At 57.2% G+C, this 57,052-nt stretch carries 59 protein-coding genes and 1 pseudogene (2 of these 60 cut by a window edge); 30 read left to right on the top strand and 30 right to left on the bottom strand.

All coding sequences use genetic code 11. The features are described from left to right. Positions 1-1,556: the 5' portion of an NADPH-dependent 2,4-dienoyl-CoA reductase gene (locus tag E5180_RS15215; RefSeq protein WP_138925289.1), read on the bottom strand. Its footprint begins 484 nt before the window's first position; the window shows 1,556 of its 2,040 coding nt (coding positions 1-1,556); it begins with the start codon at positions 1,554-1,556; the stop codon falls past the left edge of the window. A 91-nt stretch (positions 1,557-1,647) separates the two neighbouring features. Here E5180_RS15215 and E5180_RS15220 point away from each other — a divergent pair, with 91 nt between their 5' ends. The 12 genes from E5180_RS15220 to E5180_RS15275 are packed head-to-tail and all read left to right on the top strand — an operon-like array spanning position 1,648 to position 15,745. Further along, on the top strand, positions 1,648-2,829 hold the full coding sequence (locus tag E5180_RS15220; RefSeq protein ID WP_089423325.1) for an acyl-CoA dehydrogenase family protein: 1,182 nt from the start codon (positions 1,648-1,650) through the stop codon (positions 2,827-2,829). Further along, the gene (locus E5180_RS15225) at positions 2,826-3,605 is read left to right on the top strand and encodes an enoyl-CoA hydratase/isomerase family protein (protein ID WP_089423326.1); all 780 of its coding nucleotides are present in this window, start codon (positions 2,826-2,828) and stop codon (positions 3,603-3,605) included. The genes E5180_RS15220 and E5180_RS15225 overlap by 4 nt, the downstream gene beginning before the upstream one ends. 16 nt (positions 3,606-3,621) lie before the next feature. Next, on the top strand, positions 3,622-4,782 hold the full coding sequence (locus E5180_RS15230; protein ID WP_089423327.1) for an acyl-CoA dehydrogenase family protein: 1,161 nt from the start codon (positions 3,622-3,624) through the stop codon (positions 4,780-4,782). 30 nt (positions 4,783-4,812) lie between these two features. Then, positions 4,813-6,204, top strand: a complete 1,392-nt coding sequence (locus tag E5180_RS15235) for a phenylacetate--CoA ligase family protein (RefSeq protein WP_138925290.1) — start codon at positions 4,813-4,815, stop codon at positions 6,202-6,204. Further along, complete coding sequence (locus E5180_RS15240; protein WP_138925291.1) at positions 6,201-7,808, top strand: acyl-CoA carboxylase subunit beta; 1,608 nt, start codon at positions 6,201-6,203, stop codon at positions 7,806-7,808. The genes E5180_RS15235 and E5180_RS15240 overlap by 4 nt, the downstream gene beginning before the upstream one ends. A 10-nt stretch (positions 7,809-7,818) precedes the next feature. Beyond that, entirely contained in the window at positions 7,819-9,840 is a 2,022-nt protein-coding gene (locus tag E5180_RS15245) for an acetyl/propionyl/methylcrotonyl-CoA carboxylase subunit alpha (protein WP_138925292.1), read from the top strand. After that, on the top strand, positions 9,837-10,796 hold the full coding sequence (locus E5180_RS15250; RefSeq protein ID WP_138925293.1) for a hydroxymethylglutaryl-CoA lyase: 960 nt from the start codon (positions 9,837-9,839) through the stop codon (positions 10,794-10,796). Before E5180_RS15245 ends, E5180_RS15250 begins: the two co-directional genes overlap by 4 nt. A 19-nt stretch (positions 10,797-10,815) precedes the next feature. Beyond that, positions 10,816-11,721, top strand: a complete 906-nt coding sequence (locus E5180_RS15255; RefSeq protein WP_089423435.1) for an SDR family NAD(P)-dependent oxidoreductase — start codon at positions 10,816-10,818, stop codon at positions 11,719-11,721. Next, positions 11,721-12,515, top strand: a complete 795-nt coding sequence (locus E5180_RS15260) for a citryl-CoA lyase (RefSeq protein WP_138925294.1) — start codon at positions 11,721-11,723, stop codon at positions 12,513-12,515. The genes E5180_RS15255 and E5180_RS15260 overlap by 1 nt, the downstream gene beginning before the upstream one ends. After that, positions 12,515-13,717, top strand: coding sequence for a CaiB/BaiF CoA transferase family protein (locus tag E5180_RS15265; protein WP_254700590.1), 1,203 nt, complete (start codon positions 12,515-12,517; stop codon positions 13,715-13,717). Before E5180_RS15260 ends, E5180_RS15265 begins: the two co-directional genes overlap by 1 nt. 5 nt (positions 13,718-13,722) lie before the next feature. Further along, positions 13,723-14,886 carry an acyl-CoA dehydrogenase family protein gene (locus tag E5180_RS15270; protein WP_219581321.1) on the top strand — a complete coding sequence of 388 codons (1,164 nt, stop codon included), beginning with the start codon at positions 13,723-13,725 and terminating at the stop codon, positions 14,884-14,886. 4 nt (positions 14,887-14,890) lie between these two features. Next, positions 14,891-15,745, top strand: coding sequence for a protein dehydratase (locus tag E5180_RS15275; RefSeq protein WP_138925295.1), 855 nt, complete (start codon positions 14,891-14,893; stop codon positions 15,743-15,745). 35 nt (positions 15,746-15,780) lie between these two features. On the opposite strand, the gene E5180_RS15280 is transcribed toward E5180_RS15275, so the two are convergent. The 11 genes and pseudogenes from E5180_RS15280 to E5180_RS16065 form a co-directional block, all read right to left on the bottom strand. Then, a complete protein-coding gene (locus E5180_RS15280) occupies positions 15,781-16,977 on the bottom strand; it encodes a phenylacetate--CoA ligase family protein (RefSeq protein WP_171048989.1) in 1,197 nt (398 codons plus the stop codon). Between the two features lie 26 nt (positions 16,978-17,003). Next, entirely contained in the window at positions 17,004-17,813 is an 810-nt protein-coding gene (locus E5180_RS15285; protein ID WP_089423344.1) for an enoyl-CoA hydratase/isomerase family protein, read from the bottom strand. A gap of 29 nt (positions 17,814-17,842) precedes the next feature. Beyond that, positions 17,843-18,988, bottom strand: a complete 1,146-nt coding sequence (locus E5180_RS15290) for an acyl-CoA dehydrogenase family protein (protein ID WP_138925296.1) — start codon at positions 18,986-18,988, stop codon at positions 17,843-17,845. Continuing rightward, positions 18,985-20,094, bottom strand: coding sequence for an acyl-CoA dehydrogenase family protein (locus E5180_RS15295; RefSeq protein WP_138925297.1), 1,110 nt, complete (start codon positions 20,092-20,094; stop codon positions 18,985-18,987). Before E5180_RS15295 ends, E5180_RS15290 begins: the two co-directional genes overlap by 4 nt. Then, positions 20,091-20,540, bottom strand: a complete 450-nt coding sequence (locus tag E5180_RS15300) for a MaoC family dehydratase (RefSeq protein WP_138925298.1) — start codon at positions 20,538-20,540, stop codon at positions 20,091-20,093. The genes E5180_RS15295 and E5180_RS15300 overlap by 4 nt, the downstream gene beginning before the upstream one ends. Continuing rightward, the gene (locus tag E5180_RS15305; RefSeq protein ID WP_138925299.1) at positions 20,537-21,259 is read right to left on the bottom strand and encodes a transglutaminase-like domain-containing protein; all 723 of its coding nucleotides are present in this window, start codon (positions 21,257-21,259) and stop codon (positions 20,537-20,539) included. The genes E5180_RS15300 and E5180_RS15305 overlap by 4 nt, the downstream gene beginning before the upstream one ends. 102 nt (positions 21,260-21,361) lie before the next feature. Beyond that, a complete protein-coding gene (locus tag E5180_RS15310) occupies positions 21,362-22,480 on the bottom strand; it encodes a CaiB/BaiF CoA transferase family protein (RefSeq protein ID WP_138925300.1) in 1,119 nt (372 codons plus the stop codon). A gap of 12 nt (positions 22,481-22,492) precedes the next feature. Beyond that, positions 22,493-23,350, bottom strand: coding sequence for a MaoC/PaaZ C-terminal domain-containing protein (locus E5180_RS15315; RefSeq protein WP_138925301.1), 858 nt, complete (start codon positions 23,348-23,350; stop codon positions 22,493-22,495). A gap of 22 nt (positions 23,351-23,372) precedes the next feature. Further along, positions 23,373-24,524, bottom strand: coding sequence for a thiolase (locus tag E5180_RS15320; RefSeq protein ID WP_138925302.1), 1,152 nt, complete (start codon positions 24,522-24,524; stop codon positions 23,373-23,375). Between the two features lie 3 nt (positions 24,525-24,527). Beyond that, positions 24,528-24,767: a Zn-ribbon domain-containing OB-fold protein gene (locus E5180_RS16060; RefSeq protein WP_257884444.1), complete on the bottom strand. Its 240-nt coding sequence runs from the start codon at positions 24,765-24,767 to the stop codon at positions 24,528-24,530. Between the two features lie 9 nt (positions 24,768-24,776). Further along, a pseudogene (locus E5180_RS16065) lies at positions 24,777-24,905 on the bottom strand (zinc ribbon domain-containing protein); the annotation flags it as partial. Positions 24,906-25,005: 100 nt separating this feature from the next. Here E5180_RS16065 and E5180_RS15330 point away from each other — a divergent pair. After that, on the top strand, positions 25,006-26,172 hold the full coding sequence (locus E5180_RS15330; protein ID WP_138925304.1) for a CaiB/BaiF CoA transferase family protein: 1,167 nt from the start codon (positions 25,006-25,008) through the stop codon (positions 26,170-26,172). Positions 26,173-26,255: 83 nt separating this feature from the next. Here the strand turns inward: E5180_RS15330 and E5180_RS15335 are convergent, their stop codons facing one another. From E5180_RS15335 to E5180_RS15410, 16 genes are all read right to left on the bottom strand, one after another. Beyond that, on the bottom strand, positions 26,256-27,182 hold the full coding sequence (locus E5180_RS15335; RefSeq protein WP_138925305.1) for an electron transfer flavoprotein subunit alpha/FixB family protein: 927 nt from the start codon (positions 27,180-27,182) through the stop codon (positions 26,256-26,258). Then, a complete protein-coding gene (locus E5180_RS15340; RefSeq protein WP_138925306.1) occupies positions 27,182-27,940 on the bottom strand; it encodes an electron transfer flavoprotein subunit beta/FixA family protein in 759 nt (252 codons plus the stop codon). Before E5180_RS15340 ends, E5180_RS15335 begins: the two co-directional genes overlap by 1 nt. 46 nt (positions 27,941-27,986) lie before the next feature. Beyond that, a complete protein-coding gene (locus tag E5180_RS15345; protein WP_138925307.1) occupies positions 27,987-28,769 on the bottom strand; it encodes an enoyl-CoA hydratase/isomerase family protein in 783 nt (260 codons plus the stop codon). Between the two features lie 17 nt (positions 28,770-28,786). After that, positions 28,787-29,569, bottom strand: coding sequence for an enoyl-CoA hydratase/isomerase family protein (locus tag E5180_RS15350; protein WP_138925308.1), 783 nt, complete (start codon positions 29,567-29,569; stop codon positions 28,787-28,789). Positions 29,570-29,661: 92 nt separating this feature from the next. Continuing rightward, positions 29,662-30,912 carry an ABC transporter substrate-binding protein gene (locus E5180_RS15355; RefSeq protein ID WP_138925309.1) on the bottom strand — a complete coding sequence of 417 codons (1,251 nt, stop codon included), beginning with the start codon at positions 30,910-30,912 and terminating at the stop codon, positions 29,662-29,664. A gap of 38 nt (positions 30,913-30,950) precedes the next feature. After that, positions 30,951-31,769 carry an ABC transporter ATP-binding protein gene (locus tag E5180_RS15360; RefSeq protein ID WP_089423358.1) on the bottom strand — a complete coding sequence of 273 codons (819 nt, stop codon included), beginning with the start codon at positions 31,767-31,769 and terminating at the stop codon, positions 30,951-30,953. Positions 31,770-31,777: 8 nt separating this feature from the next. Then, a complete protein-coding gene (locus E5180_RS15365) occupies positions 31,778-32,851 on the bottom strand; it encodes a branched-chain amino acid ABC transporter permease (protein ID WP_089423359.1) in 1,074 nt (357 codons plus the stop codon). Positions 32,852-32,854: 3 nt separating this feature from the next. Next, positions 32,855-33,742, bottom strand: coding sequence for a branched-chain amino acid ABC transporter permease (locus E5180_RS15370; RefSeq protein WP_138925310.1), 888 nt, complete (start codon positions 33,740-33,742; stop codon positions 32,855-32,857). Position 33,743: 1 nt separating this feature from the next. Beyond that, complete coding sequence (locus E5180_RS15375; protein WP_254700591.1) at positions 33,744-35,567, bottom strand: AMP-binding protein; 1,824 nt, start codon at positions 35,565-35,567, stop codon at positions 33,744-33,746. A 100-nt stretch (positions 35,568-35,667) separates the two neighbouring features. After that, positions 35,668-36,471 (bottom strand): ABC transporter ATP-binding protein, encoded by an 804-nt coding sequence (locus E5180_RS15380; RefSeq protein WP_138925311.1) that lies wholly within the window; start codon positions 36,469-36,471, stop codon positions 35,668-35,670. A gap of 51 nt (positions 36,472-36,522) precedes the next feature. Continuing rightward, on the bottom strand, positions 36,523-37,386 hold the full coding sequence (locus E5180_RS15385; protein ID WP_138925312.1) for an SDR family oxidoreductase: 864 nt from the start codon (positions 37,384-37,386) through the stop codon (positions 36,523-36,525). Between the two features lie 99 nt (positions 37,387-37,485). Continuing rightward, a complete protein-coding gene (locus tag E5180_RS15390) occupies positions 37,486-37,953 on the bottom strand; it encodes a MaoC family dehydratase (protein ID WP_089423364.1) in 468 nt (155 codons plus the stop codon). Between the two features lie 11 nt (positions 37,954-37,964). Further along, the gene (locus E5180_RS15395) at positions 37,965-39,131 is read right to left on the bottom strand and encodes an acyl-CoA dehydrogenase family protein (protein WP_138925313.1); all 1,167 of its coding nucleotides are present in this window, start codon (positions 39,129-39,131) and stop codon (positions 37,965-37,967) included. After that, positions 39,128-40,336 carry a CaiB/BaiF CoA transferase family protein gene (locus tag E5180_RS15400; protein WP_254700592.1) on the bottom strand — a complete coding sequence of 403 codons (1,209 nt, stop codon included), beginning with the start codon at positions 40,334-40,336 and terminating at the stop codon, positions 39,128-39,130. Before E5180_RS15400 ends, E5180_RS15395 begins: the two co-directional genes overlap by 4 nt. A 53-nt stretch (positions 40,337-40,389) precedes the next feature. Continuing rightward, on the bottom strand, positions 40,390-41,220 hold the full coding sequence (locus E5180_RS15405) for an SDR family NAD(P)-dependent oxidoreductase (RefSeq protein ID WP_138925315.1): 831 nt from the start codon (positions 41,218-41,220) through the stop codon (positions 40,390-40,392). A gap of 43 nt (positions 41,221-41,263) precedes the next feature. Beyond that, positions 41,264-42,448, bottom strand: a complete 1,185-nt coding sequence (locus tag E5180_RS15410; protein WP_138925316.1) for a lipid-transfer protein — start codon at positions 42,446-42,448, stop codon at positions 41,264-41,266. A 130-nt stretch (positions 42,449-42,578) separates the two neighbouring features. On the opposite strand from E5180_RS15410, the gene E5180_RS15415 reads away from it, so the two are divergent. The 7 genes from E5180_RS15415 to E5180_RS15445 all read left to right on the top strand — a co-directional run bounded on the left by E5180_RS15415 (position 42,579) and on the right by E5180_RS15445 (position 49,317). Beyond that, positions 42,579-44,159 carry a class I adenylate-forming enzyme family protein gene (locus E5180_RS15415; RefSeq protein WP_254700593.1) on the top strand — a complete coding sequence of 527 codons (1,581 nt, stop codon included), beginning with the start codon at positions 42,579-42,581 and terminating at the stop codon, positions 44,157-44,159. Positions 44,160-44,301: 142 nt separating this feature from the next. Beyond that, complete coding sequence (locus tag E5180_RS15420; protein WP_138925318.1) at positions 44,302-45,516, top strand: acyl-CoA dehydrogenase family protein; 1,215 nt, start codon at positions 44,302-44,304, stop codon at positions 45,514-45,516. A gap of 10 nt (positions 45,517-45,526) precedes the next feature. Next, a complete protein-coding gene (locus E5180_RS15425; RefSeq protein WP_138925319.1) occupies positions 45,527-46,720 on the top strand; it encodes an acyl-CoA dehydrogenase family protein in 1,194 nt (397 codons plus the stop codon). 12 nt (positions 46,721-46,732) lie between these two features. Beyond that, a complete protein-coding gene (locus E5180_RS15430) occupies positions 46,733-47,584 on the top strand; it encodes an SDR family NAD(P)-dependent oxidoreductase (protein ID WP_138925320.1) in 852 nt (283 codons plus the stop codon). A 31-nt stretch (positions 47,585-47,615) separates the two neighbouring features. Continuing rightward, positions 47,616-48,419, top strand: coding sequence for an enoyl-CoA hydratase-related protein (locus E5180_RS15435; protein WP_089423373.1), 804 nt, complete (start codon positions 47,616-47,618; stop codon positions 48,417-48,419). A gap of 11 nt (positions 48,420-48,430) precedes the next feature. Next, positions 48,431-48,919 carry a PaaI family thioesterase gene (locus E5180_RS15440; protein WP_089423374.1) on the top strand — a complete coding sequence of 163 codons (489 nt, stop codon included), beginning with the start codon at positions 48,431-48,433 and terminating at the stop codon, positions 48,917-48,919. Continuing rightward, on the top strand, positions 48,916-49,317 hold the full coding sequence (locus tag E5180_RS15445; RefSeq protein ID WP_138925321.1) for a PaaI family thioesterase: 402 nt from the start codon (positions 48,916-48,918) through the stop codon (positions 49,315-49,317). The genes E5180_RS15440 and E5180_RS15445 overlap by 4 nt, the downstream gene beginning before the upstream one ends. A gap of 223 nt (positions 49,318-49,540) precedes the next feature. On the opposite strand, the gene E5180_RS15450 is transcribed toward E5180_RS15445, so the two are convergent. Continuing rightward, a complete protein-coding gene (locus E5180_RS15450; protein ID WP_138925322.1) occupies positions 49,541-49,792 on the bottom strand; it encodes a hypothetical protein in 252 nt (83 codons plus the stop codon). 241 nt (positions 49,793-50,033) lie between these two features. On the opposite strand from E5180_RS15450, the gene E5180_RS15455 reads away from it, so the two are divergent. After that, a complete protein-coding gene (locus tag E5180_RS15455; protein WP_254700594.1) occupies positions 50,034-50,357 on the top strand; it encodes a helix-turn-helix domain-containing protein in 324 nt (107 codons plus the stop codon). A 33-nt stretch (positions 50,358-50,390) separates the two neighbouring features. Here the strand turns inward: E5180_RS15455 and E5180_RS15460 are convergent, their stop codons facing one another. Beyond that, positions 50,391-50,630 carry a hypothetical protein gene (locus E5180_RS15460; RefSeq protein ID WP_138925368.1) on the bottom strand — a complete coding sequence of 80 codons (240 nt, stop codon included), beginning with the start codon at positions 50,628-50,630 and terminating at the stop codon, positions 50,391-50,393. 222 nt (positions 50,631-50,852) lie between these two features. Between E5180_RS15460 and E5180_RS15465 the strand changes: the two genes are divergently transcribed. The 9 genes in view from E5180_RS15465 to E5180_RS15500 are tightly spaced (at most 55 nt apart) and all read left to right on the top strand, a layout consistent with a single transcriptional unit that may run on beyond the window. Further along, on the top strand, positions 50,853-51,206 hold the full coding sequence (locus E5180_RS15465; RefSeq protein WP_138925323.1) for a hypothetical protein: 354 nt from the start codon (positions 50,853-50,855) through the stop codon (positions 51,204-51,206). A gap of 43 nt (positions 51,207-51,249) precedes the next feature. Then, positions 51,250-51,870 (top strand): lytic transglycosylase domain-containing protein, encoded by a 621-nt coding sequence (locus E5180_RS15470; protein ID WP_138925369.1) that lies wholly within the window; start codon positions 51,250-51,252, stop codon positions 51,868-51,870. Further along, entirely contained in the window at positions 51,867-52,160 is a 294-nt protein-coding gene (locus E5180_RS15475) for a TrbC/VirB2 family protein (protein ID WP_138925324.1), read from the top strand. The genes E5180_RS15470 and E5180_RS15475 overlap by 4 nt, the downstream gene beginning before the upstream one ends. Continuing rightward, a complete protein-coding gene (locus E5180_RS15480; RefSeq protein ID WP_138925325.1) occupies positions 52,153-52,431 on the top strand; it encodes a type IV secretion system protein VirB3 in 279 nt (92 codons plus the stop codon). Before E5180_RS15475 ends, E5180_RS15480 begins: the two co-directional genes overlap by 8 nt. Further along, positions 52,421-54,796: a type IV secretion system protein B4 gene (locus E5180_RS15485; RefSeq protein WP_138925326.1), complete on the top strand. Its 2,376-nt coding sequence runs from the start codon at positions 52,421-52,423 to the stop codon at positions 54,794-54,796. Before E5180_RS15480 ends, E5180_RS15485 begins: the two co-directional genes overlap by 11 nt. After that, positions 54,793-54,960 carry a hypothetical protein gene (locus E5180_RS15785; RefSeq protein WP_171048990.1) on the top strand — a complete coding sequence of 56 codons (168 nt, stop codon included), beginning with the start codon at positions 54,793-54,795 and terminating at the stop codon, positions 54,958-54,960. Before E5180_RS15485 ends, E5180_RS15785 begins: the two co-directional genes overlap by 4 nt. Positions 54,961-55,015: 55 nt before the next feature. Continuing rightward, entirely contained in the window at positions 55,016-56,104 is a 1,089-nt protein-coding gene (locus E5180_RS15490; RefSeq protein ID WP_138925370.1) for a lytic transglycosylase domain-containing protein, read from the top strand. After that, a complete protein-coding gene (locus E5180_RS15495) occupies positions 56,104-56,919 on the top strand; it encodes a type IV secretion system protein (protein ID WP_138925327.1) in 816 nt (271 codons plus the stop codon). Before E5180_RS15490 ends, E5180_RS15495 begins: the two co-directional genes overlap by 1 nt. Positions 56,920-56,935: 16 nt before the next feature. Beyond that, positions 56,936-57,052 carry the 5' end (the start) of a virB8 family protein gene (locus E5180_RS15500; RefSeq protein WP_138925328.1) on the top strand. Its footprint extends 537 nt past the window's final position, so only the first 117 of its 654 coding nucleotides appear in the window; the start codon lies at positions 56,936-56,938; its stop codon lies beyond the right edge, outside the window.

Consider the following 57,052-nt stretch of genomic DNA (forward strand, 5'->3'; position numbering starts at 1 on the left):
GCCACGTCAAAGCCGATACCGCCTGCACCCATCACCGCAACCCGCGCACCCGCGCGGCGTTCGCCTGACAGGATCTGCGCATAAGTCGCCACCTTGGGATGGTCGATACCCGGCACATCCGGAAATCGCGGCGTCACACCAGTGGCGATCACCACATGGTCAAAGCCGCCCAGATCCGTGGCTGAAGCAGCTGTGCCCAGTTTCACGACCACACCGTGTTTGTGCAATTGCGCCCGGAAATAGCGCAGCGTTTCGTCAAATTCGTCTTTGCCGGGGGCGGCGCGTGCCAGATTCAGTTGCCCACCCAATGTGTCGGCGGCCTCAAATAGGGTTACGTCGTGACCCAACCGTCCGGCCTCGGCCGCGCTGGCCAAGCCAGCCGCTCCGCCCCCGACCACGGCGATCTTTTTGGGCACGGTCGCCACATTGTCGTGGAATTCAGTTTCGCGCCCGGCGCGCGGGTTCACCAGACATCCTGCCACACGTTCCGAAAATATATAGTCAAGACAGGCCTGATTACAGGCGATGCAGGTGTTGATCTCATCCGTGCGCCCTTGTCGAGTCTTGCGGACGAAATGCGGGTCGGCGAGCATAGGGCGCGCCATCGAAATCAGATCCGCATCGCCGCTGGCGATAATGTCCTCGGCCAGTTCAGGCGTGTTGATCCGGTTCGAAGCCACGACGGGGATCGACACCGCGCGCTTCACATTCGCAGCTGCCTGACGCCACGCTCCGCGGGGCACAGGATATGCGATGGTCGGCACGCGCGCCTCATGCCAGCCGATACCGGTGTTCAGCATATCGGCGCCTGCAGCCTCGACTTTCTGGGCCAGCAACGCGATTTCTTCGGCAGGGGCACCGTTTTCAATAAGATCCGCAGCAGAAATCCGGTAGATAATCATGAAATCCGGGCCGCAGTGATCGCGCACGGCGCGCACGACCTCTACCGGCAAGCGATGGCGGTTTTCGACACTGCCACCCCAGTCATCGGTGCGCTTGTTGGTATGGGGCACCGTAAATTCGTTCAGCAGATAGCCTTCGGATCCCATCACCTCGACCCCGTCGAAACCGGCGGCCTGCGCATTGGCAGCGGCGGTGACAAAATTATTGATCGTGCGAACGATGTCTTCATGGGTAAGTTCACGGGGAACAAATTTATTGATCGGGGAGCGGATCGGCGACGGTGCGACGCAGTTTTCGACCTTGGCGTACCGCCCCGCATGCAGAAGTTGGGCGCAGATCAGTGCGCCCTCTGTGTGGACCGCATCACAGATGGGCCGCAGCGTGGCAGTTTCGACGGCATCGTCCATACGGGGACCGCCTGGCTCCAGCAACCCCTCGCTATTTGGGGAGAACCCTCCAGTGATAACCAGCGCAACCTCGCCACGCGCGCGTTCGGCGTAAAACGCGGCCTGCCTGGTAATTGGATCGGGCCCGGATTCAAGCCGCGTGTGCATCGAGCCCATGATAACGCGGTTGCGCAATTCAAATGCCCCAACGCGAAGCGGCGACAGCAAATTATCGAATGCGCTCGTTCTCTTTTGGTTCTGATTCATGGAGATCTCCCTTTACGGCTTGCCTCACTTTCTAACATTTGTTAGGTTTTATGAAAAGATAGAATCCGACACTCTGGGAGGAAATTTAGGAATGCAGTTTCAGCCAACAGAAGATCAAAAAACCTTTCGCGATCTCGCCGCACGGTTTGCGCGTGATAAATTGGCCCCTGGCTATCAGAAACGGGCCTCGGGCCATACGTTTGATCGGGAACTGATCCGTGAAATGGGCGCGCTTGGCCTGATTGCCCCTGACCTGCCCGAGGAATATGGCGGGTTGGGCCTGGAGTCCGTCACCGCCGGACTGATTGTCGAAGAGATCGCCTATGCTGATTTCAACGCCAGCTACATTCAGCTTCTTGGGTCTCTTATGGGCGGCATGGTCGCTAAGCATGCCTCGTCTGAAATCGCGGCGGAATGGGTGCCAAAAGTCATCTCGGGTGATGTGGTCATCGGGTTGGGTCTGACAGAACCGCGTGGAGGTTCGGATGCCGCCAACCTGCAGCTCAAGGCCGAAAAATTTGGCAACGGCTGGCGTCTGAGCGGTGAAAAAACCTCGATGAGCTTTGCCGATCAGGCCGATGCAGCCGTAGTTTTTGCCCGCACTAGCAACCCCGAGGGCGGATCTAGAGGCGTCAGTGCCTTCTTCGTAGACCTGACCGAAAAGGGCATCAGCCGTACCCATTTCGACGATATCGGAACCAAACCTGTCGGGCGGGGATCGGTGTTTTTCGATGATGTATATGTGCCCGCCGAAAACATGATGGCCGAACAAGACCGCGCCTTTGGCTCGATCATGGCCGGATTTGATTTCAGCCGTGCACTGATTGGACTGGAATGTCTGGGTGCGGCGCAGGCATCCGTTGATGAAACTTGGGCCTACGTGCAAGACCGCGAGGCTTTTGGCGCGCCGCTGGTACAGTATCAGGGCGTCAGCTTTCCGCTGACCGAAGCCGAAACCCAGCTGACGATGATGCGCCAGCTTTGCTATTATACGCTGAATCTGCGGGACCAGAACCTGCCACACACATCCGAAGCCGCGATGTGCAAATGGTATCTTCCCAAGACTTGCTGCGAGATCATCCATCAATGCCTGATCCTGCACGGGCATTATGGCTACACCACCGACCTGCCGCATCACCAGCGCTACAACGATGTGCTTGGCCTGCAGATCGGCGACGGCACCGCGCAGATCCAGAAACTGGTGATCGCGCGTGAAAAAGTCGGCCGGGTTGCGCTGCAATACGACAACAAATCCAAAGGGGCGGCGAAATGAGCACTCCGGTAACTGCTAGAATCGAAGGAAATGTCGGCATCATCGAGTTGAGCCGTCCGGAAAAGTTCAACTGCCTGTCGTTGGAGGTGCACGAGGGCATCGCTGCCGCCCGCGCCGAATTCGAGGCCAACCGCGAGGTACGCGCCATTTTGATTCGCGCACAGGGCAAGCATTTCTGCACCGGTGCCGATCTGACCGAGGTCAAGGAAAAGTTATACGATCCAGTCGCGCTGGACCATTTCATCGGCTTTGGTATGGACAACCTGCGCAAGCTGGAGCAATGCCCCCTACCCGTCATCGTCGCGGTTCAAGGTTTGTGCCTTGCAGGTGGGATCGAATTGATGCTGGCGGCGGATGTCTGTTTTGCCGCTGAAACCGCCCAGTTCGGCGACCAGCACGCCCAGTTCGGGCTGATCCCCGGTTGGGGCGGCAGCCAGAGGCTGACCCGGTTGATGGGGCAACGCCGCGCATTGGACCTGATGTTTTCGGCCCGCTGGCTGGGGGCGGGTGACGCGAAAGACGCGGGTCTGATCAACTACATCGTGCCGGACAGTGATCTGCACATAGCGGCGCAGGAATATTGCCAGACCATCGCAACCCGATCACGGCCCGGCATAGCCGAAATGAAACGGCTGGCGCGCGAAGGCGCAGACATGACGGTTGATCAGCAGATGCGACTGGAACGTGACGCTGCAGTGCGCGCCCTGCCTAGTGCGGATGTGGCCGAAGGTTTGGACGCCTTCGAAAGCCGCCGCACGCCTGATTTCAAACAATAGACCGGAGATCTGAACAATGGATTTCAACCTGAACGACGAACAGCGCCAGATTTATGAATATGGTGGCCAGTTGGCGCAAAGTTACGACAATACCTATTGGCTGGAACACGCGCGCCGCCATGAGTTTCCCAAAGAGATGTTTCAACAGATCGCCGATGACGGCTTTCTGGGCATCATGGTGCCCGAGGAATATGGTGGTGCCGGGCTGGGCATGACCGAAATGGCATTGTTCATGGAGGGCACAGCTAACCATGGCATCCCGCTGCTGATGATGGTGGTTGGGCCGACGATGTCGATGGCGCATCTGGCGACACACGGAACCGAATTCCACAAAAAAGAGCTGCTTCCAGCCGCTTGCAAGGGTGACATCCAGTTTTGTTTTGCAATCACCGAACCCGGTGCCGGATCGAACTCAATGAAAACCAAGACGATGGCTAAGCGCAACGGCAACCGGTTTTCTCTGTCTGGCGAAAAGACCTTCATCACTGGCGCGGATGTGTCGGACTACTGCCTTGTTGTGGCGCGCACCACACCGCTCGATCAGGTGGCCCGCAAGACCGATGGCTTTACGCTATTTGCAGTCGATCTGAAGAAAAAGGGCGTCGACATGCAACGGGTACGCATTTCAATCCCGTTGCCCGAGGAACAGTGGACCCTGTTCTTTGACGATGTGGACCTTGGCCCCGAGGATGTGGTGGGTCACGTCGACGAGGGGTTCAATATCCTGTTTGATTCGCTCAACCCCGAACGGATCGTACTGGGTGCCTTGTGCTGTGGTATCGGTCGCTTTGCGCTCAACAAGGCAGTGACTTATGCCAGTGAACGCAACGTGTTCGACCAGCCGATCGGCGCGCACCAAGGTGTGCAGCATCCGCTGGCCAAGGCCTATACCAATGTCGAAATGGCCAGCTTGATGACCCGGCGTGCGGCTTGGGAATTTGACCACAAACTGCCCGCGGGGGAATCATCGAACATGGCGAAATACGCCGCCGCCGAGGCCGGGATCGAGGCGGTGGATGCCGCGTTGCAGGCGCATGGCGGGTCGGGTTTCACCGAAGACACCGGCATCTACGAGATGTATCCGATGATGCGCCTGTTGCGCACCGCCCCGGTGAACAGGGAATTGTGCCTTAGCTATATTGGCAACAAAGTCATGGGTTTGCCCCGGTCCTATTAAGCCGGGCAAATGTGAATGGAGGGCGATGATATGAAATTCGCAATGCAGTACCGCCGCGCGGATGCGTTGGAAAAGGCAAATGCCGAATGCTGGCATGACATCGAAATGGCTCCGCCGAACGCGGTGCGCCGCGTCCAGGAGGAAAACCTGGTCGCGCAGATGGCTTATCTGAAAGAGAACTCCGATTTTTACCGCGATATTCTAGCTCAGGCGGGCGTCGCATTTGACGATATTCGCACCATCGAAGACCTGCAAAAGCTGCCCTATACGTTCAAGACCGACATCCGCGAAAGCCTTGCGTCGCGAAAGCCTTTTGGCCGACATCTGGCGGCAGACCCAAAAGACGTCATCCAGATGCAGGCGTCGTCCGGCACTACCGGCAGCCCGTCGTATGTGGCATTGACTGAAACAGATGTCGAAGTCTGGAACGAAATGTCGGCGCGGTGTTTCTTTGCCAACGGCATCCGCCCCGGTGACCTGGTGTTGCACGGGTTTTCGCTGGCCAAAGGCTTTGTCGGCGGTATTCCGGTGATGCAGGCGCTGCAATACATGGGTGCTGTTGATGTGCCGATCGGCGCTGATGGCGGGGCGGACCGGCTGTTGCGGGCCTGCGCCGACACCCGCCCGCGCTGTATCGTCGGGGCGCCGAACTTTGTGTTGCATCTTGGCGAAAAGGCCGAGGAAATTCTTGGGGTCAAAGCCTCGGAGCTGGGCGTCGAACGCATTATTGTCGGCGGCGAGCCGGGCGGCGGCATTCCTGCCATTCGCAACCGTATTGAGGAACTCTGGGGTGCCAAATGTTGCGAAATGCTGGGCGGCACCGATCTGGGCGTGGCCTATTGGGCAGAATGCGACGATCAATCCGGCATGCATATGGTCAGCATGGATCACATCATTACCGAACTTCTGGACTCGGATACCGGCGAAATCATCCCCTTTGACGAGGGCGCAAAAGGCGAAATGATCTATACTGCCATCACCCGTCAAGCCAGCCCTGTATTGCGCTTTCGGTCGGGGGACTTCATCGAAGTTCTGGGCACTTCCTGTTCGTGCGGTCGAACTGGGCCAAAAATCCGCTGTGTTGGGCGCACTGACGACATGTTGATCGTGCGCGGCGCGAATGTGTTTCCGTCCGCAATTCACAGCATCATCAATGACATGATGCCCGACACCAACGGGATTATGCGCGTGGTGGCCGATTTTGACGGCCACACCACTCAGGGTGCCCTGAAAGTGATCGTGGAGCGCGGTCCGGACAGATCGCCCCAGGACGATCCCGACCTGAAATCAACCATCGAAACCCGGCTACGAGAAGCGTTGGTTTTCAAAGCGGATGTCACAATCGTCGCAGCCAACACGTTTGAAAAGCCGGGTGCCGCCAAAGTTGCACTTACTCTCAGTGAATTTCCGGAGTTGCCATGACCCAGCTGAAAACGACGATCAACACAGGGTCGGAAGAGTTTCGCGCCAACGAGGCGCATTATCGCGGGAAACTGGACGAGTTGCATGAGTTGCGCCGCGCGCAACGCATCGGTGGACCAAAGAAGGCGCGCGAGCGTCATGTGGCCAAAGGCAAAATGCTGCCCCGTGAACGTGTAGAGCGGCTAATTGATCCGGGCAGCCCGTTTCTTGAACTGGGCGATTTGGCAGGGCTTGGGAAATATGAAGACGTGCCACCGGGGGCCAGCATCATCACCGGAATCGGGGTGATCGAGGGTCGCCAGTGCATGATTATCGCCAATGATGCGACTGTGAAAGGTGGAACCTACTTTGGCATGACCTGCAAGAAACATGTGCGGGCACAGCGTATTGCGTGGCAAAACCGACTGCCCGTGATTACACTGGTCGACAGCGGAGGGGCGTTCTTGCCCGAAATCGCAAATATCTTTCCCGACGAGGGCCAGTTCGGTTCGATCTTTCACCAGCAGGTTGGCATGTCGGGGGACGGCGTGCCACAGATTGCTGTGGTCATGGGGCCATGTACGGCGGGCGGAGCCTATATTCCGGCGCTTTGCGACGAGATTGTGATCGTGCGCGGCCAAGGCTTCATGTATCTTGGCGGACCCGAGCTAACTTTTGCTGCGACCGGCGAAAAGGTAGACGCCGAAACGCTGGGCGGGGGCAAAATGCACAGCTCGGTGTCGGGAGTTACCGACCATCTGGCCGAAGATGACGCCCACGCACTGGCCATCACTCGCCAGATAGTATCGCATTTAGGGGAAATATCGAGCCCCCGAAAAACCCCTGCCGCGGCCATCCCTCCCGCTTATCCGGTTGAGGATATTCACGGCATCGTCAGCCGCGATGCCAAAGTGCCCACCGACAACCGCGAGATTGTTGCCCGCCTTGTGGATGGTAGCGATTTTCACGAATTCAAACCGCTGTATGGCGACACCATGATGACCGGCTGGGCGCGCATTCATGGCCACGAGGTTGGCATCCTTGCCAACACTGGCGTGCTGTTCGTCGAGGCGGCACTGAAGGCCACGCATTTCATCAACCTTTGTGTTCAACGCGACATTCCGCTGGTGTTTCTGGTGGATGTGAATGGGTTCATGGTCGGCCGCGAGGCCGAACAGGCCGGCATCGCCAAGGCCGGGGCCAAGATGATCACCGCCATGTCGTCGGCCCGGGTGCCAAAATATACGGTGATTACCGGTGGGTCTTATGGTGCCGGCTATCTGGCGATGCTAGGCCGTCCATTTCAACCAGACGCGATGTTCATGTGGCCCTCGGGGCGCTCGGCAATCATGGGGCCGGAACAGGCCGCCAGTGTTTTGGCACAGGTGCGCGCGCAAATTCTGGCACGCGACAACATGACATGGACCCCTGAAGAAGAAGAAGTCTTTAAGGCTCCGGTTCGCAAGGAATACGAAGATTTCCAGGGTGCCTATAATTTTGCGTCAAATCTGTGGGCCGACAACGTGATTGAACCCTCCGAGACCCGTGATGTGCTGGCGTTGCTGCTGGATGTCGCCTCGCGGCGACCGAAAGTTGAAACCAATTTTGGCGTGTTCCGGTTCTGAGGAGAGTATCATGAAAATCAATACATTGCTCATTGCCAACCGTGGCGAGATTGCCTGCCGAATTGCCCGCACCGCGCGCGCGCAGGGTATCACCCCCGTGGGCGTTCACTCAGAGGCAGACGCGAACGCACTGCATGTGCGCGAAATTGGTCGCTCCATCCTGATCGGGGCGGGGCCGGCCAGCGAAAGCTACCTCAGGATCGACGCTGTGCTTGACGCCGCGCGCCAAGTGGGTGCCGATGCGATCCATCCCGGCTATGGCTTTCTGGCCGAGAATCCGGATTTTGCCAATGCTGTCGAAGCCGCCGGGATGATCTTTGTCGGCCCAACGGCCGAAACGCTGGATCGTTTCGGTGACAAGGCCAGCGCCAAAGACGCGGCGATTGCGGCAGGCGTTCCGGTGGTCTCTGGCGCGAGCGGTGCCAAATCCGACCCCGCCGAAATTGCCGCCGCAGTGCGCGAGATGGGCTTCCCGGTGCTTCTCAAGGCTGTTGGTGGCGGTGGCGGGCGCGGTCAGCGTCTGGTCGAAACTGAGAACACATTGGTGCAAGACATCGAAGGGGCCCTGCGTGAGGCGAAGTCCACATTCGGGTCCGAGGGCATGTTGCTGGAACGCTTCCTGCCTGCCGCGCGACACGTCGAGGTGCAAATTGCGGGCGACGGCGCGGGCCATGTGGTGCATCTGTTTGAACGCGACTGCACTCTGCAGCGCCGTCATCAAAAGGTGATCGAGGAAGCTCCGGCATGGGGTCTGCCACGTACCTTGCTTGACCAGATTGCAACGGATGCGGTGAAACTGGGAGAGAGCTTGAACTATCGTGGATTGGGTACGGTTGAGTTTCTGGTCGCGGGCGACAACTATTTTTTCCTCGAGGTTAATCCGCGGATTCAGGTCGAACACCCGGTGACCGAAGCGATCACCGGCCTTGATCTGGTGGCGATGCATCTGCGCATTGCCCAGGGCGCGGGCCTTGGGATCACCCAAGGTGATATCACCTGCACTGGCCACGCCGTCGAGGCGCGGCTGTATGCCGAAGACCCCGCCAATAACTTTGCGCCTTCAACCGGCAAGATCACCACCCTATCGCTGCCCAAGGGCATCCGCATCGACAGCGGTGTCGAAACCGGCGACGAGGTTAGCCCGTTTTACGATCCGATGATTGCCAAGCTTATTGTTCACGCGGTCGACCGCGAAACGGCGCTGGCCCGGCTGGCCGAGGCGTTAGATCACACCATCGTCGCGGGCGTTCAGTCAAACCGTAGTTTCCTGACGGCGCTGGCGCGCGATCCCGAATTTGCCGCGATGAACGTGCATACCCGCTGGATCGACACCCGCCTTGATGCGCTGACCACACCTCCGGCAGACGCAACCGCCAACCTGTGGCGCGCTGTCGCAGCCGTGCTATTTGTCAGCAACGGGCGAACTAACGACACCACCAATCCTTGGAGCAATCGTTCGACCTTTACTGGCTGGCGGCTAAACGCAGGCGATGCTTTGGTCGAGGCGGACCAGCGTGTCACCCTGATGGGATCGGAGAAGGGTGCCAAGCACGAAGAACTGCGCGTAGGCCCGATTGGGTCGGGCGGTTATTTTACCGTTTTTGATGCGAATGAAGTGCCTTTGTCCCTGACCTGTCTTGAACTGGAAACAGGGCGCTGGCGCGTTACCCATAACGGCGAAACCCTGATGCTGGAAGCCCGCGTCACCGGCAATGCTATCGAAATCACCACGGCCGACGCCCGCCGCCTGTTTCACGCCGCCCCGCCCCTGGCTTTTGCGGGCAGTGAAGGGGCAGCCGAGCGGATGGTGGAATCCCCGCTCACCGGTATGATCGTTGATGTTGTTGTTTCTGATGGAGATTTGGTCGTCGAAGGCGATGTAATCGCCGTTATGGAATCCATGAAGATGGAAATATCGATAAAGGCTGCAGCGGCAGGAATCGCCATCAACATTTCTGTAACCAAAGGCATGATGGTCGACCGCGGTCAGACCATCGCCGAAATTGCCCCTAATGAAAGCGAACCGAAATGAGCGATTTTCCCAAATTCGTCGAAATCCGCGAGGAAGGCCCGCGCGAAGGCTTCCAGATCGAGAAAACGATTTATCCTATCGAGCAGCGTATTGAGCTCATTGATCTGCTGTCCGACACAGGTTTGAAACGTATTCAGGTCGGTAGCTTTGTCAGTCCGAAATACGTGCCGCAAATGGCTGACACGGGAGAGCTGTTTCAACGCATCAAACGCGTGCCCGGTGTCAATTACACGGCGCTTTGGCTGAACGACAAAGGGTTTCGCAAGGCGATGACCGCGCATGATGTCGATATCGACCCGCGCTTGCTTTTCTACCCCTCCGATAGGTTTTCGCGGAAAAACAACAACGCCTCATCAATGGAAATGCGCGAGAAACAGCGTGAATGGGTCAAGCTTTACAAAGCCGAGGGGCTGACAGTTGACGCGGCTTATGTGATGACCGCATTTGGCTGCAATTTCGAAGGCGAGATTCCGCAGGAACGGGTGCTAGACGATTTCCGTTTCATCCTTGATCTGTGCGCCGATGAAAACATCCCGTTGCCAATTCTTGTGATCGCTGACACGATGGGTTGGGGCAACCCCGAAGCGGTCAAACGCATGATCGGAGCACTGCGCGACATGGCCCCCGAGGCCCGCCTCGGCATGCATATCCATGACACGCGCGGGCTTGGTATCGCCAATGTCTATGCCGCACTCAGCATGGGTGTGGACATGTTCGAAAGCTCGGTTGCGGGACTTGGGGGATGTCCTTTTGCCGGTCATGGCCACGCCCGAGCGGCAGGCAATGTCAGCACCGAAGATATGGTATTCCTGTGTCACGAACTGGGGATCGAAACCGGCATTGACTTGGATAAACTGATCCTTGCCGCGCAGAAAGCCGAAACAATCATCGGGGCTCCTTTGATGGGCCGGGTGATGCATACTGGCGGGCTGGAAAAGTACCGCAAGGCAAAGTGAGGGGAAAAAGATGACAAAGATAATGGATGGCAAGGTTGTTCTGGTGACCGGGGCTGGGGGCGGCATCGGGCGCGATATTGCGCTGGCTGCTGCTGCCGCCGGGGCTGCGGTGGTGGTCAACGATTTGGGTGCATCGCTGAAGGGCACGGGACAGACCGAGCTGGCCGCGCAAAAAGTCGTCGATGAAATAACCGCCGCAGGTGGGTCTGCCGTCGCCAACGCAGACAGTGTGGCCGATCCCGATGCGGCCCGCGAGATGGTTGATCTGGCGGTCAGGGAGTTCGGTCGTATTGACGCAGTGGTCAACAACGCCGGCATCCTGCGCGATGGGTTTTTTCACAAGATGACCTACGAGGATTTCGACGCTGTGGTGAAGGTCCATCTTTACGGTGCATTTAATACCAGCCGGGCTGCCGCGGATCACTTCCGCACTCAAGAAAGCGGTGCGTTGGTGCACATGACGTCAACCTCAGGCCTGATTGGAAACCTTGCCCAAGCAAATTATGCTGCGGCAAAACTGGCCATCACGGCGTTTTCCAAATCCGTCGCGCTGGATATGAAACGATGGAACGTGCGGTCAAACTGCATCGCGCCTTTCGCTTGGAGCCGGATGATTTCGTCAATCAAGGTGGACACTCCCGAGCAGGAAGCGCGGGTTGAGAAACTCAAGCAGATGACTCCTGCCAAGGTCGCGCCGATGGCTGTCTATCTTGCGTCCGACAGGGCCGCAGATGTCACTGGCCAGATTTTTGCGGTGCGTAACAACGAGATATTCCTGGTTAATCAGCCCCGCCCGATCCGGTCTGTGCATTCCGGCGATGGCTGGACACCCGAGGCAATCGCCAATCATGCGATCCCTGCTTTAAAGGCCGATTTCATGCCGCTTGAAGTGTCAGCCGATGTGTTTTCGTGGGATCCGGTCTGATGGGAAAACGCAAGGATAAATTGACCTCTTCAATTGGCTGGAGCACTGCTGATAAAATCTCTGTGCGCGGGCTGGATCTGCCCAATGAGATTTTGGGGCATATGAACCTGGGTGATCTGGCGTTTTTGCAACTGACTGGGCGAAAGGCGACACCTGAGGAATCCAAGGTCTTCAATGCCATCGTGATAACTCTGGTCGAACACGGCATCACCCCGTCGGCGATTGCCGCGCGGATGACCTATATGGGCGCGCCGGAATCGTTGCAGGCAGCAGTGGCGGCGGGGCTTTGCGGGCTGGGCACGGTGTTTGTCGGCTCGATGGAAGGCGCGTCAAAGATGCTCTACGAGGCGTTGCCACACGACAAGCTGGGCACCGGTGTTGATCTGGATGCGCTGGCGGTTGAAACGGTGGCCGGTTTCCGCGACCGCAAGGCCATCGTGCCGGGGCTGGGGCATCCTGTGCACAAACCCGTTGACCCACGCACGCCGCGATTGTTCGAAATTGCCGCCCAGAACGGCAAATCCGGCGAGTACGTCGCCTTAATGCAGAAAATCCAGACCGAGGCCGAGGCCCGATCTGGCAAGATGCTGCCGATCAATGCCACCGGTGCCATTGGCGCGATCTGCTGCGAGTTTGGCTTCCCCTGGAAAATTGTGCGTGGCTTTGGTGTGATGGCCCGCGCCATCGGGCTGGTTGGCCATATCCTTGAGGAAAGCGAAAACCCCATATCCTATGATATCTGGCAGCGCGTCGAAGAGGAAATCCTCGAAACCAGCGGGCCGGGGGCAGGCTGATGACCGCACCGCCGTGCAATGGTGCTGGGATGCGACCGCTGGACGGTATCCTGGTGGTTAGTCTGGAACAGGCGGTTTCCGCCCCTTATTGCACGCGGTTATTGGGCGATCAGGGTGCGCGGGTGATCAAGGTTGAACGCCCCGATGGCGGCGATTTTGCCCGCAATTACGACACCCGCATTAATGGTGAAAGCAGCTATTTCATCTGGGGCAATCGTTCCAAGGAGAGCCTGACGCTGGACCTGAAATCGCCCGATGGGATTGCCACGCTGAAATCCATCCTGTCGCGTGCCGATGTGTTTGTGCAAAATCTTGCGCCTGGTGCTGCCGAACGGCTGGGTCTGGGAGAGGCCGAGCTGCGCAAAGACAATCCAGGCCTGATCACCTGTTCGATCTCCGGCTTCGGGCCGGGTGGGCCATATGACGGGCGCAAGGCGTATGATCTACTTATTCAGGCCGAGGCCGGATTTTTGTCGATTACTGGTACCCCCAACTCGCCCGCGAAGTCCGGCATATCCATCGCCGATATCTGCTCCGGGGTCACTGCCTATCATTCGATCCTGGCCGCGCTTTTGATGCGCGCAAAGACCGGGGCGGGCGATCATATCGAAATCTCGATGCTCGAAGCGATGGCCGAATGGATGGGTTATCCGATGTATTATGCCTATGATGGCGCACCCCCGCCGCCGCGCACCGGTGCCGGACATGCCACGATTTATCCCTATGGTCCGTTTGAAACCTCGGATGGTCAGGTGCTGTTCGGGTTGCAAAATGATCGCGAATGGAAGGCGTTCTGCGAACAGGTGCTGGAACGCCCGGACATGGCGCTTGATCCTCGGTTTGTTGGCAATTCCAGGCGCTCAGATCATCGTGATGTAATCGCGGGGGTGATTGGTGACGTATTGCCAAAACTTACCACGACCGAGGCGCTGTCACGGCTAAATAGGGCCGGGATTGGCACCGCCGAAGTGCGAGATATGGCCGGGCTGTGGGCGCATCCGCAGCTGGCCGCGCGCGGGCGTTGGCAACAGATTGACACGCCAGCGGGCGCGATGCCCGCGCTGACCCCGACGAGCGGACAAGGCTGGAAGCCACAGATGGCTCCGGTGCCGCGCCTTGGTGAACATACCCAACAAATACTGGAAGAATTCGGACCGGGGAGTGTGTCGGACGCAACCGCCGATCCGAAGAATGGAGCGTGATTATAGTGAAAACCTCGGCCCCCGATACCCATGATGACCTGCGTGACGCGCTACGTTCGCTTTGTGCCGGATTTCCCCCTGAATATCACCGCAAACACGGTGCCGCGGAAACATATCCCGTAGAATTCGTCGATGCTCTGACCGAGGCCGGCTGGCTGGCGGCGATGATCCCCGAAGAATTCGGCGGCTCGGGTCTTGGCCTGACCGAGGCCAGCATCGTGATGGAAGAGATCAACCGATCAGGCGGCAACGCTGGCCATTGCCACGGTCAGATGTACAATATGGGTACTTTGCTTCGACATGGTTCGGATGTGCAAAAGCAGCAATACCTGCCGGGCATCGCCTCGGGCAAACTGCGGCTGCAATCCATGGCGGTGACTGAACCGACAACTGGCACCGATACCACCAAGCTGAAGACCACCGCCGTGAAAAAGGGCGACCGTTATGTGATCAACGGCCAGAAGGTCTGGATCAGCCGGTTGCAGCATTCTGACCTGATGATCCTGCTGGCGCGCACAACACCGCTGGCCGACGTCAAACGCAAGTCACATGGCATGTCGATCTTTATTGTCGATCTGAAGGACGCCATCGGCAACGGGATGGAGATCCAGCCGATCGACAATCTGGTGGGCCACGAAACCAACGAGGTATTTTTTGACAATCTCGTAATCCCTGCCGAAAACCTGATCGGCGAAGAGGGGCGCGGGTTTCACCATATTCTTGATGGGCTAAATGCAGAACGAACCCTGATTGCTGCGGAATGTATTGGTGATGGCTATTGGTTCGTTGAAAAGTCGCGCGATTATGCCTGTGAGCGGGTGGTTTTCGACCGTCCCATCGGGAAAAATCAGGGTGTTCAATTTCCAATCTCAAAATCCTACGTCGCCATTGAGGCCGCTAATCTAATGCGGTTTGAGGCGTGCAAACGCTTTGACGCAGGTCAGGATTGCGGCGCGCAGGCCAATATGGCCAAACTGTTAGCCGCCGACGCCTCTTGGGAGGCTGCCAATGCCTGCATCCAGACCCATGGTGGCTTTGGCTTTGCTCGCGAATACGACGTCGAGCGCAAGTTCCGCGAAACTCGACTATATCAAGTCGCCCCGATCTCAACCAATCTGATCCTGTCTTATGTCGGCGAGCATATCCTTGGAATGCCAAGGTCTTTTTGAGCCAATGACCAAAGAAATTGATTTACCCTCCCTCAAGGACTGGGTCGGAAGGTCCGAAAAGGTCGGCGATTATTTGACAAATTCGCTGGTCGACAGGTTTTGCGCCACACTTGATCCATTCCTGTGGCTTGAGGGGAGAGGAGCTCCATTGGGCATTCATTGGTGTACCACCGTGTCGGCCACCCATAAAAGTAAACTTTCAGAGGACGGTCACGCCGAAAAAGGTGATTTTTTGCCGCCTGTGCGGCTTCCTGCCCGGATGTGGGCCGGAGGTGAAATCATCCACCACCAAAGACTTTCTTCAGACTCGCCGGTGACCCGGATTTCAAGGGTTTCGGACGTTGTTGCTAAAAATGGGAAAAGCGGACCTCTAATCTTTGTAACGGTCGAGCAGGAATTCTTCTCGCAGGATCGCCTGTGCATATCTGAACGCCAGGATCTCGTTTTCAGAGATTTTCCAAAGACCGGTAATCCCCCAAGCTCCAAGCCAGCATCGCAGAGCGATACGAACCGGGGCACCCAACTGGGCAAGCTGACACCTGATCCGTTATTGTTGTTTCGCTACTCGGCCCTGACCTTCAATTCTCATCGTATCCATTATGATCAGGACTATGCCCGCAACACCGAAGGCTATGTCGACCTTGTGGTGCATGGTCCGTTGCAGGCCACGCTGTTGCTAAATCTCGCTGCTAAAATCGCCGGTAAACCACCCCGCCGCTTTTCCTTCCGGGGTCTGGCGCCGGTTACACTGGGAAGCTCGATCTCGTTATTTCATACTGAAGAAAATAGCGGCGGCAAGGTCTGGTGCGAGGCGGATAATGGCGTAAGAAGTTTTGTGGCACAGTACAGTGATAATTGACCCGGTGCGCAGTCGTCGTGTCTTCTGCTAAGACTTCACATATCCCGGCGATCAACAATCAATTCGGCATCTTCGGGCAGTTGGTCGATGAACTCCACCTTGTCAGCACGGATGCGCGCGGTCCTCTGAAACGCATCTGCTGCGGCCTTTGTGGTGGTGCCCTTGTCGGTGCCGTGGTCCAGAACCAGATGCAGGCGCACTGTATCACGATCATTTTCGCGCGTGACCACAGCCTGCGCTGCGATGGCCCCTGATACCGCAATCACAACTTCTTCGATTGCCCGGGGGTAGATGAATATCTCGCGCACTTTTACTGCGGCACCGACCCGCCCCTGAATGGCCGAAAGTCGGGTGACTCGACCATCCGCCTCACTTTCCAGCGCATAGGCACTGTCGCCAGTGCCAAACCGGATCATCGGCCAGTCGGCTTGGCGCGCGGTGACGACGATCTCGCCTGTTTCGCCATCCGCCAATGGCGTGCCGCTTTCGGGGTCACATATCTGCACGATCCGGTCGGGGTGAACCAGATACCCTTCGCCACCGTCCTCATAGCCGACAAGCCCCAGATCGGCGGTGGCATAGGCCGCCCAGGTTTTTACACCATAGTCGGATTCGATCCGGCGACGCTTGGCCATCCAGTCGCCCATTTCTCCACCAAGAAAGGCGGATTTCACGGTCCAGGCTTCGCGGCCATAGGTTTCGATCACCTTGTCGGCCAACGCCAGAAAAAACGCAGTGCTGGCGCAGATCGACGTAACACCGGTTTCGCGAATGATCTGGGCCTGCAATTCACGGTTTCCGGTTCCTCCCGGAATCACGGTCGCACCAACGACCTGCGCCGCCTCATCAAACAGTAGGCCCGCGGGGACAAGATGATAGGCCCAAGTGTTCAGGATGATATCGGCATTTGTGATCCCTGCAGATCTGAACAACAGGTCAAGCCCATGGCCGCCCACACCGGGCAACGACGGCTCAAATATCGGGCCCGGAGACACATAGATGCGCGATACCTCTTTGGGATCGGCGACGAGGAACCCGCCGAAAGGCGGGTTCGCTCTTTGGAGCGTAAGCAACTCCTCTTTTTTCATCACCGGCAGGCGGGAGAGATCCGCCAGTGATGAAACCTTGGATGGGTCAAAACCCGCTTTGTCAAACCGTGCCTTCAGTCCCGGTGCCACTTGTGCTGCTTTGGCATAGGCTCTGGCAATTTCCGTATAGACAGCGTCAGACATGGTGGCCTCCCTTGTTGTTGGTTGACCTAGAGCGGGCAATCTTTGCGGAAATTTGGCGCGCGTTTTTCGCGGTGTGAAAGTACACCTTCTTTTACGTCATCGCCCATAAATCCCAGCATCTCCAGGGCGGTCGAAGCGTCAAAGATAGGCCCGGCCTGACGCAGCCAGTTGTTCAGTGAGTATTTGGTCCAGCGAAGTGCGCTTTGCGATCCCGTGGCCATTTCAGTCGCGGTATCAATCGAGATCTGTTCAAGTTCGTCATCCTCGACGCACATCGACACCATGCCAATACGTTCGGCCTCTTCACCGCTTATCGGCTTGCAGGTCAACAGGTAGTATTTGGCTTTGGCCATGCCGCACAGGAGGGGCCAGATGATCGCGGCACAATCGCCCGCAGCGACACCCAAACGCGGGTGGCCATCAACGATTTTGGCGCGTTTTCCCGCGATCGAGATATCGGCAAGGATACCCACAACAAGGCCCGCACCAGCCGCCGGGCCGTTGATCGCCGAGATGATAATCTTGTTACAATTGATGATGTTGTAAACCAAATCCTTGGCTTCTTTCCATGTCTTCATCACCGTGTCGAAATTGCCGGTGATGCCTTCGATCAAACTGAAGTCGCCGCCTGCCGAAAACGCTTTGCCCCGGCCTGTAACGATTACTGCATTGATGTCCTGGTCGCGGTCAATGTCGATCCAGATATCGGTCATTTGGGTGTGGGTTTCGGCATCAACCGAGTTATAAGTCTCTGGCCGGTCAAAAGTGATGCGCAAAACGCGATCTGCCGGGTAGTCGAAAGACAATTTTGGGTACTTCGTTGCGTAGTCAAACATTTTAGTTTCCTCTGTTTGGCAAATGATCGTCACAGGCCCAAAACGGCCTTAGACAAGATATTTCGTTGGATTTCGTTTGAGCCGCCGTAGATTGTCGTCGGCCGTGCTTTGTAAAAACTGGCCAACACATCGACCCCGACATTGCCCACCTGCAGCGGCCCGATACTGCCACCATCGGGGCCTGCGACCTCGATCATCAGTTCCGATATCCGCTGATAGGTCTCGGTCACCCAGATTTTCAACATCGAGACATCGGCTCCCAATGTCTCTCCGCGCTTAAGCTGATCGGCAAAGCGGCTGTATAGGGCTGCGTGGTCTTCAACGTCCAGCGCCGCCTCGGCGTAGCGATCCCGAAACACGGGGTCGTCAAAGGCACCGCGACCACGGGCAAAAGTTTCAAGCTGACCCAATGCATTCTGCGCAAGGCCGGGTGAGCCGATGAATATCCGCTCAAAGCTGAGCAGCGCCTTGGCCATGCTCCAACCCTTGTTGATCTCGCCCACCAGGTTGGCGCGTGGGGTGCGGGCGTTGTCAAAAAACACCTCGCAAAACTCGGTCTCGCCAGCCAGCGTGGTGATCGTGCGCACGTCGACGCCTGGCTGATCCATGCTGGCCAGAACAAAACTGATGCCCTGTTGTTTTTTAGGCGCATCGGGGTCGGTACGCACGAGCATGAAGATGTGGGTGGCGTCATGCGCCATCGTGGTCCAGATCTTCTGGCCGTTGATGACGAAATTATCGCCATCAATCATAGCACTGGTACGCAGATTTGCCAGATCAGAGCCCGCTCCGGGTTCGGAATAACCCTGACACCAGATGTCTTCACAGCTCAGGATCCGCGGCAGCCAATAATCCTTTTGTGCCTCGGTGCCGAATTTGATAATCAGCGGACCAACCATCTGGATCCCCATGTCTCGACCCCGGTTGACGCCATAGTGTTGCTGTTCTTCGTAAAAGATCAGCAGTTTGGCCGCCTCCAAGCCCATGCCGCCAAATTCGATGGGCCAGGCAGGTGCGACCCAGCCTTTGGCGTGTAGCTTCACATGCCAGTGCTCAATCTCGGCAAACTTAGGTCGGTGCGGCAGGTGACGTAGTTCTTCGGGATATTCGGCCTCGAAAAAAGCCCTGACCTCTCGGCGAAACTCTTCATCGCTTATTCCATTCCAGTCGGTCATTGCGCGGCCACCTCTGTTTCATTTGCATCCAGCCAGCGGCGGCGATGAAACGCCGCATCCCCCAGCCAAGCCGACAGGACAAGCGCCCGGTTCAGTAACAAGCCGACATCGAATTCATCCGTGTACCCGACCGCGCCATGCAGCTGGATCGCCTCGCGGGTGATTTTTTGCGCGGCGGTACAGGCGCGGGCCTTGGCGCGGCTTGCCTGTCGCACCCGTTCTAGCGTCGAACCTGCTTGATCCATCGCGGCCAGCGCCTCGCGTACGGCGGCCTGGGAAACTTCCTGCGAGACATGCATATCAACGGCACGGTGCTGAATCACCTGAAACGAACCAATCGGCTTGTCAAATTGTTCGCGTGTTTTGATATAGTCCAGTGTCAGTACCAGCGCTGTACCGCTTAGCCCGACCAGTTCGGCGGCGGCTAATGCGGTCGTATCCGCAACGGCATTAGTCAGCGCATCAGTGACCTGCGCGCCTTCGGCCAGCACCTCTGCCGGGGTGTCCGCAAAGCTTATGCCCCAAAGCTCGCTGGCATCCGATTGCAGCCGGGTCTGCATCAGCAGACCAGACGCATCCGCCGCGATGCGCACCAGAACCGAACCTCGCGGCCCCTCGGCGAGGACCAGAATATGGTCCGCACCACTGGCCCCCACCACCCAATCCTTACTGCCGGTCAGTGTGGTTCCATCAAAACGGCATTCGATATCATCCGATAGGCCCGTCGCGCAGCGTTCCTGCCAGGCCACGGCCAACACGACATCGCCAGCGATGGCGGCTTCCAGCATCGGATCCTGCCGGCACAGCCGCTGCATCAGCCCGATTGCCAGCCCGATTGTCGGCACCACCGGCTCAGGCGCGGTCACGCGGCCAATCTCTTCGGCCACGACACCAGCCGCCGTCAGCCCCATACCAAGCCCCCCGGCCTCTTCGGGGGCTGCGACCCCCAGTACACCGGCAGCAGCCAGTTCCTGCCAGATACCCGCGTCCCAGGGCGTATCGTCATCACGCACGCGGCGGGCGCGCCCAAGTCCGCCCGCCCGATCCAGCAGCGTACCAACGCTGTCGCGCAAAAGCCGTAGGTCTTCGTCTTGTACCATAGTCATTTCAGGTCTTCCTTTCGGCGCTGGATCATCACTGGGGTCTCAACGCTCATAACCAACTCACCGGCGGGGTTTCGCGCTTCGAGCGTGTAAATCAAAACACCCCGGTCAGGCTTGCTGCGCGATGGGACCAAAGACTGAACTTCGATCCGGATATTCAGTGGTTCTTCTGGGCGCACTGGTCGCAGCCAGCGCAGCTGGTCAAACCCGATACCACCAATGTTGGCGACGTCGACCATCAAGTCCTGCATGATAGGTTTGAACACGGTCAGAAGTGTCTGGAAACCAGAGGCGATCAGCCCGCCGTGGATACCTTCAGCATAGGCTTCATCCGTATGCAGACGCTGAGGGTCCCATTCCTGAGCAAACTCCATGATCTGCTGTTTGGTCAACGGCGCAGAGCGAAATTCGAAAACCTGACCAACACTGAAATCTTCCAAATACTTCATTTTGCAGGTGAGCCTTCGGGACTAGCAAAACCCGCATCAAAGAACTCACCGGAAATCCTGCGCCGGTTGAATTCCTTCAGCTTCGGATATGTCTCACCAAATGCGGTCAGGAACTCCTGCATCGGCGCATCCACAAACAAGCCCCGATCATTGACGTATTCCATATGGCGGCGGTTCGTGTCGTCAAATTCGTGAAACAGCGCGTCGTGCTCTCCGTCAAATTCCAGCGGCTTGACGCCAAAACGCTGGCACAATTCCATGTTGAAGGCCGGGGTCACCTTGAAAGATGATGCACCCAGCCAAAGCTGAACATAGCCGTGGTAGATGAACAGGTCGGTGCCCATCAGCTCGGCCAGTTTGGGCGTATTCAAGTGGTTGCGAACATCGGCAAAGCCAAGCGCCGCCGGAATGCCAACGGCCCGCAGGCATGCAGCCAAGAGGATCGCCTTGGGCACGCAAAACGCCGAGTCCATGTCCGCGATAACACTTGCTCTATAATCCTCAGCGGTCAGAGAAAACGTATAGGGATCATACCGCAAATCGTCGCGCACAGCCTGAAACAGGCGCACCGCCATGTCCTTTTTGGATGCATCCGGTGCCATGTTGCGCAGCGCCCGCATCACAAAGGCCTGCACCTCCCTGCTATCGCTATCGACATAGTGCGCGGGAGAGACAAATCGTTCCGCTTCAGCGGAACGTTCCGACATCGGCTCAGACATTGTAACCCCTCCCAAAGGAATTCAAACAAGTTTCTAACATTTGTTAGATTATTCCAAACAGCGTCAGCCGTCAACCTATTCTGACGCCTCAGCGACCACTATTTACAACCCAAACTCGGCATTTTGCTCACCCAGATCGGGCGCGGCGCGACTGTCGGCGACTGCCCCGCGAAATTCTGGTGCAATCGGCAAAGGCAGTGCCGGAACTTGCTCGCCCCCAACCGAAACCACCCGCCCGAACGTGTCGCGCGCCGTGAAATGCGGATCGGCTGCGGCCTCGGCCGGTGTCTTGACAATGGTGCAGCAGCAATCCGCCGCTTCCAGCAATGGTGCCCAATGAGCAGATGGTTTGACCACAATCCGGCGCGCGACCTCGGCCTTTGTCGCCGCTGGATCGGCAAGGTCATCGCGCAGGTCCCGCGGCAGGTCGATGACATTGCAAAATGCGTCCCAGAATTTCTGCTCCAGCGCCCCGACCGCAACCTGTCGGCCGTCTGATGCCGAATAGAGCCTGTAACGTGCCCTGCCCCCAGTCAGCCTGTCACCGCCATTTTCAATAGGCTCGCCCGCGATGACCCCCTTGGCGTGCGCCCAATAGGCGAAGGCAAACGCGCCCTCAGACATGGCGATATCCAGATGGACGCCTTGCCCGGTCTTGTCGCGCTGGCGCAGCGCAAGCAGGATATTCATGATTGCCGGATAGGTTCCCCCGCCGATATCGGCGATCAGACCAAACGGTGCGGTCGGACTGTCAACCGAACCTGAACTAAGCGACAGGACACCCGCATCCCCAACATAGTTCATGTCATGCCCGGCAACGTCTCGTTTCGGGCCGCTCTGGCCGTACCCTGTTATTGAACAATAGATGATTTTGGAGTTAAGCGTCCTGACCGCATCATACCCCAGTCCCAACCGTTCCATGACGCCAGGACGGAATTGCTCGACGATAACATCGGCCTTTTCGATTAGCGACCGCAAACTGGCCACAGCCCCTTCCGCCTTGAGGTCCAGCGCGATGCTTTTCTTGCCCCGGTTCAGGATAGCATAGCCCAGACTGCGGCCCTCGATCATTGGCTCTGTCAGGCGCATGTCTTCGCCGGAGCCCGGACGCTCCAGTTTGATGACCTCCGCCCCGGCTTCGGCCAGCATCAGCGTGGCCATCGGACCGGGCAAAAGTGTGCTAAAATCCAGCACCAGAATATCGTCAAGCGGTTGTGTCAAATGTCTCTCTCCTCAGGCAAGCCTTGCAGCGCCATTGTTCAGCACCACCACGTTACGTTCGGGTACCACTGCTCGAAACCGAACCTCTGTGCCGTCCCGCCAGATTTCGAAGCGCACAGTTTCACCGGGGTAAACCGGCGCGGAAAAACGCACATCCAAACCGGTCAGGCGGCTTGCATCATAGTCGCAGATCGTCTTCAAGATCGCTCGGCAGCCCAGACCATAGGTTGCCAGACCATGAAGGATCGGACGGTCAAACCCCACCGATCTCGCAACCGCCGGGTCGGCATGAAGTGGGTTGTAATCACCGCTCAGTCGGTAAATCAGCGCTTGGCGCGGCAGTGTGGTCAGATCGCAAATATGGTCCGGTGCCCGATCCGGCAACGTAGCCGGAATAGGCCCAGCAATCTTCTCACCACCGAAGCCGCCATCACCACGCGCAAAGGTCGACATCGAAACCCGCGCCAGCGTCTCATTGCTGGCCGCGTCAATGATATCGCGGCTGATATGAAGCACCGCGCCCTTGCCTTCGCCCTTGTCAGAAATATGATCAATCCGGGTGCGCCCGATCACCTTACCCTCGACAGGCAGGGGCTTGAACACATCCAACCATTGTTCACCGTGCAGGACCTTTTTCCATTCGACCCCTGTGCGCGGGTCGCTCAGCCAGAAACCGGGATATCCCAGAATGACGGCCATGCTTGGCGCGGCCAGCAGACCGTCTTCATAGACATAGGCCAGTTCTTTTTCATCGTTTGGGTCCTCTCCGAACCCCAGACCAAGGGCATAAAGCATCGTGTCCCGCTTGGTATAGCTGTGCTCCAGGTCTTTGAATTCCCAAGCGTTCAGCGCATCAATATCCAAAGGCATTTCCGGTTTTTCCTTGCTTAAATCAAACGGTGCTGGCCGCGCCGAGAATGGCCGTAACTTGGCTAGACAATACCCCACCATTGCCATGCGCCAGCGCCAGCTCCACGTTATCCTGTTGCAACCCCGGCGCATCACCTCTGATCTGGCGTGCGGCCTCGATCACCGTGAAGATGCCGTACATTCCGGGGTGCACACATGACAGCCCACCGCCATTGGTGTTGACTGGCAACGCCCCGCCCGGCGCGATCCGGCCATCGGCAACAAATCCGCCGCCTTCGCCCTTGGCGCAGAACCCGAGATCTTCGAGAAACAGGATGGTGTTGATGGTAAACGCATCATACAGCTCAACGACGTCGATATCGCCCGGCGTCACCCCGGCCATCGCAAAGGCACGTTTGCCGGAGTCGCGCGCCGCCGTAACCGTGAAATCCTGCATTTGCGAGATTTGCCGATGGCTGCTGGCCGCCGCAGACCCCAGGACATAGACTGGTGCCTTGGGGAAATCCCGCGCCCGATCGGCCCGCACCATCACGATGGCACCACCGCCATCGGTCACTAGGCAACAATCGCGCGTGGTCAGCGGATCGCCCACCATACGCGCACCCAGTACATCTTCGCGGGTCAACGCGTCGCGCTCAAAGGCTTCGGGATTATGCCGGGCCCAGGCGCGTGCCGCAACGGCTACGTCGGCCAGTTGTTCGCGTGTCGTGCCATATTCATACATATGCCGCGCCGCAGCCATCGCATATGCCGAGATCGGATAGCGCGGGTTATACAGCCCTTCGTAGGGCGGCAGCTTTGACGCGGTCACAAGCCGCCCTGACGCCGTACGCTGATTGGATCCGTAACAGATCAGCGCCACATCACAAAGCCCAGCCTGCAACGCCAGTGTCGCCGAGGTCAGATAGTTCACAAACGACGAACCGCCCGTCATCGTGCCATCGACATAGCGCGGCTGAATCCCCAGATATTCGGCCGCCATGAGGACCGGCATGGCATCTTCCATCATGGTGCAGAACAGACCATCGACATCGCTCAGCTTCAGTCCGGCATCGTCCAGCGCCGCGAGTGCTGATTGCGCCATAATGTCATAGGCCGAAAACCCCGGTGCCTCGCCAAAACCTGCATGCCCCACGCCGACGATCGCGGATTTTCCGCGCAATTGATCAACCATGGTTCATTCCTCCACCGGCTTACACAGCACGGCAGGAACACCGTCAATTTCACCGACAAAGGCCGTGACCGGCAACCCGATCGTCACCTCGGCAGGAGAGATTTCATCGACCCGGCTCATCATCCGCACCCCCTCAGCCAGTTCAACCATGCAAACGTTATAGTCACCCCCACGCTCAGGCTTTCGCCGCACGGTGGTCGTGGTGTGAACGATACCGCCGCAGGATGCCGGGTGCCATGTCAAGGACTGCCCTTTGCAATGTGGGCACAAAACGCGCGGGAAAAAAATGAACTTTTTGCAATCATTACATTGCTGCAAGTTGATCTGCCCCTTTGCCAATCCGTCCCGGAAGGTTTTATCCGGCCCCTGATTTTCCGGCATTTCGACTGCTCCTTCGATAGATCGAATCTAAGTTGCCTTCAATTCTAACACCTGTTAGATTTAATGCAACTCTCCACCTCAATAAAAGCGGGTTCTAACCATGAGCATCAGTAAAGACGGCATGCTTGCAGGCGTCAGGGTCATCGACATGACGTCGGTTGTATTCGGCCCCCTTGCCACGCAAATGCTTGGTGATCTGGGTGCCGATGTCATCAAGGTCGAAAGCCCCGAAGGCGACATGCTGCGTCAGGTGCAACCTGCCCGGACGCCTGGTATGGGTGCGGCATTTCTGGGCACAAATCGCAACAAGCGCAGCATTACCCTTGATCTGAAAACCCAAAAGGACCGCGCCGCTTTGCTTGACCTGCTGGATGATGCGGATGTATTTGTATCCAGCGTCCGCCCCGCTGCGCTGGCGCGGCTGTCCCTTTCCCCCGAGACCCTGCGCGAACGCAATCCCAAGCTGATTACCGTGGCCGCAGTCGGGTTCGGCTCGGACGGGCCGTATCGCAACAAGCCCGCCTATGACGACAGCGTCCAGTCTGTCTCCGGCATGGCCGGACTGGCCACAATGTGCAACCCGGACAATCCACCTGCCTATGCTCCCACGATTATCGCCGACAAGCTTGGCGGGGTCACTGCGGCCTATGCGATCATGGCCGCGCTGTATCACCGCGAACGGACCGGGCAGGCCCAACATGTCGAGGTTCCGATGTTCGAAACACTGGCCTCCTTCCTACTGGTCGAACATATGGCCGAGGCAACATTTGAATCCGAACCGCAAAGCTTCGGATACCAACGGATGCTGGTCCCGCATCGACGCCCAGTAAAAACCGCAGATGGCTATATCACCATCCTGCCCTACTCGAATGCGCAATGGGCGCGGTTTTTCAAAGCCGTGGGGCGCGACGACATGCTCGATCATTCCTGGGTCACGAACATGGACGAACGCAGCCGGAATATCGGAGGGATCTATGACATGGTGGCGCAAATAGCGACGACACGCACCACCGCCCAGTGGATTGAACTGACCGAACAAGCCGACATTCCGGCCATGCCCGTGCGGATGCTGTCAGATCTGCCGCAAGACCCCCATCTGGCCGCGACAGGATTTTTCCAAACCATCGACCATCCCACTGAAGGGGCCGTCTGGACCACCAAACCGCCCATCAAATTCTCTGCCACACCTGCGCGCCACGACATCACTCCGCCGCCTGCACTGGGTGAGCACAACCCTGACATCCTGAAACGGCCCAAGCCCAAGTGATCAGCCGCCCCAAACCGGGAAAAGGCCCGCCTAACCGGCGGGCCTTTAGGGTATCGTAAGGTCGGAAATTTGGCGACCATGTATCAGAGCTTTTCGAGCAGTTCAGGCACGGCCTCGAACAGATCTGCAACCAGCCCGTAATCGGCAACCTGAAAGATCGGCGCTTCTTCATCTTTGTTGATCGCGACGATGATCTTGCTGTCTTTCATCCCGGCCAGGTGCTGGATCGCGCCTGATATACCGACTGCTACATAGAGGCTAGGGGCCACAACCTTACCTGTTTGGCCAACCTGCCAATCGTTCGGGGCATAGCCCGAATCGACCGCAGCGCGGGATGCGCCAACAGCCGCGCCCAGCTTGTCCGCCAGCTTTTCGATCAGCGCAAAGTCTTCTTCAGACCCAACACCGCGGCCACCGGACACAACAACACCGGCCGAAGTCAGCTCGGGGCGGTCGCTTGCCGCCACGTGGTCTTCGACCCAGGACGACAGACCGGGATCTTCAACCGCCGAGATCGTCTCGACCGAGGCAGACCCGCCGTCGCCAGCAGCATCAAATGTCGACGCGCGGAAAGTGATGACTTTCTTCGCGTCAGAAGATTTAACCGTTTGAACCGCATTGCCCGCATAGATCGGCCGCTCAAACGTATCGGCATCAATCACGCCGGAGGCGTCAGAGATGATCATCACATCCAGCAGTGCCGCAACCCGTGGCATCACGTTCTTTGCGTCTGTCGTGGCAGGGGCAACGATGTGATCGTAATCGCCCGCCATCGACACGATAAGCGCTGCCGTGGATTCCGCGAGGCGGTGACCCAGCGTGGCATCCTCGGCGACAAGCACCTTGGAAACCCCGTCGATTTTTGACGCCGCTTCACCTGCCGCAGCAGCTGAGCCGCCACAGGCCAGTATGGTGATATCGCCCAATGCTTTGGCGGCAGTCACGGCCTTGGCCGTGGCATCCATCGCCAATTCGCCATCGGTTATTTCTGCAAGGAGTAGAACAGCCATTACACGGCCCCCGCTTCTTTAAGTTTCGCTACCAGTTCATCCACGGATGCAACCATGATACCGGCTGCGCGCTCTGCTGGTTCAACGGTTTTCACGATCTCCAGGCGGTTGGAAACATCAACGCCGTAATCTGCCGGTGTCTTTTCATCCATCGGCTTTTTCTTTGCCTTCATGATGTTGGGCAGGGACGCATACCGTGGCTCGTTCAGGCGCAAATCAACGGTGATGACCGTGGGCATCGAAACTTCGATGGTCTGCAAACCGCCGTCCACTTCACGTGTGACTTTGGCTTTGTCGCCTGCAATCTCCACTTCGGATGCAAATGTCGCCTGCGACCACCCCATCAACGCTGCCAGCATCTGGCCGGTCGCGTTCATGTCATTGTCGATGGCCTGCTTGCCGCACATCACCAGACCAGGCTGCTCTTCATCCACAATCGCTTTGAGGATCTTGGCAACGGCCAGTGGTTCGATGTCGTTGTGTACGTCGTCTGTGGCGACAACGAGGATCGCGCGGTCCGCGCCCATGGCCAAAGCGGTGCGCAATGTTTCCTGAGCCTGCTTGACGCCGATGGAAACAACCACGACCTCTTCGACCTGACCGGCTTCTTTCAGACGGATCGCCTGTTCGACGGAAATTTCGTCAAACGGGTTCATCGACATTTTTACATTAGCAAGATCAACACCCGATCCGTCCGCTTTGACGCGCACTTTCACGTTGTAGTCAATCACGCGCTTTACAGGTACAAGTACCTTCATGGGCGATAATCTCCTCTTGAGGTTAGTATATTTTGAATCTCTTTACTCAGCAGTCTCGGAATCTCGGCTTTCGTTTCTCTGTGAAAGCATTCATTGCTTCGGGAAAATCATGCGCGCCAAGCAGAATGGTCTGCGCGCGGCACTCAATGTCCAAAGCTTCCTCGAAAGAGCACTCCGCGGCCTCACGCATCACGCGTTTGCTGCAATTCATTCCAAACATCGGGTTTGCTGCCATCTCGGTCGCGATTGCGATCGCGGCAGCTTCGGTTTCGTCAGCGGGCACACATTCTTCTACTGCCCGCATCTGATGGGCCGTCTTGCCCGAAATCTCACGCCCGGTCAGCACCAGAAGGCGTGCCGCGCCTGACCCCATGCGCTGTTGCAACAGCCAGCTCGATCCCGTGTCGGGGCAGCCACCCACTTTTGAAAAAACTTGGCAGAACCGCGCATCTTCAGCGGCGACAATCACGTCGGCACACAGCGCCAAACTCATTCCTGCGCCATAGGCGACGCCATTCACGGCAGCAATCAGCGGCTTGTTGAACCCGTATGCCGCGCGCCCGCCACTATGCACCTTGTCAACCATCTCATAGGTTGCACGCGCGCCTTTTGCGATCTCGGACCGAAACCCGACAAGATCACCGCCGCTTGAAAAATAATCGCCGCCAGTCATCACAACGGCACGCACCGCATCATCCCTTTGCGCCACATCAAGAGCCGCAATAAACTGGTCAACAAATGCCAGGCTATAAGGGTTCCGGCGCGCGGGCTGCGTGAATCGCAAGACCCCCACCCCGTTGTCGACGTCAAATCGCATAAGGTCAGACATATCAAGCTCCTGGTTACCTATCTACCCTGCCAAACCGGGGGGCGTTTTTCAGCAAAAGCCCGCGGGCCTTCGATGGCATCCTGGCTGGCGTAGACAACTTCATGCAACCGCTTGCCTTCTTCTAATCCAGCAGCACAGCCCAGATCCATCGTTGCGCGCACACTTGCTTTGGCGGCGATCACCGACAACGGCGCGCCCGAAGCGATGCGGTCCGCCAGTTCGCGGGCACGGGTCCGTACGGCGTCAGGTGTTTCTTCCAGGTAATTAGTAAAACCATAGTCGTGCAGCCGTTCGATCGGCATCAGATCCCCCGTCAGGACAATCTCCATCAGGACCGGTTGCGGTAGCATCGACAGGCCCGGGGCCGCCCACGGCGATCCTCGACCAATCTTGACCTCGGTTATGCCAACCTTCGTTCCTTTCAGTCCGACCCGCAGGTCGCTCATCAGGGTCAGCATCATGCCACCGGCCATTAGCGATCCGGTCATCGCTGAAATAATCGGCTTGGAACAGGTCCGCATCCGGTCATGGAACGGATCGCGCATTTTGGACAGGATATCGATACCTTCGTCGCGGGCAATCTCGGCAGCTTCCTTGAGATCGAGCCCGGCGCTGAACACACCACAATCGGCGGAGGTCAGGATGACGACGCGGATACTATCGTCAGCCTCGATCTGTTCCCAGGCATCCGCCAACCCGTTCGCTGCCACTACTGACAAGGCATTCTTTCGCTCTGGTCGGTTAATAAAAACTGTTGCCACACCGTTTTCAACGGTGAGTTCAATTGGGTTATCTGTCATGGAATGTCCTTGAGATACGGGTTTGAGCAAAACTGGTTCGTGTTGGTTCAAACCCGGTGGAAGGCTGGGGGCGAACCCCCAGCCACGTTTTCTTACTCAACCGTGAACTTGCTTGAGCTTTCTTTGACCACGTCCCAGATTACGTCGGTATAGGCTGCGGTCCAGTCCTGCTGAGGGACCCAGGTTTTGCCATCCCACATCTCGATACGGGTCTTACCGCCGCCGCCGTGATCATCCGCTGTCACCGTAATGGGGGCGAACAGACCGTTGGCGTCAAAATCCACGATGCTTTCATAGCCAGCCTTCATGGAATCGGGCGTAACTGGGAAACCATTCTGCTCGACCGCAAGGCGCGCCGCTTCAAATGCAGCCGAGTAGATCGCCAGACCGGTATTGTAATACACGTCGTTGATCTTTTCGACCGGCCCGGCACCTTTGCCCGCGCCGTAAACGTCGGCAAGGATTTCCTGAATGATCGGAAGATCCTGCCCGCCGGCCACATTGGTCCCCCGCTTGAGCCCGATTGCGGCCTCGGCTCCGATGTTGGCGATGTCCACCTCATTCAGCCAGTTGACCGAGATATAATTGCTGATCGGAAAGCCGTTGCGTTTCATCTCCTTGGCAGCAACGACGTGCCCACCTGCGAGAAGCCAGGCAACCACATAGTCGGGCTTGTCGCGACGCACTTTGGTCCAAACGCTCGCCTGATCACTGCCGGGCAGCGGCACCGGATAAAGCAAAAGCTCAAAGCCTTCTTTTTCGGCCAGTGTTTTCAGGATTTCGATCGGTTCCTGACCAAAGGGATAGTCCAGATAGGCGAAACCGACCTTGACACCTTTCATGTCACCACCGCTTTGCTCTTTGATATAGGCAATATCGTTAGCGGCTTGGCCCCAATAGGTGGGACCAACCGGGAAGATCTGGCTGAACACCGATCCATCAGCGGCGTCCCCCCGGCCTACAAGAGATTGAATCAGAATATTCTTGTCTTTCATAATCCGCGGCAGCACAGCGACGGAAACCGGCGTCGACAGCGTGTCGAACACAAACACGCCTTCACGCTTGAGCTTTTCGTAGCATTCAATACCACGCTGCGGCTCGTTGCCGTGATCTTCAACGATGATTTCAATTTCATGACCACCGATGCCGCCCTTCATATTGGTTAGGGTGGCCAGATCTTGCGCAGCCTGCGTGATTTGCGGCGTCACAAATGTGTAGGACTTGCTCAGATCATAACACAAACCGAACTTGATCTTGTCCTCAGCTGCATTCGCGGCCGACAGGCTCGTCAGCCCCATCACGGCTGCCGCAGCCAATCGTTTTACATAAGTCTTGGTTTTCATTGGTTGGTCCCTCCTCTGTGAACATTCAAACGCAAACGCTAGCTCAGCCAGCGCTTCCGTCTGCTGTAGTGCTTGATGTCGTGAAAATTCTTGCCTTCACCTCCACCGAGATAAAACTCCTGAATGTCGGAGTTTGCCTTCAGCGCCTCTGCCGAATCGTGCATCACGACGCGGCCATTTTCGATCAGATAGCCGTGCGAAACGATCTCCAGCGCGGCCAGCGCGTTTTGCTCTACCAGTAAAACCGACAGGCCATCTTCCTTGTTGATACGCTGGATAATTCCAAAAATTTCGGCCACCAGAAACGGAGCAAGCCCGAGGCTGGGTTCGTCCAACATCAACAGGCGCGGTTGGGTCATTAGCGCACGCCCGATGGCCAACATTTGTTGTTCGCCGCCTGACAGATACCCCGACTGTGATGCTTTGCGTTCCGCAAGGCGCGGAAAATATTCGTATATGCGGGCTTTTTCCGAATTCACCTTTTGGCGCGACATCGACATCGGCGCTGCCGCCTCAAGGTTTTCATCCGGTGTCATATGCTCGAATACCCGGCGGCCTTCAATGACGTGGCAGATACCCATCGCAACGCGGTCTTGCGGCAGGATGTTGCCGATAAGTTTACCGTCAAAGCAAATTTCCCCCCGGCTGACCTTGCCCCGTTCGGCCTTTAGCAATCCACTGATTGCTTTCAGGGTGGTGCTTTTGCCTGCTCCGTTGGAACCCAAAAGGGCAACCATTCCTCCACGGGGAACCTCGATCGAGACCCCTTTAATCGCGAGCAGAACTGAATCGTACAAAACTTCAATGCTGTTCAGAGACAGTATCTGGTCGGTCGCTGTGGTTTTAGGCTGTGCCATGTCGCCCCCTATTTCTTAAGCTGGTCAAAGGGCCAAACCATCAGGTAATCCCTGACATTGGCGTAGAGTTTTCCAAGCCCCAAGGGCTCGACCATCAGGAAGATGACAATCAGTGCGCCGTAGGCCGCGTTCGGAATGTGCGCTAGCGTTTCGATGCCTAAATCCAACCCCAAAAGATTAGCTCCCAATGAGAACAACTGGTTCACGACCCCGGGCATGAGCAGGATGAGTGCGGCTCCCAGATAGCTTCCAAGAATGCTGCCGAGCCCGCCCACAATCACCATCGCCAGAACCTGAATGGATACGTTCACGGCAAACTGTTCTGGGGCCGCAAGAAAGTAGAACGTCGACACTAGGATCGCGCCGCTGACACCTGCGATAAATGACGATGCGGCAAACGCGACAAGTTTATAGTAAAAACTGTTCACACCCAGAATAGCTGCGGCAAAATCCTTTTCCCGCACGGCAACCAAGGCCCGGCCCAATCCGGTGCGTCGCAGGTTGAGCATGAAGATCGTGACCAGAACGCACCAGCCGAATGCAACGTAATACAGACCTGCATCCGAAGTAATGTCCTGCCCCAACAACGCAAAGGTGGGCGATTGCAAGGACGCGTGCGATCCCCCTGCGATCGTTGGCGAATGGGTCAGTACCCAGTCCATCACGAACTGCATCGCAAGGGTTGTGAGGGCCAGGTAAAGCCCCTTGGTCCGCAGCGCCGCAAAAGCAAACAGACTTCCGATTACCGAAGAGGCTAGACCGCCTATAAGCAAGGCAAACTCCCATGGAATTCCGAATTTCGCCGCGTGAACAGCCGAATAGGCACCAACGGCCATAACGGCCGCATATCCCAGATGCAGTTGTCCGGCCCAACCCGTTACAAGGTTCAGTCCCAATACGGCCGCCGTCCAGATCAGCCAAGGCAGAATGTAACTGTTCAGATAAAGCGAACTGACCAGATAGGGTGCTGCGAGCCCGAGCAGCAAGAAGAACACAACGGCGTTGCGATCAGCCGGAACCGGGAAGAGCTTGCTATCAGAAACGTAACTATTGTGGCGAACACCTGAGAGACCGTAAAACATAATCTAGACCCTTTCGATGTCATGACGGCCAAACAGGCCATGCGGGCGGATCATCACCGTCAGGATCAACACGGCAGCGACAATCAGATCCCGGCTGCCACCTCCGACAATTTCATCTAGATAAAATGAACCGACACTTTCCAGAATGCCCAGAATGATACCGGCGACAATCGCGCCGATGATACTGTCCAGCCCGCCCAAAACGGCCACTGTCAGCCCCTTGAGCAGCAGGATCGACAACGACTGATCGACGCCCTGGATTTCGCCCCAAATCACACCGGTTGCCACCGCCACGATCGACGCCAGTCCCCAGGACAGGCCAACACCCCGTTCAACCGAAATACCCACAGACCAGGATGCCATATAATCGTCAGAAATGGCCCGCAAACGAATACCAAGCCGACTGCGGAAGAACAGAAAAAAGGCAACAAACAGGGCGAGCGCAACACTGGCACCGACAATGTGGATACGGCTAAGAAGCACGTCCCCCACAAAGAGCGGTTCATAGCTGACCCCCAAATCAACCGAACGCGAAGACCCGCCCCAAATCGCCAGGGTGGTGCCGCGCAGAAAGATGTCGATCCCCATTGTCATCATCAGGATCATAATGACCGGGCGCCCCGCCAATCGGCGCAGCGCAACTTTTTCGATGCCGATGCCCACAAAGAACATGATCACCACCGCCAAAGGAATGGCCACCCAAAGCGGCAACCCCATATTATGCGAGAATGCCAGCACCACATAGGCACCCAACATGGTTAGGGCCCCCTGAGCCAAGTTTGGCACCGACGACGATTTGTAAATCAGGACAAGCCCAATTGCAAAAAGCGAGTAAAGCAGGCCTGTCAGCGCGCCATTCACTGTCAGCTCTGCCAGAAAAACTAAATCCATCTTATATCTCCCTGATCAACAGGGTGCGTTCGACAGTCCCCGTTTCGCCTGTTTCGTACGTTACGACCGCTTTGACGTGAATATCGGCTGCACCGTTATAAAGCGCCTCGATCACCTGACCGTAGCGTTCTTCTACAACTTTGCGCCGCAGTTTACGGGTTCGTGTAATCTCGCCGTCATCCGGATCAAATTCTTTGTGCAATGAAACATAGCGATGCAATTGCAGGCCTTCGGTCACCGCCTTGTTCACCCGAACAAATGCCTCTTTCACCAATTCAGCCACCTCAGGTCTTTGGGAAAGATCCGCATAGGATACGTAGGGCACACCGTTGACTTCGGCCCAATGCCCGACCGCCTCGGCATCGATACAGATCATTGCCGTCAATTCGTCCCGTCCCGCGCCAACCACAGCGGCATCTTTGATGTAGGGGCTGAACTTGAGACGGTTTTCGATATAGTTGGGAACATATCGTTCGCCGCTTTGGGTAAAGACTACCTCGGATACGCGCCCCAGAACAACGAGATGGCCGTCGTCTTCCAGATAACCGGCGTCGCCGCTGTGCAACCATCCATCCTGCAATGCCTCGGCCGAGGCCGCCTCATTTTTGAAGTACCCTTTGAACACGCTGTCCGCCTTCATGAGGATTTCGCCATCGTCGGCAATCTTCACTTCGACGCCCGGCAAGGGCTTGCCGACGGTATGCAACTTCACCTCGCCAGGGGCCTGGATAGCGTTGAACGCGCTGTTTTCGGTCTGGCCGTAAAGCTGGCGCAATTTGATACCAAGGGCCCGGTAAAAAATGAAAGTATCTTCGCCGATAGCTTCACCACCGGTGAAGGCGCGTTTAAGGTGGATCAAGCCGAACTGGTCCTTGATCGGGCCAAAAATAAGTTTCTCGCCGACCAGCCGACCCAGCCGCTCAAAGGGTCCGCCACTGAGACCGTTCAGCTTGCGCCGTTCGGCCTCGACAGCCCGATCCATAAAGAAATGATAGAGCCATTTCTTCAGAGGCGTTGAATTCTCCATGCCCACCTGAATGGCAGTCAACATGTGATCCCAACTGCGCGGTGCGGCGAGATACAGGCTGGGTGCAATCTCGCGCAGGTCACGCTGCACGGTTTCCTGACGCTCCGGCACGCTGACGGTAAAGCGGAACGCGATCGCCGACGCCACCGTCAGAGCAAAGTCACCAACCCATGCCATTGGCAGATAGGCCAAAATTTCTTCGCCATATTCAAAAGCACCTCCGGCATGGGCATTGCGCGCACCCGACAACACATTCTTTTGGCTCAGCACGATCCCCTTAGGCTTGCCCGTCGTACCCGAGGAATGCATGAACACCGCCGGATCTTCTGGCTTGGACTCCTCAATCAGGTGCCGACGCAAATCCGGATCGGCAGACAGTCTCTTGGCACCCGCTTCCACCAGGCTTTCCCACGACTGCAGGCCAGGCGCATCATAGAGATTCAACCCGCGCGCCTCATCGTAAACGATAGATGCCACCGACGTTCCAGCGTCGCGCAGCTCAAGGATCTTGTCGACCTGTTCTTGATCTTCGACCAAAGCGGCTACAACGTGGGCTTCCCCAAAGAAATGCTTCAACTCGTCAAGCGTCGCGCCGGGATAGGCCGGCATGGCATAGGCGCGCAGCATCGACATCGCGGTCATTCCAGCATAAAGCCTCACGCGATTGTCACCCAGAATAATGACCGCGTCACCGGGCTTCACGCCCAGAGCCATGAAGCCGGCGGCGCAGCGCAGCACCTCCTCAGCATAGGCAGACCAGGTCACTTCCCGCCAGATACCACGGTCTTTCTCGCGCATCGCAATATCATTGCCATACTCTCTTGCATTGCGCATCAGAAGGCGCGCAATAGTATCGTCCCCGGCGTTTGGCACGGCCTTTAGAACGGTGGATGAAGGATTATTCGGCATGTGCGCCTCCGATATAGGCCTCGATAACGCGCGGATTTTTAATGACTTCTCTTGGGATGCCGCTGGCAATCATTTCGCCATAATTCAGCGCCAACATTCGGTCACAGATCCCGATGATAACGTCCATATGATGCTCGATCAGCAGGACACTGACGCCGCGCTCGGCGCGGGCATCCAGAATGAACCGCGCCATGTACTCTTTTTCTTCTTGGTTCATCCCGGCCATCGGTTCATCCAGTATCAGAAGATGCGGTTCGGCCACCAAAGCACGGGCCAACTCCACACGTTTCTTCAACCCGATCGGGATTCCGTCGACCATCTCGTGCCGGATGCTTTCCAGTTGAAGAAAGTCGATTACCTCTTCCACGACTTCTCGGTTGGCAATTTCCTGGGGCCGCGCCAACCACCAGTATAGCGCCGTGCGGATCACGCCAGGGTTCATATGGATGTGACGCCCCAATAAAATATTGTCGAGCACGCTCATTCCGTTGAACAACGCAAGGTTCTGGAATGTCCGCGCAACTCCCATGCCCGCAACCTTGTGCGGCGCGGTTCCAGTAATATCCCTACCGCCCAACAGGATCTTCCCCTTTTGTGGCGGGTAAAAGCCGGTGATCGCGTTGGTCAGCGTCGTTTTTCCACTGCCGTTGGGACCGACAAGACCGAAGATTTCGCCTTTCTCAAGTCTCAGATCCACGCCCGATACCGCGACAAGCCCGCCAAACCGCCGCTCTATGCCGATGCATTCCAAAACCGGCACCTGGCCGCTGCCTGATGTTACAGGTCCATTCATCCGTGCGCGCCTCCCAGCAAATCAAAACTCACCATCCCGCCGTTCTCTCTCTCAGTCTATCTTGAAGTAATCAGGACGTCCCGTCGGCCAGGGATCACCCCACATCTGCTGACCGCCATCTATGTTTAGAACCTCTCCGGTTATAAATTTGCCCGACAGTGCCGCCATATAAACAACTCCTTCGGCAACATCCCATTCGTCGCCCGCCCGGCGCATGGGGTTGGATTCCTTGAACGTCGCGGCACCCTCGGCTGGATAATTTCCAAACCCGGTACTTTCGCAGCATCCAGGTGCGACACAGTTCACACGTACACCGTAAGGTGCCCATTCAACTGCGACAGATTTGGACAGGAATATCACCCCGGCGCGTGCCGCGGCGGTATGGGCGATACCGGGCATTCCGCGCCAGACATCTGCGACGATGCTGACAATATTGCCCTGGGTTCCGGTCTCGACCCAATTTTTCGCTACCGCCTGCATCATCCACCAGGTACCATTCAGATTGGTGTCGATCACCGCGTTCCAACCTTTTATGGAAAAGTCCAAGGCCGGCTGCGGAAACTGTCCGCCTGCATTGTTGACCAGAACATGCAGCCCACCGAAACGTTCATGAACAGCGTCCACAAAGGCGGCAACCTGTTCAGGGTCGCGTATCGTCATTTCGCGCGCCATCACTTCGCCGCCAAACGAACGCAGGAATTCCGCCGCGCTTTCCAGTTTTTCAGGGTTGCGCCCACAGATCGCCAGCCGTGCGCCCAGGCGGGCGAACAATGCCGCGATAGCCAGGCCAAGCCCGCCACCCGCACCAGTCACGACAACAGTCTGGTCCTGGAAAAGACCCAGCGCATAGACGGTATTTCGGTCCCGTAGTTCGGTTCGTGTGAACCCAAAAACCGGCTCTTGCGAGTCAGTCATCTTTCCCCCCCTGCTAGCAATTTCGCTAGCGTTTCAAAAAACCTAACATGCGTTAGATTTTTTGGCAAGATTTATGTGATCTCTCAAATTAGGTGTATTTTACTGAGTTGCGTTTAGCTGACGCAGCATGCGAAGCGGCTCGTAGACAATACATTCGCTGCCATCCGCCTTGAGCACCCGGTTTCGGCTGCGCACCAGACCACGTCCCGGCCTAGATGTTAGACGGGCCTCGATAATTTCGACTTCAACGTGGATTGTATCACCGACAAAAGTAGGCCCCTTCACACTGAAATCAGCATGAAGAAACGCCAGACCCGTGCCCTCCATCGTGTGCGTCAACAGCCCCTCGGCCATTGCGTAAACCATCACCCCAGGCACCACCCGCCCATGCGCCGCAGCGCCGTCGCGGGCATGCTCAGTATCGGTGAACAATGATTCCGTCATCCACATCAGGTTACAGAACCCAACAAGGTCAGCCTCGGTCACTGTCCGGCTGCGGGTTTCGAAGCGGGCACCAATCTCGACTTCATCGAAATAGAAGCCGGTGGTGCGCAATACATCTTTCATAGTGGCCCCTTTCAGTAGGATTTTGGCAGCCCAAGCGCCTTTTCGGCAATGAACGACATCAGCATATGCGGCGTCACCGGTACGATGTGGAACAACAACGCCTCGCGGACCAGCCGCTCAACATGATATTCCTTGGCGTATCCAAAACCGCCAAACGTCATCTGGGCCGTCTGCGTCGCCTCCACTGCGGCTTCCGCTGCCAGCAGCTTTGCAGCATTCGCCTCGACACCACATGGCTCGCCCGCATCATACAGAGCCGCGGCATGCATCACCATCAGATTGGCGGATTCGACCCTGGCCCAGGCTTTGGCAAGCGGATGCTGGATGCCCTGATTCTGCCCGATCGGACGGCCGAAGACATGTCGCTCCTTTGCATATTCCGACGCCCGTTTGATCGCGTTTCGCGCAATGCCGACGCATTCCGCCGCCACCAGTATGCGTTCGGGATTCAGACCGTGTAGGGTCTGGCGGAACCCTTGGCCTTCTTCGCCGATCATATCCTCGGCTGGAACAGGCAGCCCGTCGATGAACACCTCATTGGAATCTACCGCTTTGCGGCCCATTTTTTCGATCTCGCGCACGTCCACAAAGGTCCGGTCCAGCGTCGTGTAAAACAGGGTCAACCCCTCGGTGGGCTTTGTAACCTCTTCCAGCGGCGTGGTGCGGGCCAACAACAGCATCTTGTGAGCCACCTGCGCGGTTGAAATCCAGACCTTCTGGCCATGCACCACATACCGGTCGCCCTGTCGGATTGCCCGTGTCTTGAGCTTTGTTGTATCCAGCCCCGTCGTCGGTTCGGTTACCGCAAAACAGGCCTTTTCGCGCCCCTCCAGAAGCGGCACCAGCATCCGCTGTTTTTGCTCCGGGGTGCCGAATTTTACCACTGGATTGAGCCCGAAAATGTTCATGTGGATGGCCGACGCACCGCTGGCACCACCGCCCGATTCCGCGATGGCCTGCATCATGATTGCCGCCTCGGTTATGCCCAGTCCGGCACCGCCGACCTCTTCCGGCAATGCGATACCCAGCCAGCCGCCATCCGCCAAAGCCTTGTGTAAGTCGTGGGGGAAGCCCCCATTGCGGTCTTTTTCCAGCCAGTATTCATCATCAAAATCGGCACAGATACGCAAAACGGTGTCGCGGATTTCCTGCTGCGCCTCAGTATACCGATAAGTCATGCTTTTTCCTCGGATTCTTGCGGCATGCCCACCACCCCTGACGAGGCCAGCGCCGCGATTTCTTGTTCGTTCAAACCCAGATCGCGTAACACTGCGTGGCTGTCGGCGGCCTCGGCCCGGCCAAGCCAGCGTACGCTTCCCGGCGTGTCTGACAGGTGCGGCACCGCGCCGACCACCCGTGTCTGTTCTCCCGCTACATCCACGATGTCGCCGCGATGGGCGATCTGCGGATGGTTCACGATATCCTCGACGCTCAAAACCCTCGCAGCAACCGCGTCGTTTTTTGTAAACTCGGCCTGCACAGTGTCAAAATCACGCGCCCCAATGAACTTCTGAAGCGCGTCAAAAACCTCGGCCATATTGGCGCTGATCCCGGCCATTGTGGCAAAGCGCGGATTGTCGGCAAATGCATCCCCGGCCGCCGTGCGCAACAGACGCCGAGCGGTTTCTGCCCCGCCTGCGGATACCGTGACCCAGACACCGTCGCTGGTGCGGAACATACCGCCGGGGGCAAAGTCCATCGGTTGGCGAAGACCGTTGCGCAGCGGCGACACGGCCGCGCCTGTCAGCGCAGGCACGTGATAGTCGATCAGCCGCAACAGCCCCTCGAACACCGCGAGGTCGATGACCTGCCCTTTTGCGGTTCCATTGCCACGCGCGTGCAGCGCCAGCATGACACCCAGTGCGCCCATCAGCCCGGTGGTTGAATCCGCCGCCGGAAACCCTGGATGCATCGGCGGCCCGTTGGGGTATCCCGTCAGATGTGACAATCCGCTCATGGCTTCGGCTGCGCGACCAAAGGCCGGCGTCTTTTTCATCGGGCCTTCCTGCCCATAGCCCGAAATACGCAGGATGATCAAATCCGGGTTCCATCTGTGCAACACGTCGGGTCCGATATCAGCGCGTTCCAGCACGCCGGGCCGGAAATTCTCAACTAAAACATCACTGGCTTCGACCATGCGGCGCAGAATTGCGCGTCCTTCAGGGGTCTTCCAGTTAAGCGCCAAAATGCGTTTGTTGCGCGCCAGTGTTTTCCACCACACACCTAGCCCGTCATCCTGCGCCTTGGGGCCGAGATCGCGCATCATGTCACCGCCGCGCGGGTTTTCGACCTTGATCACCTCGGCACCGAAATCGGCCAACAAAGTCGCCGCCAGCGGTCCGGCGATCACATGACCAAGTTCGATGATACTAATGTTTTTCAACGGTCCTTGTGACACGCACACACTCTCCTTGGTCATTCAACAGCGGCGGCTATTTAGATTACAAAACCCCCGCCGCAGATCACATATTGCCCGGAAATGAAGTTCGATTCCGGCGCACAAAACAGATAGACAGCCCCTGCGGCTTCCTCGGGTGTGCCGACACGGCCCAGTGGAATAGACGTTTCCATCTGGCTTAACAGATCGGGGCTGACACCGACGCGGATGTCCTTGCCTTCAACCTTGATCGTGCTGTCCCCCTTGGCGCTGCCTTCGGTCAGGCGCGTGCGGATCGGGCCAAAGGCCACGGCATTGACGTTGACCTTGTATCGGCCCCACTCTTTTGCCATCGTTCTGGTCAGTCCGATGATGCCGGCCTTGGCAGCAGAATAGTTGATCTGCCCCGCGTTGCCGCCGGTTCCGGCGATGGACGAAATATTCACAACCTTGCGAAACACTTCCTGCCCCGCTTCAGCTTCGGCGCGGGCCTTGTCGCGGAACACTGGCGCGGCGGCTCTAAGGATCTGAAAGGGTGCTGTCAGATGAACATCTATGATGGCATGCCATTGCTCATCCGTCATTTTCTGGACTACGCTGTCCCAAGTATAGCCCGCGTTGTTAACGATTATGTCCAGCCCGCCGAAGGCATTAACGCCGGTATCAACGAACCGTTGGGCAAAGCCATCTTCGGTCACCGACCCGGCGCAGACCGCGGCCTCACCGCCCATGTCACGGATCATTTCAGCGGTTTGCGCCGCCGGATCCGCATCCAGATCGTTGACCACGATCCGCGCACCTTCGGAGGCCAATTTCAAAGCGATCTCGCGGCCAATGCCGCGTCCAGATCCGGATACCAGCGCGACGCGCCCGTCAAGCCTAGCTGTCATGTCTATCCTCCCCAACCACAGCGTCCGTGCAAATGCGCCGCCCTCATACCGCCTCGTACAGCGTCACGACACAAGCGCCCCCTAGGCCCAGATTATGTTGAAGCGCCAGCCGCGCCCCCGAAACCTGCCGGGCATCGGCCGTGCCGCGCAATTGCTGCACCAGCTCGGTGCATTGCGCGAGACCCGTGGCCCCCAACGGGTGCCCTTTAGACAAAAGTCCGCCCGACGGATTGGTTACATATTTGCCGCCATAGGTATTGTCGCCATCATCAACGAACTTTCCGGCCTCGCCACGACCGCAAAGGCCAAGCGCCTCGTAGGTGATCAACTCATTATGGGCAAAACAGTCATGCAGCTCGACGACGTTGATGTCTTCGGGGCCGATGCCTGCGGCCTCATAGACCTGATTGGCGGCCTTTTTAGCCATGCTGGTGCCAACAACTTCGCGCATATCGTGGGCATTGAAGGTTTCCGGCCCGTCGGTGGTCATCGCCTGTGCCGCAATCCGGACAGAGGAATCCAGCCCGTGTTTGTCGGCAAACGCCTTTGAACAGATAATTGCCGCCGCCGCGCCGCAGGTCGGCGGGCAAGCCATCAACCGAGTCATGACACCGGGCCAAACCACTTTGGCGGCCAGAACCTCTTCGGCGGTTACCTCAGTGCGAAACAGGGCGACCGGGTTTTTTGAGGCGTGCCGACTAGACTTGGCGCGGATCTTGGCGAATGTTTCCAGGGTGGTGCCAAACTCGTCCATATGCGCCTTGCCGGCACCGCCGAAATACCGCAGCGCCAGCGGGATCTCAGGACTGCCAACCAGATCGTCGGTTTCGTCGTCAAACGATTGGAATGGGCTTACCCGATCCTCGAACACCGACCCGATCGCGCCAGGCTTCATCTGCTCAAATCCTAAGGCCAGGACGCACTCGACCGCCCCACTTTCAACGGCCTGACGCGCCAGAAAAAGCGCTGATGACCCTGTGGAGCAGTTGTTGTTGACGTTCAGAATCGGAATGCCGGTCATGCCCACTTGATACAAGGCCCGCTGACCGCAGGTGCTGTCACCATAAACATAGCCGACATAGGCCTGCTGGATCAGGTCGTAGGACAATCCGGCATCCTGCAGCGCGCTGCGGGTGGCCTTTGCCGCCATCACGTCATAGCTTTCCGACGCGCCGGGTTTCTGAAAGGGGACCATTCCGACCCCGGTTACATAAGCCTTGGTGGACATTGAAGCCTCCCCTGATCAAAATCAGTTTCTCGTACGTATAGGACGGAAACGGTATTGGAATTTATCTAACACATGTTAGAATAATTACAATAGGTGGAGAAAAGCTATGTGCAAGGCCCCTCTGAACCAGTTGAGCAGCGGCACCGTAGCGTCCCTCGGGCATGCACCTCAAAGCGCATCACGGACGGATGTTTACCAGCTTTTCCGCAATCGTGGGTCAGCTTTACCAGATGCCATCGCAATCGAGGACTCTGACGAACGGACGACTTATGCCGCTTTGCTTTGTCGTGTCGACCAGCTGGCCGGGCACTTCGCGGGACTCGGCCTGAACACCGGAGAGCGAATCGCAGTATTGTCACGCAACCGACGCGAATATGTCGAGGTCCAACTGGCCGCCGCCGCCACGGGCTTGATCGTCGCTTGCCTGAACTGGCGGCTTCTGGCCGCGGAATTGCGCCATTGCGTAACTCTGGTTTCCCCGCGCCTGATTATTACCGAACTCGATCTGCAGGAATTGCTCGACCAGACCCCGAATATCCCGACACTGACCTTGGGCCGCGAATACGAGGACGCCCTGACGCAGGCCCCCCATTTCACCCCGGTCACACAAGACCCCGAAAACGGGCTGGTCATTCTGTATACCAGCGGCACCACTGGCCTGCCCAAGGGGGCAGTCCTAAGCCATCGAGCGATGATTGCCCGCGCGTCAGTCTTTGCCGCCGAACTAGGCCTTGCCCCAACGGACGCATTTGTCGCTTGGGCTCCAATGTTTCATATGGCCTCGACCGATCACGCTCTGTCCACGCTTTTGCGCGGTGGCACCGTAGTTATGATCGACGGCTATGATCCGGAAGCTATATGCAGGTCCATTGAAACGCATCGCATTGGCTGGCTGGTTCTGATCCCCGGCATGATCGAATCATTCATCGCCCATTTTAAAGAAAAAGGAATTACACCCATAGGTATTCGAGTCTGCGGTGCCATGGCAGATCTAGTTCCGCCGCATCAGATCTCCGAGATTACCACGTTATTGAATGCGCCTTATCTGAACAGTTTTGGCTCTACCGAAACCGGGTTGCCACCCGCCACGCGCTCTACAATCCCGATTGGCGTAACGCCTCAAATCCTGTCCAAGCAAATTAGCGCATTTTGTGAAATACGTCTGGTTGACGAAACCGACCAGGACGTGCCTGTCGGCACCCCCGGAGAGCTGTTGATGCGCGGGCCGACGTTGTTTTCCGGCTATTGGAATGCAGACGCCACCAATACCGAGGCGTTTCGCGATGGTTGGTTCCACTTGGGCGACGTGTTCCGACGCAATGCAGACGGAACACTGGGTTTCGCTGACCGGGCGAAATATCTCATCAAGACCGGCGGCGAAAACGTCTACCCCGCCGAGATCGAACGCGTGCTGATGGCCGATCCCAACGTCACCGACGCAGCCGTAGTCCGGGTGCCTGACGATCGCTGGGGCGAAGCGCCGGTGGCTTTTGTCTCACGCTCTGGCGACACTGCAACCCAGGACACGCTAATGGCCGCCTGCCGCGCCTCGCTCGCGACCTACAAGTTACCCCGCGAAATTCACTTTATTGCCTTTGAGGATTTTCCAAGGTCAACCAGCGGTAAAATCCAGCGGCACGTTCTGGAATCGTCATTACGCGCCGATCCAGGGGCAATCGAATTGCAAGAGCTAACCCGACCGGAAACGTAGATCGTTCATGAAAGCTTCAACATTGGCAAAGATACTCTGCCGACGTTGCGGCTTGGCGTAACGTCGGCCCTTGATCTTTTTTCTAACATATGTTTGATTTTCCTTGATGGCCAGACAACGGGTCCACTCCGGAAGGACGAAAATGAACGCTCACACTGGACCGTCGATTAAAGATATCGCCGCGATCAAAGCCAATTACGCCCTGAACGACGAACAGCGCGCCATCATCGACCATGTCGATCGTGTGGCGCGTGAAATCCTGCATCCGTTACAGGAAAAGATGGATGCCGAGGAATGGTGGCCAGAAGATCTATTTTCAAAAATGGGAGAGCTGGGCCTGCTGGGGATTACGGCACCGGTTGAACTCGGCGGCAGCGGCCAGGATGAGTTCACTCAGGCCCTGGTGTCGGAAATCTTGTCGAAATGGAACCCGGCCGTGGGTCTGTCACACGGGGCGCATGACAATCTGTGTCTGAACAACCTTCTGCGCAACGGGTCGCAAGGCCAGATCGAACAATACGTTCCCGGCCTGTGCAACGGCACACTGGTCGGAGCGCTTGGACTGACAGAGCCGGGTGCCGGGTCGGACGCACTGGGGTCTATGGCGACGACTGCGGTGCGCGACGGCGACGACTATGTGCTGAACGGCACCAAAATCTATATCACCAATGGACCGATCGCAGATATCGTCCTCGTTTATGCCAAGACCGACAAATCCAAAGGTGCCAAGGGCATTTCCGCCTTTATTGTCGAAACGGCTACACCCGGCTTCACGGTGGCGCAGAAACTCGACAAAATGGGCTTTCGCGGCTCTCCCACTGGCGAGCTTGTTTTCCAGGATTGCCGCGTGCCCGCCGGTAATATGATCGGGGCGGAAAACACTGGCGTTTCAGTGGTAATGAGTGGGCTGGACCTAGAGCGCGCCATGGTTGCGTTAATGTGCGTGGGTATGGCCGAACGGGCATTGGAACTGGCACTGGAATACTCGCAGCTGCGTGAGCAGTTCGGCAAGCCAATTTCACAGTTCCAGATGATGCAGTCCAAACTGGCCGAAATTTATGTCGATGTCGAAAGCGCGCGCGCCATGAGCTATCGCGCGCTGGCCGCCTGTGTTGGCTTGCCAAGAGGCGCGGGCGGGCGCGGTGAAATTCACAAGCTGACTGCCGCTGCCTGCCTTTATGCCGCCGAAGCCTTCAACCGGTCTGTCACAGCAGCCTGCCACATCCATGGTGGGTCCGGCTATATGCAAGACACTGAGATCAACCGCCTGTACCGCGCCAACAAGCTGTTGGAGATCGGTGCCGGCACGAGCGAGGTGCGTAAGATCATCATCGCCGAAGAACTTTTGCGCGGATAGGAGCAAGAACATGACCACGCATCTGCGCAACAACGCACCCAGCCACTTTGTCACCACCGACCAACAGGCCCTTGCTGATCAGGCCCACCGATTTTTCCAGTCTGAATTCCACCACCTGAACGCAGAAATGGATGACACTGACGACCTGCCCGCATCGGTTTTCCCGAAGCTGGGGGAGATGGGGTATCTTGGCTTAAATGTTTCGCCCGAATACGGCGGTGCCGGGCTCGATTTTACATCGGCTTGTGTCATCACCGAAGAGCTGTCTCGTGCAAACGCCGCGATCGGCCTTAGCCAGGTCGCGCATGACAATCTGTGCGTCAACAACATTTATCGTAACGCCAATGATGAACTGCGGCGCAAATTCTTGCCGGGGCTATGTGAAGGCAAACTGATTGGTGCATTGGGGCTGACCGAACCGGGTGCCGGGTCGGACGCCCTAGGCTCGATGCGCACCACCGCCCGCAAGGATGGCGGCGACTACGTCCTGAACGGCACCAAAATCTATATCACCAACGGTCCGATCGCAGACATCGTTCTTGTTTACGCCAAAACCTCGCCAGAAAAAGGTGCCAAGGGGATTTCTGCGTTCATCGTTGAAGCGGGGACACCCGGCTTCAAAGTCGCTCAAAAGCTGAACAAAATGGGCTTTCGCGGCTCGCCTACCGGCGAGTTGGTTTTTGATGAGTGCCGTGTCCCCGTGGAAAATATGGTGGGCCTGCCCGATACAGGCGTTGCCATCACCATGAGCGGGCTTGATCTAGAGCGCGCAATTGTCTGTTTTAACGCAATGGGTATCGCCCGTCGCGCTCTGGAGATATCCATCGACTATGCCAAGACGCGGCAGCAATTTGGAAAGCCAATCGCCAGTTTCCAGATGGTTCAGGGGATGTTGGCCGACATGTACACAGAAATAGAGGTCGCCCGGACGCTGTCCTTTCGTACTGCGGCAATGTGCGAGGGTCTCGAAGAGGGCGCAGGTGGGCGCGGCGAGATTCACAAATTGACCGCCGCTGCGGTTTTTAAAGCCGCTGCGGCGACATCGTTTGTGCTGGACAGGGCGGTGCAAATTCACGGTGGCGCGGGCTATATGCGCGACACCGAGGTGAACCGGCTCTACCGCACTGGCCGGGTTCTCGAGGTCGGTGCAGGCACGCAGGAAGTGCGCAAGCTGATCATCTCTGGCGAACTTCTGAAAAACTGACGGGCTAGCAACATGATTTCACAGACACACCCACGTTATGCGCCCGACCTGATGGCCGGTCAGGTGGCGCTTGTCACCGGATCGGGCTCTGGCATGGGGCGGGCAACCGCGCTGGAAATGGCCGGTTGCGGGGCGCGACTGGCCCTGTTCGCACGCCGGTCGGAACCATTGGAAGAAACCGCCAAAATGATCCGCGCGCGTGGCGGCGACGCCTTTGTCGTGCCCGGCGACACCCGCGACGAGGACACCATCGAAGCCGCCATGCTGAAGATCAAGGACCACTACGGACAGCTGGACGTGCTGGTCAACAATGCGGGCGGCCAATATATCGCCGCAGCACGTGACATTACCAACAAAGGGTTCGAGGCGGTGATCCGCAACAACCTCATCGGTTCGTGGCAGATGACGCGTGCGGCGGCCGATCATTTCATGTTTGAACGCGGCGGGTCGGTGGTGTTCGTCACAGCGATTTCCGCACGCACGGCACTAACCGGATTTACCCACACCGTTGCGGCGCGTGCCGGTGTCACCGGCATGATGAAAACGCTGGCGGCCGAATGGGGCGAATATGGCATCCGGCTGAACTGTGTCGCTCCCGGCACAATCAAGACCGACGCCCTTGGCCGCTATCCGATTACGTCCGAGCAGTGGCAAATGCTGAACCGCTCGGTCCTGAACAGGATGGGCACAGCCGAAGATATATCGGGCATGATCATCTATCTTGCCTCCAGGTTGGGTGGCTTCATCACTGGCGAGGATGTTTACGTCGATGGCGGTGAAACGCTTCACCTGGGCCACGACGCCCGCGATATGATCAACCCTGAACTGTTTGAACAAAGAAAACGCGGCGACGGCAAAGAATAACTGCCCCACCCCACACTGAAAAGGAACGCAGATGACCGATCCGATCGTCCTGCTAGACATTAAAGACCGTATTGCAACGGTCACCCTGAACGACCCCGACCGGCGCAACCCGATCACCGGCAATAACATGATCGAGGCTATGCTGGACGTCTTTGATCAGGTGCAGCGCAACCCGGATGTCAGCGTGATGGTCCTGACCGGGGCGGGGTCCGCCTTTTGCGCCGGTGGCGACATTAAGGCCATGCACAACAAAACCGATCAATTTGGTCTACCGCCTCTTGACGTCGCGGAGAGCTATATCAATGGAATTCAGCGTATCCCGATCGCGCTTTATAATCTGGATGTTCCGACAATCGCTGCTGTGAACGGCGCGGCGGTCGGTGCCGGGTGTGACCTGACCATGATGTGCGACATGCGGATCGCCTCGGAGAAGGCAAAGTTCGGTGAAGTCTTCCTCAACCTGGGGATTATCCCCGGCGATGCGGGCAGTTGGTTTCTGATCCGTCGGCTGGGCTATCAGATGGCAGCCGAACTGACGTTTTCGGCGCGGATGATAGACGCGGCCGAAGCGCTGGACCTTGATATGGTGCTAGAGGTTGTGCCCCACAACGATCTGATGGCCAGGGCGCGCGCAAAAGCCGCCGTCATTGCCGCCAAGCCGCCGCGCACGGTGCGCACCGCCAAAAGGTTGTTGCGTAATGCCGAGCGCATGGATCTGCCTGATTTTCTGAACACCGCTGCCGCCTATCAGGCACTCATGCACCAAACCGGTGACCATCACGAAGCACTGTCGGCTTTCCTGGAAAAGCGTCAGCCGACATATTCGGGGAAATAGGGCATGCTGCAATGAGTGATACCAAAGATGCAGAACGGTTTGCGATGATCGCAAGCGTCTGGAATTCGAGGGCCAAGGGCCTGATCGCCGAGATGGACTTAAAGATCGAACGCGCCGACCGGCAAGGCGTTGAAATACGGATGCCATTCAACCCAGATTTCTGTTTGGATGAAGAAGGCACAATGTTGCACGGCGGTGTCCTGACAGCACTCCTGGACAGCGCCTTTGGGCTAGCCAACTTTCTGGCGATCGACGACGTCCAGACAATGGCAACCCTCGATCTGCGTGTCGACTATCTGCGCCCGGCAAGTTCGCGTGCCGACGTCATTGTGTTTGCCGATTGCTATCGGCAGACCCGACACATCGCATTCGGAACCGGAAAAATCTGGTTTGACACCGCTGATTGCGAAGAGGTCGCCCGAGGATCGGCAACCTTTGCCCTGACACGCGGAAAGGGCAGTTTGTTGGATAAAATGAATACAGGAGGCCCAGGCGGATGAAGCTCAGCGACATACAGGCGCGATGTGATCGTGTGCCGTTCTTCCGTCACTTGGGTTTTTCAGTAACTGAAGCCAACGACACGCATTTTGTGGCACGTATGCCATTCGAACAGCGACACATAGGCAACCCCGTACTTGATACATATCATGGCGGGATAATTGCAAGTTTTATGGAAGCAATTGCCTCGTTGACCGTGTTGGATGATCTAGAATCACCTCCATCGAAACCGATCAATCTGACCGTTGACTATCTTCGACCCGGGCTGCCGGGCACGTTGAACACACGCGCCACGGTCTCGCGTAAAGGTCGGCGAATGGCAAGCGTCGAAACCATTGCCTGGCTCGAAGATGAGGGAAAGCCAGTCGCAAAGGGCCTATTCCACTTTCTGTTGGTCTGATTCCAATGGACCCTCAAAAGGGCACCTCTAAAAATTGCCCCGGCCTTGGCGCTCCGACATGATGGGACAGTGAACAGGCAGATGGAGATGCATTGATGGCACAGACGGCACTTGCCGATCTTTCTGACCGTTACCCATGCTTGTTTACGAGGACCTCCGCCAGCAAACCTAACATGTGTGCGCTTTTGCGAATTTGGTTCTCTTTCAATCAGCTAGCCCACTATCAGCTGCTATTGCTTGACGGCTTTCGAAGAACGCCAAGAAGGGCAATCACATCTACTGGTGACGTTTTTTTGGCCCTCGCTATCACCTCTGGGCATAATTCAGGATCAATGAACGCGGCGGCGCCTTTCTTGCCAATCCAAAGGATCGACAGCTCAGAAATCTCCCAGGCGTACACCCAACCAACCGTGTGCTTGCCATCGGGTCCAATCAGCCGAGCAATGGGTGATGCTTCTTCGTTAAAATGGGTCACTATCTAATTCACTTTGGACTTGCTGGCCGGATGTCGGGATGCCAGAAAACTGCTTGGTTTCGTGGGTTTGAGAGGTTACCTAAGAGCGGTGGCGCGAGAAATTCGCTGGCTGGAGACCGCCTCGACTTGAATGCTTTTGATCATGAATCCTGAGAGGTACTTCGGCCTCGTTTGATAAAATGGCGTTGTCAAAATTCATGCCCAACCCTCACGTGCAATCTCCACTTTGTACTCGCCTATCATGGCGCTGGACCCCTATTCGGGAAATTACCAGCCGAAGACAATAGTCTACCATACGAATGTAGAATATATTGCGTGGTTAAATACTCTACATCCGGGCTCTGCCTTTGGCATGAAGCTACGGATACAACTTGGTCTAAATATTCAGGAGGCGCGCCGATCCAAGGGGTTCAGCCAAGAAACCCTTGCACATCGCGCAGACATTGATCGCGGCTATATTGGCAAGATCGAGAACGCAAAGCATGCCGCGTCGATCGATATGGTCGAAGCGATTGCGGAGGCATTGGATATTGAGGCGCAAGAACTTCTTAAGCCTAGAATTTGATTGCGTGCCATTTCCACCGCCGGGCGGGCAAGGCTAACGTTCAACCAACCCCAAGAACCGCCCATATTCTTCGCTAACTTCACGCGCTTCCTGAAACGCGCGTGCCCTTTCGCTGTCAAGGCAGCGGAAATAGCTCTGAATGTCCTGAATGTAGGCCTCAAAGTCGTTCCGGATGAGGTCTGCGTATTCTTGAGCAGCTTGCGGGTCGTTCGGCACGAAAGGCCGTGAGGGCGCAAAACAGGTTTCTGCTAACGCACTATCGGCTAGAAACATGAGAGACACGATAACGAGCACACAGCGATTTTGCTGCATACGACTGCGCCAAAACGACCATGTAACCTTGAAAGAATCCACTCTGCATGCCTAATGGGTGCGCAACCACAGTACAGCCGCAACACATAAATATATCTTGCGGATTATAATATACTATCGTACCTCTGGGCTTCAAGTAGAAATGCCCAGCGTTACGCCTTTTGAGAAAGCGTGAGCCGAGCCATGAACTGGGAAGTCGAAGCACCAAATGTGGTCACGGAGGCTAGATTCCGCGAACTTGTGGAAAGCGGCTATAGCGCCGAAATCTTGTGCCAGGAATCTGCGCACAAGAAAGGTCCGAGCTATTACGGCATCTGGATTATGCGTGCCGTTTCTGACGACGGTGTGGAAAAGCTATTGGTCACGGCTCGGACCCGCACAACTCACAACGATATCAAAATCCGCGAATTCAAAACCATCACGGGTGTTGTGTCTTTCCTTGTTGGTATCGGCTTCTCGCATGCCGATGTCCCGCTCGAAGAAGGGCAGCGGACCACGCATAAGCTCAATGCACCCGTTAAAGGCGGCAGCGACTAGCCTTCTCTTCATTTGGCTGCTTGCACCACCTGCTTCAGCCCAAATGGTTCTGGTCATGGAGAGCGACGGCTCACTGACCGCCACGCAATCCCAAAACAGCTTTGCACGGAATTACAACGACGGCGTAGGCCAAGGCTCGGCGGCCGATGCGCTGGCTATATTTGATGAACCTGATGTTGTCCCAACAACAGAAGAAATCCGCATAGCCGCCATCGCGCCGCGTGCTCCCCTGCCCCGTGCGGACGTTCTTTCAGCGATTGAGGCCACAGCGCTACGTTATGGCAGCCATACCGGTTTGCGCAGCGCGGGACTTTCGGTTTCAGATTGGCTCGCCCTCTTCCGCGCAAACATCGAGATTGAAAGCGCTTACCGTCAGAGTGCCGTTTCCAGTGCTGGTGCCATTGGCCTTGGACAGCTGATGCCTGCGACCGCCCGCGATCTTGGTGTCGATCCCCGCGACCCTTTGCAGAACCTTGACGGTTCAGCCAGCTACCTTGCGATGATGCTCCAGCAATTCCGCGATCCGCGTCTTGCATTGGCAGCCTACAACGCCGGCCCCGACGCCGTGCGCCAATATGGCGGCATCCCCCCCTACCGAGAAACCCAAAATCATGTGGCCCGCGTCATGGCGGTGGTCGCTCGACTGGAAGGAACAAACCCATGAGACATCTATCTTCATTATTCATCGCATCATTGGCGCTGTTTCTATTGGTCGCAGAGCCAGCCCTTGCGCAAAGCATCGATCTCTCTCCGATCCAAAGCTTGTTGCAGGGCATCGTCGATGCGCTGACAGGTCCACTCGGCGTGGTCATCGCTACACTCGCCGTGCTTGGCGTCTTTCTCAGCTGGTTCTTCAACATCATCGATCTGCGCCAAGCACTCTGGGTACTCGTCGGCATCGCCGGTGTTGCGGCTGCCCCCACAATCGTCGCCGCAGTCTTTGCTGGTGGCTGAGCGCTCACCACTCTTCCTCGGCCTTGTGCGCCCGCCGAAGCTACTGGGCCTGCCCATCATGTATGCGATGGTCTGGCTCTTTGGCTCGGTGCTGCTGTTCGTATGGGTCCAGTACATCGTGATCCTTGGGGTTGCGATCGTGCTCTATCCCGTCCTTTGGAAAGCGGCCGATTGGGATCCCCGCTTTATCGACGTGATGATGACAGCGCTGCAGGAAACACCGCCCACCCGAAACCGGCAAATTCATGGTGGGGACAGTTATGCCCCGTGATGAAACTAACGACGAAGCCGTCGATACCCGCACTTTGACGCCGACCTGGTACGCCCGGGAAACCCGCCTCGCGCATATGCTGCCCTATGTCAGTCTGGTCGATGACCAGACTGTGCGGACGCGGGTGAACGAGCTGTTCCAGTGTATCCGGCTGGACGGTGTCAACAGCTACACGACCGATGATGCGTATCTCGACAAGGTCACAGCACTCTTTGCCCGTCTCGTCGCCCAGCTAGGTCCAGAATTCAGCTATTACGTGCATAAGGTCTCAAAAGCGATCGCGCCGGAGCTTGAACCCGTGCGCGCCGGGAGTTTTGCAGGCGAAGTGGATCGCCAGTGGCGCGAGAAGCTGGCGACCAGCGGGCTGCGCGACAAAACACTGACACTCACAGTCATGCACCGTCCGCCGTCCAAGAGTTTTCTTCCGTTCCTCAATCGCAGCGCACCTGAGCGCTTCAAAGAAGAAACACAAAAACGCCTTCGACGGCTGAACGAGGCCGTGAATGTCTTTGCCTCGGGGCTGGCCGATCTCAAACCGCGCGTGCTGTCGGCGAAGTCTGGTGAACTGGTTGGGTTCCTCGGGGCGCTCAATACCGGTCAGGAACTGCCGCTCTTTCCTGCCAGTACCTACGGTTTCCTGTCCTTCAATGTTGCCAACACCCGCGTGACCTTCCGGGAAGATCATTTTGAACTTTCCGACGGCGTGGTTGGCCATCGCTATGGCAAGAGCTTCACCATCGGCGAATACTCCGAGGCAACCTCCTGCACCATGTTCGACATGCTCAACCTGCCTGTCGACATGATAGTCACCCATTCGTTCACGCCAATCAATTCCAACCTCATGGCCGGGCGGATCAAGCGACAGAAACGACAGATGCAGGCGTCACAGGACGCGGCCCTGTCGCTGATGGAAGCGCTGGATATCGCCGCGGATGATCTCGAGGCGAAACGCCAGAGCTTTGGTGAACACCATATGGTCGTGACGATCTTCTGCGACACGCTTGATGAACTGCAGACGTTGAGCGCTGAAATCGTCAACGCCGCCGCAGCTGAAGGCGTGAAGATGATCGGCGAGCGGGTTGCAGCGAAAGCGCATTATCTCAGCCAACATCCCGGCAACCAACCCAAGCGCGTGCGCGCCAGTGCCATCACCAATCGCAACTTTGCAGATTTCGCGGCGTTTCATCGAACGCAACTTGGCAAGGACGCCAGTGAGGTGCCTTGGGGCAAAGTGATCACCATGCTGCCGACGCCGGAGCAAAGTGCCTATCGGTTTTCGTATCACGAGCAAGGCAGCCCAGACAAAGAACCTACCAGCGGTCACACCCTGATCATGGGGCGGCCCGGCTCAGGTAAATCCGTCCTCTCCGCATTTCTTATGACCCAAGCCCGTCGAGCAGGCGCGCGGATCTTCGTCTTTGATTACCGACTTGGTATGGAGATGGCGGTCCGCGCTAATGGGGGCAGCTATGCTGCGTTGAAGGCTGGACAAGCCACCGGCCTCAACCCGCTTTGGACCGAGGTGGACGATCGCGGCACGGCTTGGTTGTCGGACTGGCTGGCCACCCTGCTCTACCGCGCGGACAAGCCGCTGACGCCTGTCCAAATGAACCGCATCCAAGAGGTCGTGCGCCAGAACGCAAACGCTACGGATCCAGCTTTGCGTAATTGGAAAGACTTTGCCTCGCTCTTTGTCTCCACCGATGATGGCGGCGATTTGCACCAACGCCTGCTCGAGTGGACCAGCGATGGTCGCTATGGCTGGATATTTGGCCAATCCTTGGAAGACACGTTCTCTCTCGAAGGCGACGTCGTTGGCTTTGATCTGACTGGCATTCTGGATTCTGAGTCCGAGAAAGAACGCATGGCCGTTCTGAGCTACCTGTTCCGCCGCGTCGAACGTGAGATTGAAGACCGCCACCCCACTATCATCATCATCGATGAGGCCTGGAAAGCCCTCGACAACGCCTACTTTGCCGAACGCCTGTCCAACTGGCTGGTGACGGCGCGCAAGCAAAACACCGTAGCTGTGATGATGACGCAATATGCAAGCCAGCTGGAACGCACGCGCACCGGCAAGACCATCGTTGAAGCGGTGCCAACGCAAATTCTTCTACCCAACATCCGCGCCCATGCGTCCGACTACGCCATGCTGAACCTCTTCGAGAAAGAACTCGACGTGTTGCTGAACACAGGCAGCAATTCACGACTGGCGCTTATTCGCGACGACCAAGGTTCCATTGTTGTCGATGCAGATCTCAGGGCTTTAGGCCCCAACCTCACCATCCTTGGCGGCATGGAAAAAGGCGAAGCCCTTGTTGGTGCTGACTACCGCGACCGTCCTGATTTCTGGAGACTGCTATGAAACGCACTTTGACCCTTCTCGCCGCACTCGGCGTCCTCGCCTCCTGCGCGCAGTACCAAGAGCCTCAAGCCAACTGCTTTACGTTCTTGGCTGCCGTTGCTCCGGTTGCGCCAGATTGCATCTTTACCCCTATGAACGGGTCGGAGGGTGATGTTGCTGTCTAAGCTCGCTCATATCCTCTGCGTGTCTTTGCTGCCCGGTCTCGCGGTCGCACAAGGCGTGCCAACGGTCGACAACGGTCTGACCGCGCGCGACATTGTGGAAACCGGTGATCGTGAAGTCGATCTTGCGACTCAAGCTGACAAGCTATCCGTGCGCGAACTCATCGCCGAGATCGAGCGCGAACAACTGGAAACGCTGGCGCGTATCCTCAATGCCCAATCGAGCTTTGGAGGCCAAGGCCTGCCCGCAATGGTGTCGGGTTTGGAATCTGGCAGTGGAGATCCTGCCCGATCGGTGGAGGCAGTCTATGGCTCAGGCGAGGTTGATCCCAATCCCGCGGGGACGCAGATGTTTGGCGATGCGGCCCAGAATATCGAACAACTTATTATCCGCGTCGCTCAAGAAACCAGCGGCTTTGCGGGCGTAGGGCGCGCCGGACTCTCTCCCGTCCAATGGCGCGCCCTTCTACAGGCCCTGATCTGGCAGGAAAGCCGTTTTACCATCGGTGCGCGTTCTCCCGTTGGCGCATTTGGCCTGACCCAAATCATGCCGGGCACCGCGAGCGACCTCGGTATCAATCCTGCCTACTATGACAGCCCTTACCTGCAGGTGCATGGCGGTGCGCGGTACTTGGCCACGCAACTCAACACCTTTGACGGCAACATCATCAACGCGCTTGCCGCCTATAACGCTGGTCCTGGAAGGGTCTTTGAGTACAGCGGCGTGCCTCCGTTCGTTGAGACCCAGCACTACGTCACCGTCATCCCAGAACGCTACAATCTTTATCTCAGCCGGATCGGCGGTATCGAAGCCCTGGGAACAATCGATCCATCTCTTCTGGCCAATGCCAATCTCTCGATCACAGGGCATGGCGCTGCTTTCTACGGAAACAATTCCCCTGCTGCTATCAGACAGGCCGCCCTGCGGATCCGTGACATCGTGGAGCGCATTTCGACGACCGAGGATGTGCAGGAGAGTGTCGCGCTCAACACTTATGCCCGCGCTGAACTCGTGCGCCTCGTCGCGGCTCGCATTCGCCTGCAAGCAGCAAGAACACGGGCCTTGAGCGCGGTTGAATTGGCCCAAGCCTCCGCCCGCATGGCCGAAAGGAATTTCATGGATTTCACAATCGAGGAGATGGACTGATGCATCGATCCAAATGGCTTTTGAGGACTGCCTTGGCTGGGACGCTCGCTCTCGGACTCCACGCGACGTCACCTACCTCGGTCTTCGCGCAAGGCGTTCCTGTGGTCGACACCCAAAACATCGCCCAAAATATCCAGCAGCTCCGACAGATGATCGAAGACGAGATCCTGCAAAACGAGCAGTTGGTGCAGCTCCGCGAACAGCTTGCGACACTCACCGACCAACTTGCGGAACTGCAACGCACCTATGAGGCCCTGACCCGTCTTGCCGAACTGCCGGAAATAATCCGCACTCAAATGGAGGACGAGCTTAACGGTCTCCTCGACCAAGAGTTCGGCGATATCATCGCGACCATCGAGGCCATTAAGAATGGGGACTTCTCGGGCCTGTCCGGGTCGGGTGCAGGCGAGATCGAAACCCAGATGGACCGCGTCTTGGCTGATCTTGGATTTGACGACGACACGCTTTCGGAAATGGCCAGCAGCGGGAACGCAAGTGCCAATCGGATTGCGACCCAAGCCACAACTGGTGCGCTGGTCTCGGCCGCTGCGCAAAACAGCTACGGCGATGCAGGCCAATCACTTGAGCGCGTCGATCGGCTGGTCGGCCTGATCGATGACATGGATGAGTTGAAGGAAAGCGTCGATCTCAACACGCGTGTGACGGCAGAACTTGCGATTGCGCTTGTTGCCATGTGGCAGCTTGAAGCCATTCAAACCGTCGGTGACGGCACCGGTGGTGTGATCGATGCCGCAACCATCGCCGAAGAGCAGCGGTTCATGGATTTCACCTTGCCTGATCTCAGTGCTGATTAAACCTGGGGTGTAAAGCGTGGTGAGTGAACAAGACATTATTGAAGAAGAGCTGGTATACGGTGCCCTGCGGCGCGAACGTCTTTGGCAGCGGCTTGGCTTGATTGGCCTCATCTTTGGTATTCTGGGGTGTCTG

The organism is Sulfitobacter sp. BSw21498, from assembly GCF_006064855.1.
Lineage (GTDB): Bacteria > Pseudomonadota > Alphaproteobacteria > Rhodobacterales > Rhodobacteraceae > Sulfitobacter.

What these genes read in the sequence shown, in the direction of transcription:
- E5180_RS15335 (WP_138925305.1), bottom strand. Translation starts at nt 27,182, where the DNA reads ATGGCTGTTCTACTCCTTGCAGAAATAACCGATGGCGAATTGGCGATG.
- E5180_RS15275 (WP_138925295.1), top strand. Translation starts at nt 14,891, where the DNA reads ATGACCAAAGAAATTGATTTACCCTCCCTCAAGGACTGGGTCGGAAGG.
- E5180_RS15395 (WP_138925313.1), bottom strand. Translation starts at nt 39,131, where the DNA reads ATGACTTATCGGTATACTGAGGCGCAGCAGGAAATCCGCGACACCGTT.
- E5180_RS15220 (WP_089423325.1), top strand. Translation starts at nt 1,648, where the DNA reads ATGCAGTTTCAGCCAACAGAAGATCAAAAAACCTTTCGCGATCTCGCC.
- E5180_RS15320 (WP_138925302.1), bottom strand. Translation starts at nt 24,524, where the DNA reads ATGGTTGATCAATTGCGCGGAAAATCCGCGATCGTCGGCGTGGGGCAT.
- E5180_RS15470 (WP_138925369.1), top strand. Translation starts at nt 51,250, where the DNA reads ATGGTTCTGGTCATGGAGAGCGACGGCTCACTGACCGCCACGCAATCC.
- E5180_RS15355 (WP_138925309.1), bottom strand. Translation starts at nt 30,912, where the DNA reads ATGAAAACCAAGACTTATGTAAAACGATTGGCTGCGGCAGCCGTGATG.
- E5180_RS15295 (WP_138925297.1), bottom strand. Translation starts at nt 20,094, where the DNA reads ATGACTATGGTACAAGACGAAGACCTACGGCTTTTGCGCGACAGCGTT.
- E5180_RS15230 (WP_089423327.1), top strand. Translation starts at nt 3,622, where the DNA reads ATGGATTTCAACCTGAACGACGAACAGCGCCAGATTTATGAATATGGT.
- E5180_RS15315 (WP_138925301.1), bottom strand. Translation starts at nt 23,350, where the DNA reads ATGCCTTTGGATATTGATGCGCTGAACGCTTGGGAATTCAAAGACCTG.
- E5180_RS15305 (WP_138925299.1), bottom strand. Translation starts at nt 21,259, where the DNA reads ATGTCTGAGCCGATGTCGGAACGTTCCGCTGAAGCGGAACGATTTGTC.
- E5180_RS15495 (WP_138925327.1), top strand. Translation starts at nt 56,104, where the DNA reads ATGCATCGATCCAAATGGCTTTTGAGGACTGCCTTGGCTGGGACGCTC.
- E5180_RS15260 (WP_138925294.1), top strand. Translation starts at nt 11,721, where the DNA reads ATGGGAAAACGCAAGGATAAATTGACCTCTTCAATTGGCTGGAGCACT.
- E5180_RS15340 (WP_138925306.1), bottom strand. Translation starts at nt 27,940, where the DNA reads ATGAAGGTACTTGTACCTGTAAAGCGCGTGATTGACTACAACGTGAAA.
- E5180_RS15390 (WP_089423364.1), bottom strand. Translation starts at nt 37,953, where the DNA reads ATGAAAGATGTATTGCGCACCACCGGCTTCTATTTCGATGAAGTCGAG.
- E5180_RS15430 (WP_138925320.1), top strand. Translation starts at nt 46,733, where the DNA reads ATGATTTCACAGACACACCCACGTTATGCGCCCGACCTGATGGCCGGT.
- E5180_RS15485 (WP_138925326.1), top strand. Translation starts at nt 52,421, where the DNA reads ATGCCCCGTGATGAAACTAACGACGAAGCCGTCGATACCCGCACTTTG.
- E5180_RS15460 (WP_138925368.1), bottom strand. Translation starts at nt 50,630, where the DNA reads ATGTTTCTAGCCGATAGTGCGTTAGCAGAAACCTGTTTTGCGCCCTCA.
- E5180_RS15455 (WP_254700594.1), top strand. Translation starts at nt 50,034, where the DNA reads ATGGCGCTGGACCCCTATTCGGGAAATTACCAGCCGAAGACAATAGTC.
- E5180_RS15365 (WP_089423359.1), bottom strand. Translation starts at nt 32,851, where the DNA reads ATGTTTTACGGTCTCTCAGGTGTTCGCCACAATAGTTACGTTTCTGAT.
- E5180_RS15360 (WP_089423358.1), bottom strand. Translation starts at nt 31,769, where the DNA reads ATGGCACAGCCTAAAACCACAGCGACCGACCAGATACTGTCTCTGAAC.
- E5180_RS15265 (WP_254700590.1), top strand. Translation starts at nt 12,515, where the DNA reads ATGACCGCACCGCCGTGCAATGGTGCTGGGATGCGACCGCTGGACGGT.
- E5180_RS15465 (WP_138925323.1), top strand. Translation starts at nt 50,853, where the DNA reads ATGAACTGGGAAGTCGAAGCACCAAATGTGGTCACGGAGGCTAGATTC.
- E5180_RS15445 (WP_138925321.1), top strand. Translation starts at nt 48,916, where the DNA reads ATGAAGCTCAGCGACATACAGGCGCGATGTGATCGTGTGCCGTTCTTC.
- E5180_RS15435 (WP_089423373.1), top strand. Translation starts at nt 47,616, where the DNA reads ATGACCGATCCGATCGTCCTGCTAGACATTAAAGACCGTATTGCAACG.
- E5180_RS15235 (WP_138925290.1), top strand. Translation starts at nt 4,813, where the DNA reads ATGAAATTCGCAATGCAGTACCGCCGCGCGGATGCGTTGGAAAAGGCA.
- E5180_RS15300 (WP_138925298.1), bottom strand. Translation starts at nt 20,540, where the DNA reads ATGAAGTATTTGGAAGATTTCAGTGTTGGTCAGGTTTTCGAATTTCGC.
- E5180_RS15370 (WP_138925310.1), bottom strand. Translation starts at nt 33,742, where the DNA reads ATGGATTTAGTTTTTCTGGCAGAGCTGACAGTGAATGGCGCGCTGACA.
- E5180_RS15380 (WP_138925311.1), bottom strand. Translation starts at nt 36,471, where the DNA reads ATGAATGGACCTGTAACATCAGGCAGCGGCCAGGTGCCGGTTTTGGAA.
- E5180_RS15330 (WP_138925304.1), top strand. Translation starts at nt 25,006, where the DNA reads ATGAGCATCAGTAAAGACGGCATGCTTGCAGGCGTCAGGGTCATCGAC.
- E5180_RS15290 (WP_138925296.1), bottom strand. Translation starts at nt 18,988, where the DNA reads ATGACCGACTGGAATGGAATAAGCGATGAAGAGTTTCGCCGAGAGGTC.
- E5180_RS15245 (WP_138925292.1), top strand. Translation starts at nt 7,819, where the DNA reads ATGAAAATCAATACATTGCTCATTGCCAACCGTGGCGAGATTGCCTGC.
- E5180_RS15285 (WP_089423344.1), bottom strand. Translation starts at nt 17,813, where the DNA reads ATGTTTGACTACGCAACGAAGTACCCAAAATTGTCTTTCGACTACCCG.
- E5180_RS15475 (WP_138925324.1), top strand. Translation starts at nt 51,867, where the DNA reads ATGAGACATCTATCTTCATTATTCATCGCATCATTGGCGCTGTTTCTA.
- E5180_RS15785 (WP_171048990.1), top strand. Translation starts at nt 54,793, where the DNA reads ATGAAACGCACTTTGACCCTTCTCGCCGCACTCGGCGTCCTCGCCTCC.
- E5180_RS15440 (WP_089423374.1), top strand. Translation starts at nt 48,431, where the DNA reads ATGAGTGATACCAAAGATGCAGAACGGTTTGCGATGATCGCAAGCGTC.
- E5180_RS15280 (WP_171048989.1), bottom strand. Translation starts at nt 16,977, where the DNA reads ATGTCTGACGCTGTCTATACGGAAATTGCCAGAGCCTATGCCAAAGCA.
- E5180_RS15410 (WP_138925316.1), bottom strand. Translation starts at nt 42,448, where the DNA reads ATGTCCACCAAGGCTTATGTAACCGGGGTCGGAATGGTCCCCTTTCAG.
- E5180_RS15385 (WP_138925312.1), bottom strand. Translation starts at nt 37,386, where the DNA reads ATGACTGACTCGCAAGAGCCGGTTTTTGGGTTCACACGAACCGAACTA.
- E5180_RS15425 (WP_138925319.1), top strand. Translation starts at nt 45,527, where the DNA reads ATGACCACGCATCTGCGCAACAACGCACCCAGCCACTTTGTCACCACC.
- E5180_RS15375 (WP_254700591.1), bottom strand. Translation starts at nt 35,567, where the DNA reads ATGCGCGAGAAAGACCGTGGTATCTGGCGGGAAGTGACCTGGTCTGCC.
- E5180_RS15345 (WP_138925307.1), bottom strand. Translation starts at nt 28,769, where the DNA reads ATGTCTGACCTTATGCGATTTGACGTCGACAACGGGGTGGGGGTCTTG.
- E5180_RS15225 (WP_089423326.1), top strand. Translation starts at nt 2,826, where the DNA reads ATGAGCACTCCGGTAACTGCTAGAATCGAAGGAAATGTCGGCATCATC.
- E5180_RS15350 (WP_138925308.1), bottom strand. Translation starts at nt 29,569, where the DNA reads ATGACAGATAACCCAATTGAACTCACCGTTGAAAACGGTGTGGCAACA.
- E5180_RS15420 (WP_138925318.1), top strand. Translation starts at nt 44,302, where the DNA reads ATGAACGCTCACACTGGACCGTCGATTAAAGATATCGCCGCGATCAAA.
- E5180_RS15250 (WP_138925293.1), top strand. Translation starts at nt 9,837, where the DNA reads ATGAGCGATTTTCCCAAATTCGTCGAAATCCGCGAGGAAGGCCCGCGC.
- E5180_RS15405 (WP_138925315.1), bottom strand. Translation starts at nt 41,220, where the DNA reads ATGACAGCTAGGCTTGACGGGCGCGTCGCGCTGGTATCCGGATCTGGA.
- E5180_RS15240 (WP_138925291.1), top strand. Translation starts at nt 6,201, where the DNA reads ATGACCCAGCTGAAAACGACGATCAACACAGGGTCGGAAGAGTTTCGC.